The sequence below is a fragment of the Kitasatospora purpeofusca genome (assembly GCF_000718025.1).
Lineage (GTDB): Bacteria > Actinomycetota > Actinomycetes > Streptomycetales > Streptomycetaceae > Kitasatospora > Kitasatospora purpeofusca.
In genome coordinates this window covers 1-50,648 of record NZ_JODS01000049.1, presented here as the reverse complement: position 1 = coordinate 50,648, position 50,648 = coordinate 1, and the positions used below count along the sequence as shown (strand labels likewise).

Here is a 50,648-nt window from a genome sequence, read left to right as displayed (position 1 = left end):
CTCCGCCTCCCCTCCACCCTCGTCTTCGACTACCCCACCCTCACCACCCTCGCCCACCACCTCGACCAACACATCCAAGGCACCACCACCACCCACACCCCCACCACCCACACCCCCACCACCGACCACGACCCCATCGTCATCGTCGGCATGGCCTGCCGTTACCCCGGCGACATCACCTCCCCCCAGGGCCTCTGGCGGGCCGCCCTGGACGGCGCGGACGTCATCTCGGACTTCCCCACCGACCGCGGCTGGGACCTCGCCAACCTCTACGACCCCGACCCGGACGCCGTCGGCCGCACGTACACGCGCAAGGGCGGATTCCTCCAGGACGCCGCCGTGTTCGAGCCGGAGTTCTTCGGCATCAGCCCGCGCGAGGCCACCGCGATGGACCCGCAGCAGCGCCTGCTGCTGGAAACCTCCTGGGAAGCCCTGGAGCGCGCCGGCATCGACCCCGCCACCCTGCGCGGCAGCCGCACCGGTGTCTTCGCCGGCCTGATGGCGTGGCGTCCGGGCGGATCTCCTACCTGCTGGGCCTGGAGGGCCCGGCGATGACGGTGGACACCGCCTGCTCCTCCTCGCTCGTCGCCCTGCACCTGGCCGCCCAGGCGCTGCGCAACGGCGAATGCACGCTCGCCGTCGCGGGCGGCGTGACGGTGATGTCCACGCCCACCACCTTCGTGGAGTTCGCCCGCCAGCGCGCCATGTCCCCCGACGGCCGCTGCAAGGCCTTCTCCGACGACGCCGACGGCGCCGGCTGGTCCGAGGGCGTCGGCATGCTCGTCGTCGAACGCCTCTCCGACGCGCGACGCAACGGCCACCAGGTGCTGGCCGTCGTCCGGGGCTCCGCCGTCAACCAGGACGGCGGCAGCAACGGCCTCACCGCGCCCAACGGGCCCGCCCAGCAGCGGGTGATCCAGGACGCGCTGGCCAGTGCGCGGCTGACCGGCGCGGACGTGGACGTCGTGGAGGCGCACGGCACCGGTACCGCGCTCGGCGACCCGATCGAGGCGCAGGCCCTGCTGGCCACCTACGGCCAGGGCCGCGACGCCGAACACCCGCTCTGGCTCGGCTCGTTGAAGTCCAACCTCGGCCACACCCAGGCCGCCGCCGGCGTCGCGGGCATCATCAAGATGGTCCAGGCGATGCGCCACGGCGTGATGCCGCGCACCCTGCACGCCGACACCCCCTCCCACCACGTGGACTGGGAGTCCGGCGCCGTCAGCCTGCTCACCGAGCAGCGCGACTGGCCCGAACTCGACCGCCCGCGCCGCTCCGCCGTCTCCTCCTTCGGCATCAGCGGCACCAACGCCCACGTCATCCTGGAAGCCGCCCCCGAGGAGCCGGCGGGCACGCCGGCCCAGGAGGGGCCCGAGGCCGCCCCGGCGGTCGCCTGGGCACTGTCGGCGAAGTCCCCGGACGCGCTGCGCCGGCAGGCCGGCCGCCTGCTGGAGCGGCTCACCGACGGGACCGACGGCTCCGGCCCCGACCCGCGCGACGTCGCGCACACCCTGGCCGTGGGCCGGGCGGTGCTGGACCACCGCGCCGTGCTCCTGGGCACCGGGCGCGAGGAACTGACCGGCGCGCTGGCCGCCCTCGCCCGCGGCGAGGAGAGCCCCGCCGTCGTCTCCGGCCGCACGGGTGCCGCCGGCGCCGGCGGCCTGGCGATGGTGTTCTCCGGCCAGGGCTCGCAGCGGGCCGGGATGGGCCGGGAGCTGTACGAGCGGTACCCGGTGTTCGCCGAGGCGTTCGACGCCGTCTGCCGGGCGGTGGACGAGCAGCTCCACGGCTACGCCGAACACCCGCTGCGCGACGTGGTGTTCGCCGAGGCCGGCACCCCGGTGGCGGCGCTGCTGAACCAGAGCATGTACACCCAGACCGGCCTGTTCGCGCTGGAGGTGGCGCTGCTCGCGCTGCTGGAGGAGCGCGGGGTGACGCCCGACTACGTCATGGGCCACTCGCTGGGCGAGATCACCGCGGCGTACGCGGCGGGCGTGCTCACGCTGCCCGACGCCTGCGCCCTGGTGGCCGCCCGCGGCCGGCTGATGCAGGCCCTGCCGACGGGCGGGGCGATGGTCGCGATCGAGGCCTCGGAGCAGGAGGCCGAGGCGCACATCGCCGGGGCCGGTCTGGCCGACGCGGTCGGGATCGCCGCCGTCAACGGGCCGCTGGCCGTGGTGGTCTCGGGCGACGAGGAGGCGGCCGTCGCGGTCGCCGAGCACTTCCGGGCCGCCGGGCACCGGGTACGGCGGCTGTCGGTGTCGCACGCCTTCCACTCGCACCGGATGGACGCGATGCTCGACGGGTTCGCCGAGGTGCTGGCGGGCCTGACCTTCCGGGCGCCGCTGATCCCGGTGGTGTCGAACGTCACCGGCGGCCTGATCGACGCCGAGCGGTTCGGCACGCCGCAGTACTGGGTGGACCACGTCCGCGGGGCGGTGCGCTTCGCCGACGGGGTGCGCTGCCTGGCCGGACACGGCATCACCGCCTTCCTGGAGGTCGGGCCCGAGGCCGTGGTGACGCCGATGGTGCACGCCACCCTCGACGAGGAGCTCGGCCGGGACGGATTCGTCGCGGTGGCCGCGCTCACCGCCGGCCGGCCGGAGCCGCTCGCGCTCACCCAGGCGCTGGCCCGGCAGTTCGTGGCGGGCGTGCCGGTGCCGTGGGAGCGGACCGTGCCCGGCGGCCGTCTGGTCGAGCTGCCCGGACACGTCTTCGCGGGGCAGCGCTACTGGCAGGACGCGGTCGGCTCGACGGCCGGCCTCCAGGCCGCCGGCCTGCACGCCACCCGGCACCCGCTGCTCGGCGCCGCCGTCCACCTGCCGGACGGCCAGGCCGTGCTCACCGGCCGGGTGCTGCCCGGCTCGCACCCCTGGCTCGCCGACCACGCGGTCGACGGGACGGTGCTGCTGCCCGGCACGGCCTTCCTCGACCTCGCGCTGCACGCCGCCGACGCGGTGGGCTGCCGGCTGGTGGAGGAACTGACCCTGGAGGCGCCGCTGGTCCTGCCGACGGAGGCCGCCGTGTACCTCCAGGTCGCGGTCGGCGCCGCGGACGAGGCGGGCCGCCGGTCCGTCACCGTGCACTCCTCGGCCTCGCCGGCCTCGGCCACCGAGCCCTCGGTCCGGCACGCGACCGGTGTGCTGTCCTCCGCGCCCGCACAGCCCGCCGGGGCGTGGCCCTGGCCGCCGGCCGACGCCCGGCCGGTCCCGGTCGAGGGGCTGTACGAGGAGCTCGCGGGGCGCGGCTACGGCTACGGCCCGGTGTTCCAGGGCCTGCGGGCCGCCTGGACGACCTCCGACGCCCTCTACGCGGAGGTCGAACTCCCTTCCCGGCCGGACGGGTTCGGGATCCACCCGGCCCTGCTCGACGCGGCCCTGCACGCCGTGACGCTCGGCGTCCCGTCGCTCGGCGGGACGGAGAGCACCGCGGGCGCCGCCGGCGCCGGGCGGCCGCTGCTGCCGTTCTCCTGGGCCGGGGTCTCGCTGGAGGCCTCCGGGGCGACGGCGGTCCGGGTGCGGCTCGCCGCCGCCGGTGACGACACCGTCGCGCTCACCGCCGTCGACACCACCGGCCGGCCGGTGATCACCGTGGACGCCCTGACGCTGCGCCGGATGTCCGCGACCGCCCCGGACCGGGACGGCGGGCTGCACCTGCGCTGGCGGGCCGTCCCGGCCGGGCGGCCGGGCTCCGCGCCGGCCGACGTCACCGTCGCCATGGTCGCCCCCGGCGGCGACCTGCGGGCCAGGCTGACCGAGGTCCTGGTGCAGACGCAGAAGTTCCTGACCGTGTCCGGGTCGGTCGACGGCCGGCTCGCCGTGGTCACCCAGGGGACGATGGCGGAGCGGCCCGACCCGGTCACCGCCGCCGTCTGGGGCCTGCTGCGCTCGGCCCAGGCCGAGAACCCCGACCGGATCCTGCTGATCGACGTCGACACCTGGTCGGAGGAGGCGTTCGCGCTGGCCGTCGACTCGGGCGAGCCCCAGGTGGCCGTCCGCGGCCGGCAGGTACTGGTGCCCCGGCTGAGCCGTTCCGCCCCACCTGCTGCTGCTCAGCCGCAGCGGCACCGCCGCACCCCAGGACCTCCTGGACACCGGGGCGCACATCACCGTACGGGCCTGCGACGTCGCCGACCGGGAACAGCTGGCGGCGGTGCTGCGGGAGATCCCGGAGGAGTTCCCGCTGACCGCCGTCGTCCACACCGCCGCCTTCGTCCTCTTCTCCTCCGCCGCCGGCGTCCTCGGCTCCGCAGGACAGGCCAACTACGCCGCCGCCAACGCCTACCTCGACGCCCTGGCACAGCAGCGGCACGCCGCCGGACTCCCCGCCACCTCCCTCGCCTGGGGCCTCTGGGCGGAGGCGAGCGGGATGACGGAGGGCCTGGCGGCGACCGACCTGGGCCGGATCGCCCGGACGGGTCTGCGGCCGACCTCGACCGAGGAGGGGCTGGCGGCGTTCGACCGGGCCCTGCTCGGCACCCGGCCGGTGGTCGTCCCGGTCGCCGTCGACCCGGCGGCGCTGGACGCGGACAGCGCGCCACCGCTGCTGCGGGACCTGGTACCGGCGCCCCGTCGCCGGGCGGCCGCGGCGGGAGCCGCCGCCGTCGCCGAGGAGACCCTCGCGGACCGGCTGCGCGGGCTCTCGCCCGAGCAGCGGCACGAGCTGGTGCTCGGTCTGGTCCTGGCGGACGTGGCACATGTCCTCGGTTACGGGGACGCCCACGGTGTCTCCCCCGAGGGTGCCTTCCGCGATCTCGGCTTCGACTCGCTGACCGCCGTCGAACTGCGCAACCGGATCAACGACCGGACCGGCCTGAAGCTGGGCGTGACGGCGGTGTTCGACCACCCCAGCCCGCGCGAACTGGCGGACCATCTGCTCGACCGCCTCGCCCCGCCGCCCGCCGAAGCCGCGGACGCCGGGGAGCCGGACTACGAACGGGTGCTGGCCGACCTGGCCAGGATCCGCACGCACCTCGCCGCGCTGGACCTCACCGGCGCCCAGCGCACCACCCTGACCGAGACCCTGCGCGACCTGTCGGAGCCGTGGAGCGGCGGCCCGTCCGGGACCGCGGTCGAGGATCCGGCCGGCCTCGCCTCGGCCAGCGCCGCCGAAGTCCTCGACTTCGTGACCAACAGCCTCGGCATCTCCGTGTCCGGCGACGAAGCCCCCACCGACCTGATCTGAGAGTGAGCCCATGCCCACCGAAGAAGAACTGCTGAAGTACCTCAAGGCGGTCTCCGAGGAGCTGCACGCCACTCGGGGCCGGTTGCAGGCGGCCGAGAGCCGGCGGCACGAGCCGGTGGCGATCGTCGGCATGAGCTGCCGGCTGCCCGGCGGCGTGTCCTCCCCCGACCACCTCTGGGACATCGTGGTCAAGGGCGAGGACGTGATCGGCGAGTTCCCGGCCGACCGCGGCTGGGACGTCGACGCCCTGTACGACCCGGAGCCGGGGAAGAGCGGGCGGACCTACACCCGCTCCGGTGGATTCCTGCACGACGCCGCCGACTTCGACCCGGCGTTCTTCGGGATCACCCCGCGCGAGGCGCACGGCATCGATCCGCAGCAGCGGCTGATGCTGGAGGCGTCCTGGCAGGCGCTGGAGAGCGCCGGGATCAACCCGCAGACCCTGAAGGGCACCCGGACCGGTGTCTTCGCCGGGTCGTTCCACCACGACTACGACCCCGGCGGCGGCAGCGTCGGCAGCCTGGTGTCCGGGCGGGTCTCCTACCACCTGGGGCTCCAGGGTCCGGCCGTCACGGTGGACACGGCGTGCTCCTCCTCGCTGGTCGCCCTGCACCAGGCGGTGCAGTCGCTGCGCGAGGGCGAGTGCACGCTGGCGCTGGCGGGCGGGGTGACGGTGCTGTCGACCGCCGGCGTCTTCGTCGAGTTCTCCCGTCAGCGCGGGCTCGCCGCCGACGGCCGCTGCAAGTCCTACGCGACGGCCGCGGACGGCACCGGCTGGGGCGAGGGCGTCGGCGTGCTGGTGCTGGAGCGCCTCGCCGACGCCGAGCGGCTGGGGCACCGGGTGCTGGCGGTGGTGCGCGGTTCGGCGGTCAACCAGGACGGCGCGAGCAACGGCCAGACCGCGCCCAACGGCCCCGCCCAGCAGCGGGTGATCCAGGACGCGCTGGCCGGTGCTCGGCTGACGCCGGCCGAGGTGGACCTCGTCGAGGGCCACGGCACCGGCACCACGCTGGGCGACCCGATCGAGGCGCAGGCCCTGCTGGCCACCTACGGCCAGGGCCGCGACGCCGAACACCCGCTATGGCTCGGCTCGTTGAAGTCCAACCTGGGCCACACCCAGGCCGCCGCCGGCGTCGCGGGCGTCATCAAGATGGTCCAGGCGATGCGCCACGGCGTGATGCCCCGCACCCTGCACGTGGACGAGCCGACCCGGTTCGTCGACTGGACCGCCGGGGAGGTCAGGCTCCTGGAGGAGAACCGGCCGTGGCCCGAGCTGGACCGGCCGCGCCGCTCCGCCGTGTCCTCGTTCGGCTACAGCGGCACCAACGCGCACGTCATCCTGGAGGCCGCCCCCGAGCCGGCCGCCGCACCCGGCGGGACCGCGGCGGGTTCGGCGGACCCGGGCGGCGGTGCGCTGCCGTGGGTGCTGTCGGCCCGGAGCGAGGCCGCGCTGACCGAGCAGGCCGCGCATCTGCTGGAGCGGATCACCGACGGGACGGGACCCGACGCGCGCGACGTCGCGTTCACCCTGACCGCCGGCCGCGCCCTCTTCGACCACCGGGCCGTCGTGGTCGGCCGTACCGCCGCCGAACTCGCCGAGCGACTGCAGGAGTTCGTCTCCACCGGCGACTCCGGGGGTGTCGTCACCGGCCGGACCGCCCCGACCGGAACGGTGTTCGTGTTCCCGGGCCAGGGTTCGCAGTGGATCGGCATGGCACGTGAACTCCTGGAGTTCTCACCGGTGTTCGCCGAGAAGATGACCGAGTGCGCGTTCGCGCTGGAGCCGTTCACCGACAGCTGGTCGCTGCTCGACGTGGTCCGCGACGACAACAAGGACGCCCTCGACCGGGTCGACGTCGTCCAGCCCGTGCTGTTCGCCGTCATGGTCTCGCTGGCCGAACTCTGGCGCTCCCTGGGCGTCAAGCCCGCCGCCGTCGTCGGCCACTCCCAGGGCGAGATCGCCGCCGCCCACGTCGCCGGCGCCCTCACCCTGGACGACGCCGCACGGATCGTCGCCCTACGCAGCCGCGCCATCGTCCGCCTCTCCGGCCGCGGCGGCATGCTCTCCGTCCTCGCCCCCCAGGAACAGATCACCCCCTACCTCACCGCCGGTCTGCAGATCGCCGTCGTCAACGGCCCCGAACAGGTCGTCGTCTCCGGCACCCCCGAGGAACTCCACCGTCACCGGCGAAGCCATCGACACCGCCACCATGGACGCCGCCTACTGGTTCACCAACCTGCGCGAAACCGTCCGCTTCGACACCGCCCTCACCACTCTCCTCACCACCGGCCACCGCGTCTTCGTCGAGACCAGCCCCCACCCGGTGCTGCTCGGTGCGGTGGCCCAGAACGCCGGCCACCACCGGATCGCCGGAGTGACGGCCGTCGGCACGCTGCGCCGCCAGGAGCACGAGCCCGCGCAACTGCTACGGAGCGCGGCGGAGGTGTTCGCCGTCGGCGTGGACGTCGACTGGACGCCCTGGACCGGTGCGGGCCGACTGACCGACCTCCCCACCTACGCCTTCCAGCACCGGCGGTTCTGGCAGCCCGCCGCCGCCACGGCCACCGATGTCGGCACGGCCGGGCTGGGCCCCGTGCGGCACCCGCTGCTCGGCGCCGCGCTGCCGCTGGCCGGTGGCGACGACCTCGTCCTGACCGGGCGGATCTCCCGGACCGGCCACCCCTGGCTGGCGGACCACGGTGTCTTCGGGGCCGTCCTCCTGCCCGGCACCGCGTTCGTCGAACTCGTGCTCAGGGCGGGCGAGGAGATCGGCCTGCGGGCCGTGCGCGAGCTGACCCTGCACGCGCCGCTGCCGCTCCCCGAGCACGGCGAGGTGGACCTCCAGGTGCAGGTGGGCGCGGCGGACGGGCGCGGTGTGCGGCCGGTCGACGTCTACGCCCGGCCGCGCCGCTCCGACGGTGCGCCGGAGTGGACCCATTACGCGAGCGCCCTCCTGACCGGCGAGGAGGCCGACCAGGCCGCCGAGACCTCGGAGACCCCGAAGCCCGAGGCGGCGTGGCCGCCCGCCGGGGCCCAGCGGCTGGACGTGGACGCCCACCACGACGCGATGGCCGCCCTCGGACTGGAGTACGGCCCGGCCTTCCAGGGCCTGTCCGACGTCTGGCGGTCCGGGGACGCGATCCTCGCGCAGGTCACCCTGCCGGGCCGGCAGGCGGAGGAGGCCGCCGCGTTCGGCGTGCACCCCGCCCTGCTGGACGCGGCCCTTCAGGCGGCGGCGGTGGACACGGCGGACGGCCCGGCGCCGCTGCCGTTCTCCTTCGGGTCGGTCGCCCTGTACGGCCGGGGGGCGAGCGAGGCGCGGGTGCGGATCACGCCCGCCGGTCCGGACACCTTCACCGTGGAGCTGGCCGACCGCTCCGGGGCGCCGCTCGTGCGGATCGACTCGCTGCTGGTCCGTCGGGTGACGGCGGGTGAGCTCGCCACCGGGGAGGGCGGCAGCACGGCGCTGCTGTCCGTCGCCTGGTCCCCGCTGGACACCGCGCCCGACACCCACGGCACCGCCACCGCCACCGATGCCGATGCCGATGCCGGTGAGGAGCCGACGCTGCTGGTGGTCGGCGACGGCCCGGCGGAGGCGGACGGGCCCGCCCGGGCCCGGGCGGTGCTGGACCGGACCCTGGAGCAGCTGCGCGAGTGGCTGGCCCAGGACAGGCCGGCCGGGGCGCGCCTGGTCGTGGTGACCCGCCGCGCGGTGCCCACCGGCGCCGAACCGGACGACGCCGCCGTCCACCTGGACCACGCTCCGGTGTGGGGTCTGGCCCGGGCGGCCCGGGCGGAGAACCCGGGCCGGATCGTCCTGGTCGACGTCGACGCGGACGCCGCGGAACCGGTCGACGAGGCGGCGGTGCACGCGGCCGTGCGGTCGGGCCGCCCCGAACTCGCCCTGCGGGGCGGGCGGGTGTACGCGCCGGAGCTACGCCGCGGCAGGGCCGAGCCGGCCGGCGACCCGGCGGCGGCGCTGGGCACCGGCACCGTGCTGATCACCGGCGGGACGAGCGGTCTGGGCGCGCAGGTGGCCCGGCACGCCGCCGCGCTGGGCGCCCGCCACCTGCTGCTGCTCTCCCGGCGCGGCCCCGGCGCCGAGGGTGCCGAGGAGCTGCGGGCGGAACTCACGGCCGCCGGGGCGCGGGTCACCGTGCGGGCCTGCGACGTGGCCGACCGGGAGCAGCTGGCGGCGGCGCTGCGGGAGATCCCGGAGGAGTTCCCGCTGACCGCCGTCGTGCACTCCTCCGGTGTGCTGCGCGACGGGCTGCTCGGTTCGATCGGCGCGGACGACCTGGACGCGGTGCTGCGGCCGAAGGTCGACGCGGTCTGGCACCTGCACGAGCTGACCGCCGGGGCGCGGCTGTCCGCGTTCGTGGCCTTCTCCTCGGTCGCGGGTGTGCTGGGCGGCGCCGGGCAGGGCGGCTACGCGGCCGCGAACGCCTTCCTCGACGCCCTGATGCAGCAGCGCCGCCGCACCGGCCGGCCCGGTCTGTCGGTGGCCTGGGGCCTGTGGGCCGAGGCCACCGGGATGACCGGGCACCTCGACGAGGCGGACCTGGAGCGGATCAACCGCGGCGGGATCACCGCGCTCGGCACCGCGCAGGGTCTCGGTCTGCTGGACGCCGCGCTGACCGGCGACCCGGGCGACGGGCTGCTGCTCGCGGTGGCCCTGAACGAGCCGGTGCTGCGCGCGACCGGGCCGGACCTGCTGCCGCCGCTGCTGGCCGGGCTCTTCCCGCCGCGCCGGCGGGCCGGGGCGCGGCGGGCCGCCGGGTCGGCCGGATCCGCCGGGCGTCCGGCGCTCGACTCCCGGGAGGCGACGGTGGACCGGCTGCGCTACCGGTTCGCCCGCACCATGGGGTTCGACACGGCGGAGCTGGACGTCGCCGCGTCGCTGGTCGGCCAGGGCCTGGACTCGGTGATGGCCATGCAGATCCGCGGCCTCGTCGAGTCGGACTTCGGGCAGACGCTGCCGGTCGCCTCGATGTTCAACGGCGCCAGCGTGGAGAGCATCGCCGACCGGCTGATGGCCGGGGCCGGCGAGGCCGGGCCGGCCGGCGCCGAGGGGAGCGAGGCGGACCGGGAGGCGCCGGAGCTCGTCCGCCACCCGGCCACCCGGGACGTGGTCCGGCTGCTCCGCGCGGAGCAGCAGGGCACCCCGGGCGTCACCCACCACATCGGGCTGGCCGTGCAGTTGTCCGCCCCGACCACGCCGGAGCGGCTCGCCGCAGCGGTCGCCGCCCTGGCGGGACGGCACGCCGCGCTGCGGACGGCGATCGTGCCGGACGCCGAGCACGGGCAGCAGCTGGAGGTGCGGCGCGGCGTCCCCGACGGGCTGCTGCGCTGGTCGGCGGTGGCCGAGGACACCAGCGTCGACGACCGGCTGCGCGAGCTGATGGAGTCGCCGTTCGACCTCGCGACGGCCTCGCTGTGGCGGTTCGAACTGCTCGCCCGCCCCTCCGGGGAGCAGGTGCTGGTCTTCGGCGCGCACCACGCGGTCTCCGACCTGGCGTCGCTGATGGTGGTGGCGCACGAGCTGGACGCGGGCCTCGGCACGGACCGGGACACCGGCCCGGACACCGCGCCCGCCGTCGTCTCCAACCGGGACATCGACCTGCTGCTGCGCGCCCAGGCGGCGCGCCCGGACGGGGACCGCAACCCCTCGTCCGACTGGCGCGCCGACTTCACCGGCGCGCGGCGGCTGGACCTCGAACTGGCCCACCCCCGCCCGGCACAGCGGTCCTACCGGTCCGCCACCCACCTGGTGGAGCTGCCGGCCGAGCTCCAGGAGCGGGTGGCCGCCGCCGCGACGGGGCTGGGCATCACGCCCGCCGCGTTCTGGCTCGGCGCGCTGACCGTGCACCTCGCCCGGCTGCGGGAGCGCGACCGCTTCGTGCTGGCCGTGCCGGTGGACACCCGGCTGCACGTGGGCGCCCTCGACGCGGTCGGCTACTTCGGCCTGCCGATCCCGTACGCGGCCGAGGTCGGGGCCGGCGAGTCCGCCGCCGAGGTGCTGCGGCGCACCGACGGCCGGCTGACCCGGGTGCTGGAGCAGGGCGTCACCTTCTTCGACGTGATGTCCGCCCTGGTCGAGGAGGGGCTGTACCGCAAGGACGCGCCCCTGGTCGAGGTCTACTTCAACTACATGCCGCCCCAGGCCGGCGCGTCGGGGGGCCTGCGGATCCTGCCGGCCGGCACCGGCTGGTCCGACCTGGACCTGATGGTCACCGTGATGCCGGGGCTGGGCAAGGTCGGCCTGGAGTACAACGCCGACGTCCTCGACGACGCGAGCTGCGCCGAGCTCGGCCGGGGTCTGCTGGCCCTCGCCGCCGACATCACCGAGTCCCCCGACACCCTCGTCGCGATACCGGAGAGCACCGACGTGAGCACCGAACCCGTTCCGGCCGGACAGGTCGCCGTCGCCGCGACCTTCGCCCTCGGCAACCTCCCGGCGATGCTGGGGGTGGCGCTGGAGGACGGCGCCGCCGAGGGCGGCCCCCTCGCCGTCGCCGAGGCGCCCTACCACCAGGTGCTGGCGAGCCTGCACGACCCGGGCAGCGTGCTCGCCGAGCCGGCCACGGTGGCCGGGCTGGTGCTGCTGCGCCCGGGTGACCTGGTCCGCTTCGCCCCGGGCGACGAGCAGTTGCTCGACCAGCTGGCCGAGGAGTACCCGGCCGCGCTGGCCGCCCTCGCCGAGCGGACCCGCAAGCCGCTGGTGGTGGCCTTCCTCCCGGAGCGGTCGCCGGACGAGCGGCTGCGCGGGTGGGAGCGGCGGGTCGCGGAGCGGCTGGCCGACCGGCCGGGCGTCGCGGTGCTGGACTCGGACCTCTGGCTGGAGGACTTCCCGCCGGACGAGGTCTTCGACGACCACACCGACCAGCTCGCCCACCTGCCGTTCCAGGAGGAGTTCCAGGCCGTGGTGGCGCTCCAACTGGCCGACCTGGTCGGGACGGTGCGCCGCCGGGCGCCCAAGGTGATCGTGGTCGACGGCGACGAGACGCTGTGGAGCGGCATCGCCGGCGAGGCCGGGCCGGAGAACGTCGACCTGACCGGGGCCCGCGAGTTGCTGGCCCGGCGGCTGCTCCAGTGGCGGTCCGCCGGGGTGCTGCTCGCCCTGGTCTCCAACAACGACGAGGCGACGGTGCACGCCGTCCTCGACCGGCCGGACAGCCTGCTGCGCCGCGAGCACTTCGCCGCGATCTCGGCGGCCTGGGAGCCCAAGTGGACCCGGATCGCGCGGATCGCGGAGGAGCTGCGGCTGGGCCTGGACAGCTTCCTGTTCCTCGACGACAACCCGGTGGAGATCGCCGGGGTGCGCGCCCAGCTGCCCGAGGTGCTCTGCCTCACCTGCCCGCCGGCGGCCGAACTCGACGGGTTCGTGCACCGGTTGTGGCCGATGACGCCGATCGCGGCGACGGCCGAGGACGCCGCCCGGGCTGCGTTCTACCAGCAGGAGCAGGTGCGCGACGAGGCCCGCGCCCAGTTGGGCTTCGCCGAGTTCCTGGAGAACCTGAAGCTCGAACTCGACATCGTGCCGGTGTCCGCCGAGAGCGCCGAGCGGACCGTCCAGCTCAGCCGTCGCACCAACCAGTTCAACCTGCGGCCGCAGCCGCTGGACGCGGCCGGGCTGGACCGGCTGCGGCAGGACGGCGGCGAGGTCTGGACGGCGACCGCCCGCGACCGCTTCGGCGAGTACGGGCAGATCGGCGTCCTGGCGGTCCGGCCGGACGGGGACGCGCTCGAACTGGTGGCCTGGATGATGAGCTGCCGGGTGCTCGGCCGCGGGGTCGAGGACCGGCTGCTGCAGTGGCTCGCCGACCGGGCGGAGGCCCTCGGCCTGGACGCCGTGCGGCTCGTCGCCGACCACACGCCCCGCAACATCCCGGCCCGGCGCCTGGTCTCCCGCCTCGGTGGCGGCGAGGTCGAGGCACCGCGGCTGGAGACGGTCGTGGCGTTGAACCAACTCCGGGCGTTCCGCTCCTGGGACCTCGGAACCGATATCGCAGCGGAGGTCAGCAATGCCTGAGGCGGGAGGCGGCAGCAGCCGCAACCCCAGTGTCAACCGCCGTCCCGAGGAAGAGGTGATCGAGCGGCGACGGCCCGGCCGGGCCCAGGCGTCCGACCTGCTGGCCCGGCTCCGGAAGCCGGCCGTGCCCGCGACCGCCCCGGCGGCCCCGGCGGCGGCCCGAGCGGCGGGGGCACGCGGTGTCGACCAGGTCGCGGCGGACATCGCCGCGCAGGCCGCCCGCTTCCTGCCGGGCGCGTCCACCGGGGTGGAGACCGACCTGTTCGACGCCGGCCTCTCCTCGGTGGACGCGGTCGAGCTGGTCGCCCTGATGGCCCGTGAACTGGACGTCCGGGTCAGCCTGGACGACCTGTTCGCGGACGCCCGGCCGCGCCGGCTGGCGCAGCGCTGGGCCGCCGCGGCCGGTCTGCCGGTCACCGGGGCCGAGGCCGCCGCCCCGGCGGCGACCGGGACCGCCCTGGCGCTCCGGTCCGGCCTGCTGCCGGCCGACGACCACCGCGCGTCCGCCCCCCAGGCGCACGAGGACATCGCGACGATCCTCGCCGACCTGGCGCTGGCCGACCGGCTGCCGTTCAGCCGCCAGGCCGAGCCGGCCGAGCCGCGCCGCATCCTGCTCACCGGCGCCACCGGCTTCCTCGGCAGCCACCTGTTGCTGGACCTGCTGCGCGCGGGCGACGCCCACGTGGTCTGCCTGGTGCGCGCGGCCGACGACGCGGCCGCCGAGCAGCGCCTCGCCGAGGCCCTGGCCGGCTACGACCAGCCGTGGTCCTTCGAGGTGCGCCGCCGGGTGACCGTGCTCGCGGCCGACATCCGGCAGCCGCGGCTGGGCCTGTCCGAGGAGCGCTGGGAGGAGCTGGCCCGGGACGTCGACTCGATCGTCAACGTCGCGGCCGCCGTCGACTTCCTGCGCGGCTACCCCTCGCTGCGGCAGACCAACGTGCTCGGCCCGCTGCTGCTGGCGGAGCTGGCGATGACCGGACGGCCCAAGCCGCTGCACCACGTCTCCTCGGTCGCGGTGTTCAACGAGGTCGGCATCGAGAAGATGGGCGAGGACGACCCGGTCGCGCACATCGACCGGCTGTTCGCGGGCTACGACAAGTCGAAGTGGGCGGCCGAGGCCGTGCTGCGGCGGGCCCGGGAGCACGGCCTGACCGTGACCTTCCTGCGGCCGGGCGCGATCGGCGGCCACACCCGCACCGGCGTCTACAACCCGGCCGACCTCAGCACCGGACTGATCGGCGCGATCTCCCGGTTCCGGACGGTGCCGGCGTTCAAGTTCCTCAACCTGGCCCCGGTGGACTGGATCAGCCGGATCACGGCCGCGATCGTCTTCGACCCGAAGGCCTGGGGCCAGAACTACAACCTGACCGGCCGGGCGGAGACGCTGCCGGAGCTGGTCAAGGACATGAAGCTGGCCGGGATGAACGTCCGGATCGCCGGCTGGAAGGACTGGCGGGACGACCTGCTGCGCCGCCAGGAGACCGACCCCGTCCCCGAACTCGACTTCCTGGTCCGCATCCTGAGCAGCCCGACCGCCGTCAAGCTGTTCGAGGCGCTGATGTTCGGCCCGGAGGCCGGCTCCGAGCGCACCGAGGCGTTCGTCGCCCGGCACCGGCTGCCACCGGCCGAACGCTACGGATCCGAGGCCCAGTTGAAGGCCTTCGAGCGGATGGCGGAGAACGGCGTGGCCCGCCTCCCCAGCCGCGAGGACCCGCCCTACCTGTCCTTCCGCGAGCGGATGAAGGGCCAGGTCGGCCCGGTCGGCGAGGAGCGCGACAGCAGCTGCCGGCTGGCGTTCACGCTGTCCATCGCGAGCATGTACCAGGTGGTCCGGCACCGCCGGATCGACGTCCGCGGCCAGGTGGTGTGCGAGCGGATCCACCCCGAGCCGCTGACCGTGGTCGAGGGCGAGATCCAGGTCCGCCCCGACGAGGGCGTCCCGCGCCTGCACAGCAACGACCACCCGCTGCTGCGGTACCGGCTGGTCCTGGAGGACCGGGACGGCAACCGCTGGTGGCTGGAGGGCTTCAAGACGGCGCGCGCCCGGCGCGACCTCTGGAAGCAGACCCGCACCCTGGACATCGCGATCGGCCGCGAGGGCGAACCGGCCGTGCTGGCCGGTGTGGTGAAGGTGCCGGGCAGCAGCTTCCTCCCGGACCAGATCGACGGGATCCAGGTCGACCCGAGGCTGTCCTCGCAGGAGCAGCGGCTCGCCAAGCTGGCGTGGCTGTCGTGGTTCTTCCTGCAGATGGGCGCCGGCCTGGCCGAGCCGTCGCTGCGGGCCGCCGCCGAGCTGCTGGACCTGCGCCGGGACGCGATCGACCGGGACAAGGACAAGCTGGCACGCAAGATCAGGAAGCTGATGATCCAGAGGGAGCAGAACCGATGACCCTGAGGCCCCTTCACCACCGCCTCGGCGAGCGGGTCGAGGACATCCCCTTCACCGCGTCCGACGGCACCCGGCTCGGCCTGACCCGGGTCGTCCCCGACGGCGGCGCCGGCGAGCGTCCGGCCGTGCTCGTGCTGCACGGCCTCACCGCCTCGGCCGACATGTTCACCCTGCCGGAGACCCGCAACCTGGTCGACGTGCTGCTGGACGCCGGCTACGAGCCCTGGCTGCTGGACTGGCGCGGCAGCTGCCGCCTGCCGTACAACGAGGGCCGGGTCCGGTACAGCTTCGACGACGTGGCCCTGTACGACATCCCGGAGGCCGTGGCGCTGATCCGGGAGCGGATCGGCGGACGCCAACTGCTCTGCGTCGCCCACTGCATCGGCGCGCTCTGCCTGTCGATGAGCCTGGCGGCCGGCCTGGTCACCGGACTGGACGGGATCGTCGCGCAGGGCGTGTTCCTGACGCCCAAGCTGTCCTGGAAGACCCGGGCCCGGCTGCACTTCGGCGGCGAGCTGCTGCGCTCGCGCTTCGTCAACATCCCGACCGACTTCAAGAAGGTCGGGCTCTGGTCGAAGCACTCGCTGATCTTCGCGGAGGTCTCGATCGGCGCCGAGTGCAAGGACCCGACCTGCCAGATCCTGCACAACGACTCCTGGGGCGTGGGCGGTTCGCTGTTCGAGCACGACAACCTCGACACCCGGACCCACGACCGGCTCGCCGACCTGTACGGCACCGTGCCGATGTGGATCCTGCCGCACCTGCGCAGCGTCGAACTCGCCCACACCATGCTGCGGTTCAACGACAACGACGGCCGCTACGACGCGCTGCCGAAGAACGCGCTGGACAACGCGGGGAAGATCGAGGCGCCGCTGATGCTGCTGTCCGGCAGCGACAACCGCTTCTGGTTCGACTCCAACAAGATCTGCCACGAGATCCTGACCGCCCGGTACCCGCAGTTGGACGTCCGCTACGTCGAGGTGCCGGGCTACGGCCACCTGGACACGTTCATCGGCCGCAACGCCGCGCTGGACGTGTTCGGTCCGATCGTGGACTTCCTCGACGAGTGCCGGACCGTCAAGGCCGGCCGCTGACCACCGGGGCGGTGGCGTCCCGTCGCGGAGGCGCCACCGCCCCGGTCCCCCGAACCGCCGTTCCACGCCGGCCCCGATGCCTGCCGGCGTGGAACGGCCGTTTTCCGTTGCTGTTCCTTCGACTTCCGCGCGCGGAAGTCGGGTAGAGGAGAACGATGACCTCGATGACCTCCGACACAACGCGGCCGGCCCCGGCCACCGGGCCGCCCGGCCTGCGCCTGGTGATGCCCGTCGTCATGCTCGCCGTCTTCACCGTCCCGCTGTCCGTCTCCGGGACGGCGGTCGCGCTGGGCGACATCGCCGCGGACCTCGGGTCGTCGTCCACCGGCGAGCAGTGGGCCCTGAACGGCTACAACCTGACCTTCGCCTGCGCCACGCTCGTCTGGGGCTCGGTCGCGGACGTCATCGGACGGTGGCGGGCCCTGCTGATCGGCCTGCTGACCTTCGGCGCCGGCTCCGCGCTCAGCGTCCTGTCCTCCGGCTACTTGCTGCTGGACGCCTCCCGGCTGGTCGCGGGGGTCGGCGCGGGCGCCGTCTTCTCGGTCGGCTCGGCGATCATCTCCACCAGCTTCACCGGCGAACGCCGCACCCGGGCCTTCGCCCTGCTGGGCGCCGTCGCGGGCCTGTCGCTGGCCTTCGGCCCGTCGCTGTGCGGCCTGTTCACCCAGCTCGTCGGCTGGCGGCTGGTGTTCGGCTTCCAACTGGCCTGCCTGGTGGTCGCCTGCGCCGCCATGCCGCTGATCCGCCGGGCGACCGCCCACGGCACCCGGCGGACCGCCCGGATCGACGTGACCGGCGCGGTGCTGTTCTGCGCGGCGACCGGCCTGCTCCTCGGCGGCCTGGTGCTCGGCTCGCAGACCGGCTGGCTGTCCCCGCAGTTCCTGCTCTGCACGGCCGCCGGCCTGGCCGGCTACGGGCTGTTCGCCCGGCAGGAGGCCACCGCGCCGACCCCGCTGCTGAGCCTGCGCACCCTGCGCAACGCGCGGTTCTCCGGGATGACGCTGGTGATCGCGGTGGCGTCGTTCACCTTCACCAACGCGGTCGCCTACATCCCGGTGTTCTTCCAGGGCGCCTACGGCTCCTCGCCGGGCGAGAGCGGCGCCCTGCTGATGTTCATGACCATGCCGGTGCTGATCGCCCCGCTGCTCGCCGGCCGGCTGGTCGCGCGCGGCGCCGCCATGGACCGGATCCTCGCCTGGAGCATCGGCCTGCTGGTGGTGGGTCTGGTCCTGGCGGGCGCCGCCGCCCCGCAGGGGCTCGCCTGGATGGCCCTGCCGCTGGTCGTCGTCGGCGCCGGTTTCGGCCTCCAGGCCGGACTGGTCGACGGCGAGGCGCTGGCCCAGGTGCCCGAGCACGAGGCCGGCATGGGCGCGGGCTGGATCAACACCGTCCGCCTCGGCAGCGAGGCGATCGCGGTGTCGATGTTCGGCTCGCTCTTCGCGAGCTTCGTCGGCACCGCGACCCACGCCTCCGGGCGGGGCTTCGCGGCGATCACCATCGGCTCCACCCTGCTGGCGGCGGTGATCGGTGTGCTGGCCGTCCTGCTGCTCCGCCGCGGCGCGGCGACCGCCACCCCGAACCCTGCCCCGGCGGACACGTCGGCCCCCTGACCCGTCGGCGGGTCGGGGGGCCGGGGCGGGGCCGGGGCACCGGGGCACCCGGGGCGCCCGGGGCCGGACGCGTCAGCGGGTCAGGCTGGCGCGGTAGAGCGAGCGGACCAGCTCGGTGTCGACCTCGGGGTGCGGGTCGTTCTCCAGGTTGCCGCTGAGTCCGGCCACGAAGGTGTCGATGTCCCGCTCGGTGTAGCCCTGTTCGGCCAGCGACGTGGCCAGGCCGGTGCTCGCGAGCAGCGCGTCCACAGCGGTGGCGGCGTCCCGGTGGCCCAGGGTGTCCCCGATCGCGTCGAAGGCCTCGTCCGCGAAGGGGCGGGCGCTGCGCAGCCAGGCGGGGTAGAGCAGGGCCAGACCGCGGCCGTGCGAGAGCGGGTTGCCGGCGACGGCGCCCATGGCCTGCTGGAGGCGGTGCGGCAGGCAGGTGCTGACGGTGGTGACGTTCACCCCGCCCAGCAGGGCGGCCAGCGCCATCGCCTCGCGGGCCTCGGGCGTGGCCGCGCCGCGGGCCAGCCCGGGCAGATGGTCGCGGACCAGGGCGAGGGCCCGGTGGGAGTACGCCCGGCTCTGCGCGGTCGCGCGCCTGGCGACCGCGCCCTCGACCGCGTGGGCCAGGGCGTCGAAGCCGCTCTCCAGGGCGACGGCGACGGGCAGCCGGTCGGTGAGGTCCGGGTCGACGAGCGCGATCCTGGGGGCCACGTCCTCGCCGCGGATGCCGGACTTGAAGCCCCGCACCACGTCGGTGACGATGGCGCCCTGGGTGACCTCCGAGCCGCTGCCGGCGGTGGTCGGGACGGCGACGACCGGCAGCGCGGCGGCGGAGCCGGGCAGGGTGCGGCCGATCAGCTCGCGCACGGTGTCGGCGTCACCGGCGACCGCGACGGCCTTCGCCGCGTCGATGGCGCTGCCGCCGCCGAGGCCGACCACCAGGTCGCAGCCGCTCGCCCGGGCGAGCGCGAGCGCCTCGTCGATCTCGTCCGAGCGGGGGTTGGCGCTGATCCGGTCGAAGACCGTGACGGCGAGGCCGGCGGCGGTGAGCGAGCCGAGCGCCCGGTCCAGGATGCCGGTGCGGCGCATCGCGGTCCGGCCGCAGACCAGCAGGGCGTGGCCGCCCAGCGGGGCGGCGAGCGGGCCGAGCCGGTCGAGCACGCCCCGGCCGAGGACCACCCGGGTGGGGACGGGCAGGTCGTCCAGGTCGACGGTGCCGGGGTGCGGGTCGGTGGTCATCGTGGGCGGCTCCTCGCCGGGGCTGGTGCGGGGTCGGGTCGGTGCGGGGTCTGTGCGCGGTCCGTGCTCAGGGCCGGTGCTCGGGCCGGTGCTCAGGCCGGTGCTCAGGGCCGGTGCTCGGGGTCGGTGCGGGCGGCATTGGCGGCGAGTGCCTCGAACACCGCGCAGGTGCCCTCGACCAGGTACTGCAGGGCCGATCCCCCGCCGGTGGAGCGCGGCCCGTCCCAGGGCAGTTCGGCCACGGTGTCGCCGCCCAGCAGCAGCGTGCCGCCGGGGGCGTGCGCCCGGGCGGCGAGCACGGCCGCCGCCGCGTACCGGTTGCCCTCGGCGTGGCGGCCGGGGGTGCCGGCGACCAGGACCCGTCCGGCGCGGCGGAGCAGCTCGATCGCGCCCGGCTGGACCTCGAAGTCGACGATGGCGTGGTCGTCCGGCACGCCCCGGTCGAGCGGCAGGTGCCGGACGGTGCCGTCCGGGCCGGCCGCGACGACCACGCGCGGCAGGTGGATGCCCGCCCCGCCGGTGCGGGCCAGGACCTCGCGCGCCGCCCGGGCGCAGCCCTCGGGGTCGCTGCCCAGCTCGGAGCGGCCGATCCGGTGGCCGGTGACCGCGAGCAGGGTGTTGAGCACGACGCCGCCCGGGATCACCAGGTGGTGGGTGCGGGTGAGGCCGCGCAGGCCGATCAGCGTCTTCTCCGGTTTGACGCCGCCGAGCACCGCGACCGACGGGCCGTCGCCGGCGACGGCGCCGCCACCCGCGCTGTCACGGGCGCCGGCTGCCCAGGGGTCGAGGGCGCGGGCCTCCCCGACCAGGCCGGCCGCGGCCCAGCCGGGCAGATGGTCGAGCAGGCCGGTGTTGGAGGCGTGCCGCCGGTGCGCCTTGGAGAAGCCGCCGATCGCCACCCGGTCGCCCAGACCGGCCAGGGCGCGGGCGAGTTCGGGGTCACCGCGCTCCTCGCCCGGGTCGAGGCGGGTGTTGCCGAACAGCGCGATCTCCCCGGGGCCCAACTCCCGGGCCCAGGCCCGGGCGCGGGCCGTGCTGTTCTCCGGCAGGTAGCGCACCGGGCGGCCGAGCCGCCGGGAGAGGTAGTCGGCCAGGTAGTCCAGGTGGCGGGCGCTGCCGTCCTTGGCGCTGCCCTGGTGGCTGAGCAGGGCGGTCCGCGCGCCGGCGTCCGACAGCCGGGCGAGGTCGGCCAGTTCGACGTCGATCCGGCCGGTGTCGGCGAGCGCGGGACCGGCGTTGAACCCGGCCGAGTAGATCCAGCGCTCGCCGGGCGCCGGGGTGTGGTCGGCGAGCAGCCGCATCCCGGTCACAGGCCGTAGTGCCCGAGGCCGGCGCGCTCGTCCAGGCCGAACATCAGGTTCATGTTCTGGATCGCCGAACCGGCCGCCCCCTTGACCAGGTTGTCGGTCACCGCGACGACCTTGGCGAAGCCGCGCACCGGGTCGTAGTCCACCCCGATGTGGCAGAAGTTGGAGCCGGCCACCGAGGTGAGGCTCGGGTAGACGCCGTACTCCTTGGCGTTGAGCTTGCCCTGCTTGGCGAAGGTGTTGACGCGCACGAAGTGCTCGTCGGCGTAGTGCTCGCGGTAGAGGTCGAGCAGGGCGGCGCGGTCCAGGCCGGCCCGGGCCTCCGCGCGGACCGCGACGCTGGCCTGGATGTAGATGCCGCGGACGAAGTTGCCGTGGGCGGTGGTCATGTCGACGACGGGCTCGCGGCCGGCCAGCGGGGCGAGCTGGGTCTCCAGCTCGGGGGCGTGCCGGTGGCCCTCCAGGCTGTAGGGCAGCATCGAGGCGAAGGCCTCGGCGTGCATGATCTCGGTCTTCGGCTTGTTGCCCGCGCCGGAGGTGCCGTTGACGGCGGCGAGGTGGATCGCGGTGTCCAGGTCGGCGAGCCCGGAGCGCAGCAGCGGGGCGAGGCCGAGCACGGTGGTGATGGCGTAGCAGCCGGGGTTGGCCACCAGCCGGGCCGCGGCGACCCGGTCGCGGTACAGCTCGGTGACGCCGTAGACGGCCTCCGCCAGCAGCTGCGGGCTGGCGTGCTCCTCGCCGTAGACCTCGCGGTAGCGGTCGGCTTCGGCGAACCGGAAGTCGGCGCTGACGTCGACCACCTTGACGCCGCGCTCCAGGAAGTACGGCGCGGAGCGCATCGCCTCGCCCGAGGGGGTGCAGAAGAACACCACGTCGAGTTCGGCGGCCCGCTCGCGCAGCTGCTCGACGGTGGTGAAGGCGAGCCCGCTGCCGAGCAGGTTGGGGTGGACCCGTTCGAGGTCCTCGCCGCCGCGGGCGGTGGGCAGGATGGTGGCGACGCCGGGGTGGTTCAGCAGCAGGCGGCAGAGTTCGCCGCCCGCGTGCCCGGTGCCGCCGACGATGCCGATGGTGAGCGTCATGCGTGTCCTCACGGGGTGATGATGATCTTTCCGGTGGCCGGTTCGCCGGCCGCCATCAGTGCCAGTGCGGCGCCGGCGTCGGCGAGGCCGAAGCGGTGGGTGACCATGGGCCGCGGGTCGACGCTGCCCTCGGCGAGCCAGCCGATGACGGCGTGGAAGTCCTCGGCGGTGGACAGCGAGGAGCCGATCACCCGGACCTCCTTGCCGACCAGGGCGTTGACCGCGACGGCGGGCGGGCGGTCGAAGAAGCTGACCACGACCACGGTCCCGCCGGGCCGCACCGCCCGGACCGCCTCGTCCACCGCGCCCGGGTGGCCGGCGGCGACGAGCACCACGTCGGCCTCCGGTGCGGCCGGGCCCGGGGCGGCCTCGCCGGCCAGTACGTCGAGGTAGCCGTCGGCGCCGAGGGCCTCGGCGCGGCGGCCCTTGTCCGGGCCGAGGTCGGAGCAGACGACGGTGCCGAAGCCGAGCCGTTTGGCGGCGAGCAGGCAGCCGAGGCCGATGTTGCCCGCGCCGATGATCCGCACGGCCCGCCCGTCCGCCGGGCCGGCCAGGGCGACGGCGTGGTGGGCGATCGACAACGGCTCGACCAGCGCCCCGAGTTCCGGATCGGTGCCGGCGGGCAGGCGGTAGGTCATGGCGGGCCGCAGCGTCACGTACTGCGCGAAGGAGCCGTCCCAGCCGAGGTGGCACAGGTTGGCCTTGGCGGCGCACAGGTTGGTGCGCCCCCGGACGCACATCGGGCAGTCGCCGCAGTGCGCGTAGGCGGCGGCGCACACCAGCTCGCCCTCCGCGAACCCGCCGGCCGGGTTGACGACGGTGCCGCACAGTTCGTGGCCGAGCACGGTCGGCGCGGTCTTGTACGGATGGGCGCCGCGGTAGGTGGCCAGGTCGGAGCCGCAGATGCCGGTGGCGAGCACCCGGACCAGCAGCTCGCCGGGGGCGACCGGCGGCAGCGGGGTGCGCCGGTGCTCGATCCGGCCGTAGTCGGCCAGCACCGCACTGTCCATGATGTCCTGACTGGTCGTCAGCACTGGTTCGGCACCTCCTGGCCGGCCAGGGCGGCGACCACCGAGTCGACCAGGATGCGGCCGATCCGGACCTGCGAGTCCACCGACATAGCGCCGATGTGCGGGGTGATCACCACGTTGTCCAGCTCGTGGAGCCGGTTCGGACGGCCCTCCTCGGCCACCACGTCGAGCCCGGCACCGCCGATCCGGCCCTCGGCGAGCGCCTCGTACAGCGCGTCCTCGTCGACGACCAGGCCGCGGGAGACATTGACCAGCAAGGCGGTCGGCTTCATCGCGGCCAGCGCGGCGGCGTCGATCAGGTGGTGCGTCCGGTCGGTCAGCGGGACGGCCAGGCAGACCACGTCGGCGGCCGGCAGCAGCGTCTTCAGTGGCGCCAACTCGTAGTCGAGCCGCTCCAGTTCGTTTCGGCGGTCGTCGTCGGGACGGGCCACGTCGACCAGCACCCGCATGCCGAGGGCGCGGCCGAGCGCCGCGATCCGGGAGCCGATCCGGCCGTAGCCGACCAGACCCAGGGTCTTGCCGCCGAGTTCGACGCCGGAGAGCGCGGCCTTGTTCCAGATCCCGGAGCGCACCTGGCGGTCCGCGAGCGCCAGGTGGCGCCCGACCGTGAGCATCAGCCCGAGGGCCAGCTCGGCGACGGCCGGGGCGGAGACGGCGGGGATGTTGAAGACCGTCACGCCGGCCGCCCGGGCCGCCCCGACGTCGATGTTGTCGATCCCGGAACCCGCCCGGGCGATCACCTTGAGCCGGGCGGCCGCCGCGATGACGGGGGCGTCCAGTCGGACCCCGCTGCGCAGCACGATCACTTCCTGGTCGCGTACCAGCCCGAGCAGTTCGTCGACGGGCGGGCGCAGCGCCACGGTGACGTCGTAGCGTCGGCGCAGCTCGTCCAGCGCCCCCGGGTCGATCGGGTCGAGCACCAGGACGCGGGTGCGCGGCGCCTCTTCCCGCTGTGCCTCTTCCCGCTGCGCCCCGACCCGCTGCGCCCCGACCCGCAGCGCCCCGGCCCGCGGCGCCAGCTCGGCCAGCGCCTTCCGGTCGAGCTTTCCGGAGGAGGTGAGCGGCAGCTCCGCCACCGGGTGGAAGCGGTTGGGGACCAGCTGCGCGGGCATGGTGGCGCGGGCGAACCGCCGCAGGGCGGCGAGGTCCGGCTCACCCGGGCCGGACGGGACGACCAGCGCGGTCAGCAGTTCGTTGCCCGCGCCGTCCCGGACGACCAGCGCGGCCGCGTCGCGGACCTGCGGGGCGGCCCGCAGACCGGCCTCGACCTCGCCGAGCTCGACCCGGTGGCCGCGGAGCTTGACCTGCTGGTCGTTGCGGCCGAGGTAGGCGAGGGCTCCGTCGGGCAGCCGGCGGGCGAGGTCGCCGGTGCGGTACATCCGGCGGCCGTCGAGGGTGCGGAAGCGTTCGGCGGTGAGTTCGGGCCGGTTCAGGTAGCCGTCGGCGACCCCCGCCCCGGCCACCCACATCTCGCCGACCTCGCCGTCCGGGACCGACTGGAGGGCGTCGTCGCGCAGTTCGATCGCCAGATGGGGCAGCGGGCGGCCGATCGGCGAGGCGGCGCCGCCGGCCAGCTGCTCCGGGGTGAGCACCAGGTGGGTGGCGTGCACGGTGGTCTCGGTGATGCCGTACATGTTGACCATCACGGGCGCCGGGCCGGGTGCGGCGGCCGCGGCGGCGAGGAAGCCGCGCACCACGTCGAGGTCGACGCTCTCGCCGCCGAAGACCACGTACCGCAGCGCGGTCGCCGGGGCGCCCGAGTCGCCGTACTCCCGGGCCAGGTGGCGGAAGGCGGACGGGACCTGGTTGAGCACCGTGATCCGCTCGTCCGCCAGCAGCCGCAGGAAGTCCTCCGGGGCCTGCGCCGTGGCGGCGGGCACCGGGACGGCGGTCGCGCCGGTCGCCCAGGCGCCCCACAGCTCCCAGACCGAGAAGTCGAAGGAGGCGGAGTGGAAGAGGGTCCAGCGGTCGTCGGTGCCGAGCTCGAACAGCGGCAGGGTGGCCCGCAGCAGTTCCAGGACGTTGCCGTGGGTGACCACGCAGCCCTTGGGCACGCCGGTGGAGCCGGAGGTGTAGATCACGTAGGCCGGGTCGTCCGGGCCGGGTGCGGCCGCGACGGTCCCACCGGCCTCGGCGGGTCGGGCCGGCTCCGCCTCGACGGCCTCCGGGTCGATCACGGGCAGCGCGTCCAGCCCGCAGGCCGCGGCCCGGTCGGGGTCGCCGACCAGGGCCGCGAGGCCGGCGTCGGCGGCCATGAACCGGAGCCGCTCGGCCGGGTACGACGGGTCGAGCGGCACGTACGCCGCACCGGACTTCAGGATGCCGAGGATCCGGGCGGGCGCCCGGTGCGAGCGCTCCAGGAGCACGCCCACCAGGTCGCCGCGGCCCAGACCGGCGGCGGTCAGCCGGGCGGCGAGGGCCCCGGCCCGCCGGTCGAGCTCGGCGTAGCCGAGCCGCTCGCCGCCGCCGGCCACCGCCGCCGCGTCGCCGCGCACGGCGGCGACGCGGGCGAACAGCTCCGGCAGCGACCGGGCGCCGGCCACAAGGTCGGGCTGGTCAGACAGCTGCATGGTTGCCACCGACCGCCATCACGTCACCCTGGTCGACCGGCTTGTAGTAGTCGGTGGGGTGGACCTGATCGCCGAAGTCGCCGAACATCCGGCGCAGGCGCGGCGACATCCGGTCCAGCACCTCGGCGGGCTGCTGGAGGTAGTCGTGCGGACGGTGCCAGAGGTGCCCGTAGCGCAGGATGAAGGTCTTGCGCTCCTGGACCTTGTTGGGCGCCACCGCGTGCCACAGCGAGTACGGGAAGATCAGCACGTCGCCCGGCGCGGCCTTGACCTCCAGGGCGTCGTCGGGCAGCACCCCCTGGCGCAGCGGCTCGTCGAGCTCCTCGATGTAGCAGAGCGCCGTCCGGTCGGTCGGCACCTTGCGGTGGCTGCCGGGGACGAGCAGGAAGTTGCCGCTGTCGGACTTCGTGGTGTCGGTGAAGAACACCTGCGCCTTGATCTGCAGGCTCGGGCTGCCGTGGACGAGCCGCAGCTGCTGCAGGTACTCGCCGCCGTCGGTGTGCCAGTACTCCAGCGCCTCGTCCTGGAGCGAGCGGACGAAGATCTCGGTGCCGAGCAGCTGGACGCTGCCGGCGAGCAGCGACATCAGCGGGCCGACCAGCTTCGGGTGGTCGAGGAAGTAGTCCATGCCGGCGGTGCGGGCCACCGCGTCGCGCACCCGCACGGTGTGGGCGCGGTCGGTGAAGCTGGCGTGGTTCTCGATGGTCCGCGCGCCGTCGGCGACCACCTCGTCGATGACGGCGAGGCCGCGCTCCACCTCCTCGGGGCTGAACAGACCCTTGAGGTGGAGGTAGCCGTTCTGCTCGTAGCTCTCGAACTGCTCGTCGGTGAGCGGCGTCCAGTCGCGCTCGACGGCGGTCTCGACGGTCGACTCGCGAACGGTCGCGATGTGCATGCCGGTGTCCTGCATGGTGTTCTCCCTCGTCGACGGGTTGGTGGGCACGGGCGCGCCGGTCACGGGCGCAGCTCCTCGGCCCACCGGTGCAGCCGGGCCTCCACGGCGTCCCACAGGGCCAGGACGTCGGGGGCGGTGTACCAGTCGGTCTTGAACATGACGTTCACGGTGACGCCGTCCTCGTCCTCGTCCCAGAAGGTCGCGATCGCGGCGTCGTGCCAGCCGTTGGAGATCCGCAGCGGTGCGGTCCGCACGCCGGGGATCTCGATCTCGCCGACGCTGCGGCGCATGGCGAGCGGCCGGGCGTTGAAGGTGACGTACGGGACGGTGGCCTGCCGGCCGAGCGCCGGCGGGTCCATCAGGTCGATCAGGGCGGGCCACGGCAGGTCGCTGTCGTCGAGCGTGGTCAGGATCCGCTCGCGGAAGTGCCGCAGGTACCCCACCGGGTCGGGGTGCCGGCCGGGCTCGCTGGCCAGTACCGTCTTGCTGGCGAACCAGCCCACGGTGTGGGTGAGTCCGGGCAGTTCCCGGTTGGCGGTGGACAGCGTGGTGGCGACCACCGGGCGGCCCGAGCGCTCGTACAGCGCCCGGTGGAGCGCGGCGTGCATGAGGTTCAGGCCGGTCATCCGCAGCGGGCGGGCCGCCGCGGCGAGGTCGCGGCACAGCTCGCCCGGCAGTCGGCGGACGAAGTCCTCGTTCTCCTCGTACCGGATGCCGGTCGCGCCGCTGAACCCCTCGACAGGCATCGCCGGGATCGCGCCGACGCCGTCCAGCCGGGCGGCCAGCCGGGCGAGCGCGGCGCGCCCGGCCGGCGAGTCGACGGCGAGGTTCTGCCGGCGGACGAACTCCTGGAAGGGCAGCTCGACCGGCGGCAGCGGCGGCACCGCCGCGCCCACCTCCTGCCCGTAGAGCACGGCGAGGTCCCGGATCAGGGCGTTCAGCGACCAGCCGTCGCTCACCATGTGCTCGGTGACGAGCGCGAAGTACGTCTCCCGCGGCGAGCGCGGCAGCACCACCAGCCGGGCGACCGGCCCGTTCACCAGGTCGAAGGGCTCGATCACGGCGTCACGGACCGCGGCCCGGTCGGCCTCCTCGTCCGCCCCGGCGGGCAGCCGCCGGAGGTCCTGCGGCTCGGCGGCGCCGACGTGCCACAGCGCCCGGTCGGCGTCGAAGCCGCTGAGCAGGGCCGGGTGCCGGCGCTGCACGGCGTGCCAGGCGCGGTTCAGCGCGGCCGTGTCGAGGGTGCCGTGCAGGACCAGCGGCAGGGTGCTGTGGTGCGGGTTGAACACGCCCCGTTCGGCGTCCTCCCGGGTCTGGCCGAGCCGGTGCCGGTGGTTCCAGGAGGCCCGCAGGGTCTCACGCATGGTTCAGCTCCCGCTCCCGGACCAGGTCCGTGAGGGCCGGGAGCCCGTCCGGCGCGCCGGCCCGGACCATCGAGGCGCCGTCGTGGGCCCGGCGCCCGCCGTCGGCCCGCAGCGGGCGCAGCAGCAGCTGCGCCGGGTCGCAGATCACCTCGACCAGGGCCGGTCCGTCCTCGGCGAGCACGGTGGCGATGTCGGCGTCCAGGGTGCCGGTGTGCCGCAGCGTGCGGTACGGCAGCCGGAACGCGGTGGCGACGGCGGAGAAGTCGAGGGTCTCGGGCTCCTCCAGCTCCGGTCCCCCGACCAGCGCGGCCTGCGACTCGCGGATGGAGGCGTAGCCGCCGTTGTTCAGCACGAACACCTTGATGCCGAGCCCGTACTGGCTGATGGTGGCGAGTTCCTGGATGTTGAGCTCGATCGCGCCGTCGCCGACGATCACCAGCACCTGGGCGTCCGGCCGGGCGAAGGCCGCGCCGACCGCCATCGGCACGGCCGCGCCCATGTTGAGGAAGGCGGCCGAGGTGATCTCCCGCTGGGAGGCGGTGAACTCCAGGGTCTGGCCGGTGACGTAGTAGGCGCTGCCGGTGTCGACCACGAAGACGTGGCCGGGGCCGGTCTGCGCCTCCAGCCGGTCGACGAACCGGTAGGAGTTGATCGGTCCGTCCGGCCGCTGCTCGCCGACGGTCGGGTGGGCGGCCTTGAGCGCGGCGCACTCGGCGAGCCAGTCCTCGTGGGCGGGGGCGGCGGGTTCGGCCGCCTCCTCCTGGAGCGCCTCGACCAGCCGGCCGACGTCCATGCAGACCGGGAAGTCCACCCGGACGCCCTTCTTGGTCAGCTGCGAGGGGTCGATGTCGACCGCGACGACGGTGGCCTCCGGGTCGAAGGCGTCCGCGTCCTCGCCGACGAAGGCGGTGGAGAGGCTGGAGCCGAGCGAGATCACCAGGTCCGAGCGGCCCATGATCAGCCCCGGGTAGAGCCGGCCGCGGATGCCGCCCTGGCCGAAGCAGAACTCCGAGTCGTAGGGCAGCAGGTCGGTGCCCAGCCGGGAGGTGACCACCGGGATCCGCAGCTTCTCCACCACGGCCCGGAAGGCCGACACGGCGTCGGCCTGCCGGACGCCCTGGCCGGCGACGATCAGCGGGCGCTCGGCGGAGCGCAGCATGGTCATCAGCTGCCGGGCGGTCTGCCGGGCGCCGGAGCCGCGCGGTTCGGCGGCGGGCGGCTCGGCCCCCTCCAGGGCGTCCGGGTCGACCCGCGCGGCCTGGACGTCCAGCGGGATGTCCAGCCAGACCGGGCCCGGGCGGCCCTCCAGGGCGTGCCGGACGGCCTCGTCCAGGTGGCGGCGGATGTCGCCGGGGCGCTCCACCACCGCGGAGTACTTGGTCATGCTGCGGGCGCTGTGCACCACGCCGAAGCCCTGGACGCCGAAGGAGCGCACGCCCTCCTCCATGTGCCGGGTCTCGACCTGGCCGGAGACGACCAGGACGGGCACACCGTCGGCATAGGCGTCGACCAGTCCGGCCAGCGCGTTGACGGCGCCCGGGCCGCTGGTGACCAGTGCCACCCCGAGCTCGCCGGTCAGCTTGGCCGCGCCGGTGGCCATCAGCGCCGCCGCGGTCTCGTGCCGGGCGCAGATGGTCACCAGGCCGGACTGCTGGCTGAAGGCCTGGTCGAGGTGGATGGAGCCGGTGCCGGAGAGGCTGTAGCAGGTGCGCACGCCCAGCGCGTGCAGGTAGCGGGCCGTGTAGTCGGCCACGGTGACGGTCATGCCAGCCACTGCGCCACCCGCTTCGCCACGCCCTGCGCGGTCAGGCCGAAGTGCTCGTAGAGGAACTCGGCCGGGCCGATCGGCGCGTACTCGTTCGGTACGCCGAGCTGCAGCACGGGCACCGGGTGGGTGCGGACGACGGTCTCGGCGACCGCCCCGCCGAGGCCGCCGTTGAGCACGTGGTCCTCCGCGACGACCAGGCGTCCGCTGTGGCGCGCGGCCCGTCCGATCGCCTCCGCGTCGATCGGCTGGACCGAGCCCAGGTGCAGTACGCCGGCCCGGACGCCGTCGGCCGCGAGCAGTTCCGCGGCCTCCACCAGGCGGGTGGTGAGCAGGCCGGTGCCGACCAGGGTGACGTCCTCGCCCTCGCGCAGCTGCACCGAGCCGCCGTACGCGAAGGTGTGGTCGGCCGGGAACAGCTCGGGGGTGTCGAGCTTGCTGACGATCCGGATGTAGACCGGGCCGTCGTGGGTCATCGCCTCGCGCAGGGCGGCCACGGTGTCGTTCGGGGTGGCCGGCGCGAGCACGGTCATCCGCGGGATCGACCGCATCCAGGCGAGGTCCTCGACGGCGTGGTGGGTGCCGCCGAGCGCGCCGTAGGCGAGGCCGCTGACGAAGCCGCAGAACACCACGTTGGCATTGGTGTAGGCGGCGTTCTTGATCTGCTCCAGCGCCCGGGCGGTCAGGAAGCAGGAGGCCGAGTAGACGAACGGGCGCAGGCCGGCGTTGGCCAGGCCGATCGACACGCCGACGAGGTTCTGCTCGGCGATGCCGACGTCGACGAAGCGGTCGGGCAGCTCGGCCTGGAAGCCGAGCGCCGAGTGGGTCTCGGCCGAGTCGTTGTTGACGATGCAGATCCGCTCGTCGGTGCGCGCCAGTTCGAGCAGGGCCGCCGAGAAGGCGGCGGCGCAGTCAGTCGTCGGTGCCATGCTCAAGCTCCCGGAGTGCCTGGTCGAGAAGGTCGGGGGTCAGTCGGCGGCTGTGCCATTCGAGGTTGCGCTCCATGAAGGAGACGCCCTTGCCCTTGACCGTGGCGGCGATCAGGCAGGTCGGCCGGCCCGGCTCCAGCGGCGCGCCGCCGAGGACGGTCAGCAGTTCCTCGACGTCGTGGCCGTCGACGGTGCGCACGGCCCAGCCGAAGGAGCGCCACTTCTCGTCCAGCGGCTCCAGGGCGTTGATGTCCTCGGTGCTGGCGCCCTTCTGGGCGAGGTTGCGGTCGACGATGACGACCAGGTTCTCCAGCCCCCGCGAGGCCGCCAGCATCGCGGCCTCCCAGTTGCTGCCCTCCTGGAGCTCGCCGTCGCCGGTGAGCACGAAGGTGCGGCGGCCGGAGCCCTGGACCCGGGCGGCGAGCGCCGCGCCGACGCCGAGCGACAGGCCGTGGCCGAGCGAGCCGGTGTTGAACTCGATGCCGGGCACCCGGGTGGAGACCACCGTGCTGAGCCGCGAGTCAGCCGCTCCGTAGGTCGCGAGCTCCTCCTCGGGCAGGATGCCCCGGAGCGCGAGCACGCTGTACATGGCGGCCGAGGCGTGCGCCTTGCTGAGGATGAAGCGGTCGCGGTCCGGGTCGTCCGGGCCGCCGCGCAGCACGCCGAAGTGGAGCGCGCAGAGGATGTCCATGGCGGAGAGGTCCGCCCCGATGTGGCCGGTCCCGGCGGTGCTGACCGTGGTCAGCGCGAGTGCTCGGGCCCGTGCCGCCCGGCGGCGCACCAGCGCCACGTCTTGCGACGACAAGTCTTGATCCTTTCGGTGGGTCGGGGTCGTGGTCGAGGTCGTCCCGGCGGTCAGGCCGTGAACTCCTGCCACTGGTCCAGGCGCTGGAGCGCGAAGACGTCCTTGACCCCGGCGATGCTGTCCTCCAGGTGGGCCGAGTGCCCGGTCTCGTAGATCGAGCCGAGGGCGGACCGCAGGGAGGTGATGGTGGCGCGCAGGCCCTGGTTGGCGTAGATGACGGCGGAGACGCCGGCCGCGCGGGCCTCGTCGGCGTGCCAGTCGGGGTAGGTGGTGGGCACCACGACGACCGGCAGGCGGTCGTCCCACTGGTCGAGGAAGGAGAGCACCTCGTCCTTGGTGGCCTGCTTGGAGTGGACCAGCACGGCGTCGGCCCCGGCGTCGGCGTAGACCGCGCAGCGCTTGAGCGCCTCGTCGACGCCCAGCCCGCTGATCATCGCCTCGGTGCGGGCGATGACGAAGAAGTCCTCGCTGCGCTGGGACTTCTTGGCCGTCTCGATCTTGTGGGCGAAGGCGTTCACGTCGAGCAGGCTGTGGTCGGCCGCCGCGAAGCTGTTCATCTTCGGGAAGATCTTGTCCTCCATGCAGACGGCGGTGATGCCGGCCTGCTCGTACTCGGCCACCATGTACGCCACGTTCATGCTGTTGCCGAAGCCGGTGTCGCAGTCGGCGACCACCGGGACGGAGAGCGCCTTCTGGATGTGCGCGGCCGCGTCCAGGTACTCGCTCATGCTGAGCAGGCTGGCGTCGGGCAGGCAGCGGGCGGCGGAGATCTCGAAGCTGGAGGCCCAGACGGCCTGGAAGCCGACCTGCTCGGCGATGACGCCGCCGAGCGCCGAGTGCGCGCCGGCGATCCGGACCAGCGGGTGGTCCGCGAGGACGCTGCGGAAGGAGGGGTAGCTGTGGGGGGTGGGACTCACGTGGTGCTCCTACGTCATGGGTGATGGTTCATTCGACGGTTCGTCGGACACGCCGGCCGGCGGGGCGTCCCGGACGAAGGCCCGGAGGGCGATCAGGCCGCAGACCACGAACACCCCGGCCAGCAGCAGCCAGCCCGCGGCGCCCATGCCGAGCGGGAGCATGACCACCAGGGCGGGCCCGAAGAACTGCTGGAGGCCCCGGCCGAGCCCGAACACGCCCTGGTACTCGCCCATCCGGCCCTCGGGCGGCAGGGTGAAGGACAGCCCCCAGCCGCCGGCGGACTGGGCGAGTTCGCCCAGGGTCATCAGGACCGTGCCGGCGAACAGCAGGACGACGGCCAGCGAGGTGTCGGCGGCGCCGGACCCGGCGAACAGGCAGCAGGCCAGCGCCATCAGCAGACCCGCCCGCAGCAGCAGCCGGCCGGAGCCGGACACGGTGTCCGAGCCCCTGCCCGCGGCGACCTGGAGCAGCACCACCAGAACGGTGTTGACCACCGTCAGGGCCGCCACCAGGGCGCCCGGGGCGCTGGTGCGGTTGACGATCCACAGCGGCACGCCCACCGCGAGCACCGGCTGGAACAGCTCCAGGATCCCGGAGAGCGCGGTGGCCAGCAGGAACCGGCGGTCCCGGAAGGCCTCCCAGGAGCGTCCCGCGGTGGCCGGGACCACCTCGGGTCCGTCCGGCCGCAGGCCCAACGCCATGATGGCACACAGCAGTTGGAGCGCCACATTGACCGCGATCACGATCAGGAAGGCGATCCGGGAGTCCGTCGCCAGGGCGGCCCCGGCCAGACCGGCGCCGGCCGTGAAGCCGAGATTGAACAGGCTGCGCATCCTCGCCCGGACCCCCGCGGAGCGGGCGGAGCCGAACAGGGCGTGCGTCAGGGCCGCGCGCAGCGGGCTGCCGACAGTCTCGCAGACCGCGATCGCGCAGGCCACGGCCGTGAACGCGGCCACACCCTCGACGAAGGCGTAGCCGACGAACAGCACCGCGAGCAGACCGTAACTGGCCGCCAGCGGCCGCCGCGCACCGAACCGGTCGGCGACCCGCCCGCCCGGGACGGTGGCCAGGAACCCGCACAGTCCGGCCGCCGACATGGCCACCGAGACACTCTCGGCGGACAGGCCCACGGTCCTGGTGAAGAAGATGGCACTGGAGGTCAGGAAGAGGCCGGTACCGAGCGACTGGGTGAGCGTGAGCACACCCATGCGGCGCTCGGCCCCGGGCGCCGGGACGAGTTCCTTCAGGAACCCGGCGGCGGCCGAGCCGATGGTAGGCATGAGTCATCCAGGGGGTGGTTCGCGGAGGTGAGCACGTCGAGGCCGTGGCCTTCGGATCCCGGCGGTCCGGGGCGGCACCGACGGCCCACCGGGGCGCCCGCGGACGGGACGCCTCAGAGGTGGTCGAGCAGGTCCCGGGCGGTGCGCGTCACGGGCCGGCCGTCGACGACGAACTCGTAGGCCAGCAGGGCGACCGCCCGCTCCACCAGCGCGGTCATGCCCCGGTGGTCGGCGGCCGAGCCGCACAGCATGTCGAGCAGGGTGGTAGCCGTCCCGGCGGCCAGCTCGGTGCCGGGCCGTACCGAGAGCCGGTACGAGTCGACCCCGGGCAGCGCCCGGACGGCGGCCTGGCCGTCGACCCGGGTCAGCCGGCCGCCCCCGGTGGGACCGGGGGTGTAGTACTGGAAGTGCACCCGCTCCGGGCGGGCCGGATTCGGCCCGACCTCGCGGCCGAGCGCCAACTCGCCTGCCAGCGCGACGAGATCGAGCCCGAGGGAGCGTGCGGCCAGATCGGTCTGGTCGCCGCCGAGGCGGCCGTTGACCTCGATCAGCCGGGGCCCGGCGGCCGTCAGCTTGATCTCGGTGTGCACCAGACCGTGGGTGACCCCGAGCGCCCGGAGCGCCCGGTCGGCCAGCTCGACCACCTGGGCCTCCGGCCCGGGGGCCAGCTGCGAGGGCCAGAACTGCCCCGACTCCCGGAACGGCGGTGCCAGCGGCAGCTTGCCGGTGACGGCGAAGTGGCGGATCCCGCCGGGGGTGACGGCGCTCTCCACCGACACGTAGTCCCCGAACGGCGCGCAGTCCGCCCCCTGCAGGAACTCCTCGACCACCAGGGCCGGTTCGGCGCGCAGGAACTCCTCGACCACGGCGGCGCCGTGCTCCGGATCCGTCACCAGGACGGTGTTCCGGCTGCCCTCCCCGCGGACCGGCTTGACCACGGCGGGCAGGCCCACCTCGGTCAGCGCGGCGTGCCAGCCGTGGGCGTCGGTGAGCAGCGCGCTGCGCACGCCGTCCACCCCGGCCTCCCGGAGCCGCCGGCGCTGCGCCGCCTTGTCGGTCAACACCCTTACGGTTTCCGGGGTGTTGAACGGCAGGCCGAGCAGTCCGGCGAGCCGGGCGGTGTCGGCGAGCATCCGTTCGCTGAACGTCAGGATGCCTGCGGCCCCGTACTCGCGCAGCCGGGCGACGACCGCCCCGTCCCCCTCGGCCAGTGTGACGACGCCCGCGCAGTTCTCCTCGAACAGCGGGGCGACCTGCCGGGCGTGCTCGGAGTCGGCCAGCGCGACCAGCACCGGAGCCGTGCGCCCCAGGGCGATCACCTCGCGCGGCGAGGCCGAGCCCTGGTCGTAGACGACGACGATGGCCATCGCTCAGGCGCGATCGAAGAGTCGTGGGTCCTCGACGGCCTCGGCCAGCTGCCGGAGGGTGCTGCGGCGCAGCACCGCCGACCGGGGCATGTCCAGACCGGATTCAATGGCCCGGGTGGAAATCGCGAGGGCCAGCAGGGAATCCCCGCCGAGATCGAAGAAATCGGCGTCCAGGTCGTCGACCGGCGTACCGAGGACTTCTTCCCAAATACTTCTGAGTTTTTCTGTGGTGCTGGTGTCGGACATACCAGGCCTCTCCCCGTCGGCGTGCATCCGTGAATCGATTATTGGAGCAGGATTGCGGAACTGTCAATTCCGGGAGAACAGCGGGTTAACCGGAGTCGGTGCCGGAATTCCTGCGGGCAGGGCGAATCACGGCACCGCCCCGGAAATGGAATTCCCGGCGGAACCGCCCCCCTGCGGCCGGTCTCCCGGCAGGATCAGCCGGCGACCGCCACGACGGCCGTCCGCGCCGCGCCGACCTCGACCGCACCACCGGCGGTGCGCAGGTGCTCGATCAGGTCGGCGATGGAGATCAGCGCCAGGCCGTGCCGGCGGGCGAACTCCCGCAGCTCCGGCAGCCGGGCCATCGCGCCGTCCGCCATCGCGATCTCGCAGATGGCCGCCGCCGGACGCAGACCGGCCAGCCGGCACAGGTCCACCCCGGCCTCGGTGTGTCCGGCACGCGCCGGCACACCGCCGTCGACGGCCCGCAGCGGGAAGACGTGGCCCGGGCGCACCAGCTCGGCCGGGCGGGTGCCCGGCTCGGCCAGCAGGCGCAGGGTCAGGGCCCGGTCGGCCGCCGAGATGCCGGTGCTGATGCCGGCCGCGGCGTCGACCGAGACGGTGAAGGCGGTGCGGTGGTGCTCGGTGTTGTCGCGGACCATCTGGTCCAGCTCCAACCGGTCGAGGTCCGCGCCGGTCATCGGGGCGCAGAGCAGTCCGCGGCATTCGGTCATGGCGAAGGCGACCAGTTCGGTGGTGGCGCGCTCGGCGGCGAAGACGAGGTCGCCCTCGTTCTCGCGACTCTCGTCGTCGACGACGACGACCGCCCGGCCGGCCGCGATCTGCGCGACCGCGTACTCGACGGAGTCGAACGGCTGCCCGGTGTCGCCGACCGCGTACGAGGTCGCGTCGGCGGTGGTCGTGCCCGTGGTGGTGGTGCCCGTGGTGCGGCCCATCGGAACTCTCCTCGCGCTCGGGGCGCGGACTTCCGGGGCTGATGGAGATGGGCGTGCAGGGGCGGTCGTCGACCGCATTCCGGCGGAAAGCGGCCCGCGACCGACCGGCCGACGGGAATCCCCCCGGCCATCGGTAAAACCTGCCCGCCGCGCACTGCCTCCCTTCCGGACTTTAACCGTCGGTCCAGGAATTTCACCTGGTCAACCGGCCGCTGGCGGCGGACGGGTCGCGGACTGTGACCGCCGGTTCGGAATTTCACCGACCCCGGAGTGCGCAAACGTCTTGAACAACGCTCGTCAACCTCGCACACTTGCCGCGATCTTGACAAGGCGTCGGTGAACCGGCGGCGCCGTGGGCTGCATCACACCGCCGATCGGGGGTTCCCGACCCCGCCGTTCGGCGGGCATTGCCAATGCGCCGGGGGCGTGCCTAAGATCCGGACCGCCGATGCCTACCCACGAGTAGCGACCCCCGTTCGACCTGCGTCGAACCACTGGGGAAGGGGTCCGAGGGGCAGGCGCACGGCACTCCGGCGGGGGCCGGAGTCTCGCCGCCCGCGTTCCGGGGGCGGCACTGCGAAACGGGGGCAAGACGTTCATGCACGATCCTTCGAGCGGTCCGAGGCGCTTTGCCGTGCCCGCCGCGCCCACCGCGTCAGCCACGTCAGCCGCGTCCACCGCGTCCACCGCGTCCGTCGGTGACGCGTCCGGCCGGGGCGCGGCCGGGCCGGCGACCGGCCTCGGAACAGCCCTGCCCGCAGCCGGGGACAAGCTGCTGACACCGGGTCAGATCGTGCTGCGCCGGGAGATCCTGGACGGGCGGGTCTGGCTGAGCTACCCCGTCCGGGTCGTCGCCCACGAACCCGACCTGCTCGCCGTGTACCTGGCCCACGACACCCGACTCTCCTTCGGCGAGGGCGACTTCAGCTGGGGCCCGCACGGCTGGAGCACCGTCGCCGACCGCTGGCGCAGCCCCGGCGTCCTGCAGCTGCAGCGCCCCGGCGAGGCCCACGCCGTCTGGGCCATCCGCGACCCGGAGACCGACGAACTCTCCGGCTGGTACGTCAACTTCCAGGACCCGTACCGGATCACCGCCGAGGGCGTCGACACCCTCGACCACGAACTCGACCTCTGGATCCCGGCCGACGGCGGCCCGTACCGCTGGAAGGACGTCGAGGCCTTCGAGGAGCGCGCCCGCACCGGCGGCTTCACCCCCGCACAGGCCGCCGCCGTCCGCGCCGAGGCCGCCGGGCTCGCCGCCCGGATCGACCGCGGCGACACCTGGTGGACCGAGCGGTGGACGCACTGGCGACCCGCCGCCCGGTGGACCGCTCCCCCTCCCTCGGCCTGAGCCGACCCCCGCCGTCCGACGGTCCACCCGACCGCCCGGGCCCGTCGGGGCACCACCCGTGCCCCGGCAGCGCGACAGCGCGGCGCCACCGCACCGCGGCACCCCGATGCCGCGCCGGCGCGCACGCGGCAGTCCGCACCGCAGCAGCCCACACCGCTGCATCAGCACCACAGCACCGCAGCACCACAGCACCGCGAAAGGAACGACCGATGCGCATAGCCCTGGTGACCTCCCCCGGCTCCGTCGAGATCCGCGAGACCCCGCGCCCCGAGATCGGCGAGGACGACGTACTCGTCCGGATCGCCGCCTGCGGGCTGTGCACCATGGAGGCCAAGCTCTACACCGGCGCCATGCCCGTCTACCCCGTGGCCGCCGGACACGAGGTCTCCGGCCGCGTCGAGCAGGTCGGCGCGCGCGCCGCCGCACTGGAGGACGCCCCCGCCGTCGGCGACCTGGTCACCGTGGACCTGCTCACCCGCTGCGGCACCTGCCGCCACTGCCGCTCCGGCAACAGCGCCATCTGCGCGGCGCCGCAGGGCAGTCTGCTGCCGGACGGCAGCATCAGCATGGGCGCCGGACTCGCCGAGTACGTCCGGGTGCTGGCCGCCCACGCCTGGCCGGTCGGCGACGCCGACCCGCTGCACGCCGCCATGGGCGAGCCGCTGGCCTGCGTGGTGCACTCGTTCCGGCGCGGCTCCTTCCAGCCCGGCGACCGGGTCGCGGTGATCGGCGGCGGCTTCATGGGCCGGCTGCACCTGCTGCTCGCCCAGCACCACCAGGCCCGCTCGGTCACCGTGATCGAGACCGACGAGGCCCGCCGCGGCGCGGCCCTGCTGGCCGGCGCCGACCACGCCGTGACGCCCGAGGAACTCGCCGAACTCCCCAAGGCCGACGTGGTGTTCGTCACCATCGCCTCCCGCGAGGCGATCGCCGCCGGCTTCCGCGCCGCGGCCGACGGCGCCCGGCTGGTCCTCTTCGGCGGCTCCCACGACACCCCCGACGCCGTCCTGCCCGGCTACGAGGTGCACCGCCGCCAGCTCACCGTGACCGGCTCCTACAGCCAGGAGCCCGCCGACTGGCGTGCCGCCGCCGCCCTGCTGCGCAGCGGAGCGCTCGCCGAAGGACTGGCCCCGCTGGTCACCTCCCGCCACGAACTGGCGGACACGGACAAGGCCCTGACCGAGAGCTCCGGTTCGCCGGTCTTCCGGGTCTTCGTCGAACCGCGCTGACTCTCCTGCCCGCACACCCTCCTGACACACCGTCGGGCGCCCTCCAGGCGTCGGACACCCACCCGCACCCGCACCACCCAGGAGACCCCCCATGAGCACCACCCCCGCCGCCACCCGCCCCACCCTGCGGATCGGCGCCCAGCTCCACCCCCAGCACTGCGACCTGGCCGACCTGCGGGCCGCCTGGCGCGCCGCCGACGAACTCGGCGTCGACTCGCTGTGGACCTGGGACCACTTCATGCCGCAGACCGGCGACCTCAACGGCCGTCACTACGAGTGCTGGTCGCTGCTGGCCGCGATGGCCGTCGAGACCAGCCGCGCCACCATCGGCTCCCTGGTGACCTGCACCGCCTACCGCAACCCCCACCTGCTCGCCGACCAGGCCCGCACCGTCGACCTGCTCAGCGGCGGCCGCCTGGTGCTCGGCGTCGGCGCCGGCTGGTTCGAGCAGGAGCACCGCGAGTACGGCTACCCCTTCCCCGGCCCCGGCGGCCGGATCGACGCCTTCGAGGAAGCCGTCACCGCGATCCGCGACCGGCTGACCCGGCTCAACCCCGCGCCCGTCGGCCCGCTGCCGATCCTCATCGGCGGCGGCGGCGAGAAGCGCACCCTCCAGGCCGTCGCCCGCTACGCCGACCTGTGGAACTGGTACGGCTGGGACTCCACCGACCCGGTCGCCGAGTTCGCCCGCCGCAGCGGCCTGCTCGACGACTGGTGCGAGAAGCTCGGCCGCGACCCGCGCGAGATCGGCCGCACCGTGATGATCGACGCCCCGCAGACCGGCCTGGCCGAGGCGTTCGCGGCGGCCGGCGCCACCGAGATCATCGTCTCCGTCCCCGGCCCGTTCGACCTCGCCCCGGTCCGCGAACTGCTCGCCCTGCGCGACGGCCTGGCCGGCCGATGAGCGGAACCGGGCAGCCGGACGGCCGTCCCGGCGCCGGGTTCCACGGCCTGATGGCCGCCCTGCTGGCGTCCAGCGCCGGCATCGGCCTGGTCTTCCCGCTGACCAGCATCTACATCAGCGACCAGTTGGGGCTGGGCGGGACCGGCGCCGGCACCTACTTCGTGGCGATGGCGGCCGCCGGGTGCGCCGCCGCGGTCCTCGGCGGCCCCCGGGCCGACCGGGGCAGCGCGGCGGCGGTCGGCGCGGTCGGCACCAGCTCGCTGGTCCTCTCCTACGCGCTGCTCGGCGCCGCGGGCGGCAGCCTACCCGTGACGGCCGCCGGCCTGCTCGCGGGCGTCGGCTACGGCCTGCAGTACGCGGCCATCACCGGAGTGGTCACCGCCCTGGTGCCGGCCGCGGGGCAGCGCCGCGCCTTCGTGCTGCGCCATGTGATGACCAACGCGGGCATGGGCCTGGGTGCCACCGGCGGCGGGCTGCTGCTCGCCGCCGGCCGCCCGGCGGGCACGCTGCCCTGGCTGTACGAGGCGGCGGCCGCCGCCTCGGTGCCGCTCGCCGTGCTCTTCCTGCTGGTCCACCGGCGCCGGCCGGCCGTGTCCGAGGTGCCTCCCGCGCCCGACAGCGGTGCGGCGGACCGGGAACCCGACCCGCCGGGCTACCGGGCACTGCTGCGCAGCCGTCCGATCGCCCTGCTGATGCTCGCCCAGGCGCTCTTCGCGACCGCCGGCTTCACCCAGATCGAGGCGACCGTCCCGCTGCTGCTGCACCACGGCATGGGCATCGGCCTGGCCGGCGTCAGCGCGGTCACCGCCGGCAACGCCCTCGTCCTGCTGCTGCTCCAGCACCCCGTCGCCCGGCGCCTCGAAGCGCTGGCCGAGGAGGCCGCCCTGATCGCGGCGCCACTGCTGTGGTGCGCCGCGTTCGGCGCGGGCGCCCTCGCGACGGCCACCGACGGCACCGCCAGGACCGCTCTGCTGGCCGCCTTCGCCGCGCTCTTCGCGATCGGCGAGATCGCCTACTCCTCGGCGTTCTTTCCGCTGCTGGTACGGTTCTCGGGCCCCGCCTCGCTCGGCCGGGGCAGTGCACTGTCCTCGCTGGCCTGGAGCACGGGGACGGCCGTCGGGCCACCGCTGGGCATCGCGGTCGTGACGGCCACCGGCACCGGCACCGGCTGGCTCGCTCTCGCCGCGGGCGCCGCGGCGGTCCTGGCCGTCACCCTCCTGCTGCGCCGCGCGGCCCGATGAGGAGCGCACCGAGCCGGCCGCAGCCCGGCGCCAGAACCACCCACCCTGCGTACGGGGAGACGAACGGAGCTTCCGTGTCAGAGCTGAAGACCGCCCACCGGACACCGGCGGAACCGGCCGCCGCACCGGCGCCCCGGGCCACCGGCCCCGGCCGGTCCGCAAGGGCCACCGGCCGCCTGGCGACGGTACTGCCGCCGCTGGTGTTCGGCCTGGTCCTGGTGGGCACCTGGGACATCGTCACCCGGACCAAGGCCGTCTCCGCGTTCTTCCTGCCCTCCCCCGGCACCGTCGGCCAGGCCTTCGTCGACGCGATCACCGACGGCGGACTGCTCGGCTACGCCTGGCAGACCGTCGTGGAGAGCGCCGCCGGCAGCGGCCTGGGCATCGCGGCGGCCCTGCCGCTCGGCTACCTGATGGCCCGCAGCACCGTCGCCGCCCGCGCCCTGCAGCCCTACCTCGCCGCCTCCCAGGCCGTGCCGGCGGTGGCGCTCGCGCCGCTGCTCGCCCTGTGGATCGGCTACGGGCTGCTGCCGATCGCCATCCTCTGCGCGCTGCTGGTCTTCTTCCCGATGCTGGTCAACACCATGCTCGGCCTGCGCGAACTCGACCGCGACGTGCTCAACGCCGCCCGGGTCGACGGGGTGGGCCGGTGGGGCATGCTGCGCCACATCGAGTTCCCGCTGGCACTGCCGAGCATCCTCGCCGGGGTGCGCACCGGGTGCACGCTCTCCATCACCGGCGCGGTGGTCGGCGAGTTCGTGATGGGCGGCGAGGGCCTCGGCCAACTGCTCGCCGTCCAGCGCGGCCAGGCCGACTCCACCGGCCTGTTCGTCTCGCTGCTCACCCTCACCCTGCTGGCCGCCGCCACCTACGGCAGCGTCCGGCTGGTCGAGCTGACCGTGGACCGCTGAGCGCCGGCTCCCCGTAGGGCCCGCTCCTCCGCTCCTCCGGTACCGCCTCCCGCTCCTGTTCCCGTGTCTGTTCCCGCTCCTGTTCCCGTCGGAATCCCTATGAACAAGGACTGTCGCATGCCCAAGACCACCGCCCGCACCGCCGGGGCGCTCGCCCTCCTCCTCGCGGGCAGCGCCACGCTCTCGGCCTGCGCCTCCGACCCGACCGCCGCCAAGTCCTCGGACGGCAAGTCCGGCGGCGCCGTCACCGTCGGCCTCACCTACATCCCGAACATCCAGTTCGCCCCCTTCTACGTGGCGGAGAGCAAGGGCTTCTACAAGGAGGCCGGACTCAAGGTGACGCTTCGTCACCACAGCTTCACCGACGACCTGTTCGGCGCCATGACCGCCGGCCAGGAGGACGTGGTGTACGCCGGTGGCGACGAGATGCTCCAGGCCCGGGCCAAGGACGTGCCGGTCGTGGACATCGCCACCCTCTACCACACCTACCCGGTGGCCATGCTGGTGCCGCAGGACTCCCCGATCCACACGATCGCGGACCTGCGCGGCCACAGCGTCGGCACCCCCGGCCCGTACGGCGAGACCTACTTCGGCCTGCTGGCCCAGCTGAAGGCCGGCGGACTGACCACCAAGGACGTCGACGTCCAGCACATCGGCTTCACCCAGCAGGCCGCCCTGGTCGGCAAGAAGGTCGACGCCGTGATGGGCTACCTCAACAACGACGCCGTCCAGTTCCAGCAGGCCGGCCTGGCCGTCCGCCCGGTCGAGGGCACCGGCGGCGCCTCGGCCCTGCCCCTGGTCGCGGCCGGCCTCGGCGCCACCAGGGCCACCCTGGACAAGCGCGGCGACGACGTGCGCAAGTTCGTGGCGGCCACGCTGCGCGGTGTGCAGTACACCGTCGACCACCCGGACGAGGCGGTGACGATCAGCAAGAGCTACATCCCGGGCATGAACGACCAGAAGCAGCAGGACTCCGCCCTCGCCGTCCTGCGCGCCACCGCCCCGCTGATGCAGCCGCCCGCCACCGGGAAGCCGGGTCTCAACGACCCGGCCACCTGGGACCGGATGGCCGCCTTCATGCAGGAGCAGGGCCTGATCGAGAAGCCCGCCACCCCCGCCGAGGCCTTCAGCAACGAGTACCTCCCGTAGGTCGCGGGCGGTTCGGGCGCAGTGGGGGCCGACCGGGTCCGACCGGGTTCGGCCCCCACTCCGGTCAGCGGCGGCCGAGGGAGCGGTACGTCCAGCCGGCCGCGCGCCACGCCTCCGGGTCCAGCACGTTGCGGCCGTCGACGACGGCCCGGACCGCGACCTCCTCGCCCAGGGCCGCCGGGTCGAGTTCCACGAACTCGCGCCACTCGGTCAGCAGCAGCACCACCTCGGCCCCGCGCGCGGCCGCCGCGGCGGAGGCGGCGTAGGCCAGGTCGGGGAAGGCCTTGCGGGCGTTGTCCAGGGCCGCCGGGTCGTACACCGAGACCTGCCCGCCCTCGCGCGCGATCGCCGCCGCGACGGCGAGCGCGGGCGAGTCGCGGATGTCGTCCGACTCGGGCTTGAAGGCGGCGCCGAGCACAGCGACCTTCCGGCCGGCGAAGGAGCCGGCCACCAGCTCCCGGGCGTGGTCGACGGCCCGGCTGCGGCGGCGCAGGTTGATCGCGTCCACCTGCCGCAGGAACTCCAGCGACTCGCCGGTGCCCAACTCCTCGGCGCGGGCGACGAAGGCCCGGATGTCCTTGGGCAGGCAGCCGCCGCCGAAGCCGAGACCGGCGGCGAGGAAGCGCCGGCCGATCCGCTCGTCGTGTCCCAGCGCCTCGGCCAGCCGCACCACATCGGCCCCGGCCGCCTCGCACACCTCGGCGATCGCGTTGATGTACGAGATCTTGGTGGCCAGGAAGGCGTTCGCGGCGGTCTTGACCAACTCGGCGGTGGCGTAGTCGGTGACCACGGTCGGGATGTCGCCCAGCGGCCCGTACAGGTCGCGCAGCAGACCCTCGGCCCGGCCGGGGCGCACCCCGAGCACGATCCGGTCGGGCGCCAGGGTGTCCTCCACCGCGTGGCCCTCCCGCAGGAACTCCGGGTTCCAGGCGAGTTCGACGGCCTCCCCGGCGGGCGCCAGCGCGGTGAGCCGCTCGGCCAGCCGCGCAGCCGTGCCGACCGGGACGGTGGACTTGCCGACGACCAGGCAGGGCCGGTCCAGGTGCGGGGCCAGGGCGGTTACGGCGGCGTCGAGTTGGGAGAGGTCGGCGGCTCCGGAGTCCTTGCGCTGGGGCGTGCCGAGGCAGAGGAAGTGCAGGTCGCCGAAGGCGGCGGCCTCCTTCGGGTCGGTGCCGAAGCGCAGCCGGCCGGCGGCCAGGTTGCGGCGCAGCAGTTCTCCCAATCCCTTCTCGTGGATGGGCAGTTCACCCTGGTTGAGGGAGTGGACCCGGTCCTCGTCGATGTCCAGTCCGAGGACCTCGTGGCCGAGTTCGGCCATGCAGGCGGCGTGGGTGATGCCGAGGTAGCCGCTGCCGATCACCGTCAGGCGGTGTCGCACGGTCGGTCTCCTGTCGTTGGTGGGGTGCGTGGCATTGCCGGACGGGGCAGGGAGGCCGGCCGACGGAGGGGGGCGGCGGACGGGGCCGGCCGACCGGGGGGGCTGTGGCCCGGGTCAACCGACGGCCCGGGTCAGCCGACGGCCCGGGTCAGCCGACGGCCCGGGTCAACCGGCGGACGGGCCGGACGGCGAGCAGCGCGAGGGCGCAGCCCAGGCCGACCAGCGCGCCGAGGAACAGCAGCCGGTGCACGCCGACCAGTCCGCTGACCGGACCGGCGACGGCCTGGCCGAGCGGGACGGCCAGGATGGAGCCGGCGATCTCGTAGGCCGCGACCCGGTTGAGCTTGTCCTCCGGTATCCGGGTCTGGACCGAGGTCGCCCACTGGACGCCCCAGAACGCCCACCCGATGCCGCTGACCAGGTAGCCCGCCATCAGCAGGGGCACCGGCGGCACCAGCGCGGCGGACAGCGGCATCAGCGGGAAGAGCAGCATCGCCACCGCCCCGCCGAACAGCGGGCGGGAGGGGCGCAGCCGGATCGCGACCAGGCCGCCGAGCACGCAGCCGACGCCGAAGGCGCTCTCCGCCCAGCCGAAGGCCGCCTTGCCGTGGGCGTCGATGATGGAGACCGCGCCGACCGGGGTGATCGGGCCCCAGACCGCGACGCCGAGGACCCACCAGATCAGGATCACCGACCACAGCCAGGAGCGGGAGCGGAACTCCGTCCAGCCCTCGCGGAGGTTCTGCAGGGTGGAGGCGCTGCGGTCGGGTTCGACGTGGGGCAGCCGCAGGGCCGTCAGGCAGAGCCCGCTGACCACGAAGGTGACCGCCGTCGCGGCGAAGACCGACGCCGGGGAGACCACGGCGACCAGGGTGCCGGCGAGGGCCGGGCCTGCCATGGTGGCGACGCCCTGGCTGACCCGCAGCACGCCGTTGGCCTGCTGCGGGTCGGTGGCGACCTGGGGGACCAGGCTGGTCAGCCCGGGCTGGAACATCGCGGTGGCGAGCCCGCCGAGCACCGAGGCGAGGACCAGCAGCCACAGCGCCGGGTGGCCGAGCCAGAGGCAGAGCGCCAGGCCGGCCTGGATCGCGCAGCGCGCCCCGTCGGCGGCGATCATCTGCGGCCGGGGGTGGAAGCGGTCGGCGAACACCCCGCCGAACACCACGAACAGGGCGAACGCTCCCATCCAGGCGCCCAGCGCGACACCGACGGCGCCCACCCCGAAGCCGAGCGAGAGCATCGCCACGGCCGTCGCGACGGGAATCATGGTGTCGCCCAGCACCGCCATGGTGCGGGCGGTGAAGTAGAACCCGAAGTTGCGGGTCCACAGGCGGGCCGGCGGGGCGGTCGGCGCGGCCAGGGTCGCGGCCATGGGGCTCCTTCGGGACGTCCGCCGGGGCGGGCGGGTGCTCGGGGTCGGGCGGGTACCCGGGGTCGGGCGGGGGCGCTGTTCCGGGGGCTGCGGGCGCCGGGAGGCGGCGGGGGGGCGGGGGGCGTCGGCGCCGGTTCAGAGCGCGAGCTCGACCCGGTACGCGCGCAGCCAGGCGTCAGTCTGCAGGGCGGTCTCCAGCGCGGCGCGACCGACCCCCGCGACCAGGGCGTCCGCGCCGTCGCGGGCCACCGCGGCCCGGATCCCGGGCGAGAGCAGCGGGGCGACCGGGCTGTCCGGGTCCAGGGCGACCCCGGCCAGCCGCTCCCGCAGCACCCGGTCGTAGCCGGCGTCCCGCAGGTTGGGGTACGGCGTCTTGATCCGCATCGCCACCGGTTCGGGCAGCAGGTCCTTCATCGCCGCCCGCAGCAGGCTCTTCTCCCGGCCGTCGAACGCCTTCATCTCCCAGGGGATGTTGAAGGTGTACTCGACCAGCCGGGGGTCGGCGAACGGCACCCGGATGTCGAGCCCGGCGGCGCTGCCGAGGCGGTCCAGCCGGTCGAAGAGCACCCGGGTGTGGCGGGTGTGCGCGAGGTAGGTGACCTCGCGGTAGCGGGCCTCGACCGGGTCGGCGACCACCTCGGCGGCGGCGATCTCGGCGACGGCGTCCCGGTGGCAGTCCCGCTCGTAGCCGGCCAGGTCGAGCTTGCCGAGCAGTCCGGCGTCGAAGAGCACGTCGGTGCCGAGGAAGCGCGGCCGGTTCTCCGCCACCCACGGGAAGGTCGGGCAGGCGATCCACTCCGGCAGCCGGTTCCAGTTGTAGCCGCCGAAGACGTCGTCGCCGCACTCGCCGGACAGCGCGACGGCGGCGTGCCCGCGCGCCTCGCCGAACAGCAGCCGCAGCGAGGCGTACTGGTCGCCCTTGTTGATCGGGATGTCGTAGGCGGCGAGCACCGAGGCGCGCAGCGCGGGGTCGAGCAGGTCCAGGCCGGCCAGGGAGATCTCGCCGTGCTCGGTGCCGGCGTGCTCGGCCATCAGCCGGGCGTAGCGGTGGTCCTCGTTGCCCTGCGCGGCGGCGCCGTCCGCGCCCGGCTCCTGGTCGTTGACGGCGAGCGAGCGGATCGGGCCGCTGCCCCGGCGGCGGGCGAGGGCGGCGGCCAGCGCGGTGAGCGAGCTGGAGTCGAGGCCGCCGGAGAGCAGCGAGCAGGGCGGTTCCCCGCCGTCCAGGTGCGGGGCGACCGCGTCCTCCAGCAGCGCGCGCACGGTGTCCACGGTGGTGCCCAGGTCGTCGGGGTGGCCGGCCACCCGCAGCTGCCAGTAGCGCCGCTCGGTCGCGCCCGAGCGGCCGACCCGCAGCAGCGCGCCGGGCAGGACCTCGCGCAGACCGCGGAAGACCGCGTGGCCGGGCACCCGGGCGACGGAGAGGATGTCCCGCAGGCCGTCGGCGTCGAGGACGCGCCGGAAGCCGGGGTGGGCGAGCACGGCCTTGGGCTCGGAGCCGAAGAGCACGCCGTCCGGGGTGGCCGCCCAGAAGAGCGGCTTGACGCCCATCCGGTCGCGGACCAGCAGCAGTTCCTCCCGGCGCGGGTCCCAGAGGGCGAGCGCGTAGGTGCCCTCGATCCGGGTGACGAAGTCCTCGCCCCAGGCCAGGTACGCCTGGAGCACGGCCTCGGCCTCACCGCCGGTGACGGCGCGGTGCCCGGCGGCGGTGAGGCGGTCGCGCAGCGCGCGGGCGTTGGTGAGGTGGCCGGCGAAGGAGAGCACGGCGAGCGGGCCGGTGTCGCCGGGGGCGGTGAGCGGCTGCGGGTGCGGGTCGCGGGCGGTGCGGCGGTGGCCGAGGGCGGCGTGCGCGGAGCTCCACAGCCCCTCGCCGTCGGGGCCGCGCCCGGCCAGTGCCGTGGTCACTGCGGGGGCGGGCTGCGGGGGCGGGCTGCGGGGGCGGCGGGGTGGCCGGCGGCGCCGGACGGGGCGCCGCCGGCCGGTACGGTCACGCCCGCGCGTCGGACCCGCTCGGGGCGGCGGGGGCGGTCCGGTCGGCGGAGGCGGTCCGGTCGGCGGGCACGGTGTAGTCGCCGTGGATGTCGCAGGCCCACCACTGGGCGAGGGCGCGCATGCTCTCGCGGAGCTCCGCCGAGGGCTGCCAGTGGAGTTCGGCCCCGATCAGCCCGGTCGCCATGGTCCAGCGGTCGACCGTCGGGTCCTGGATCCACTCCCAGGGCGTGCGGCGCGACACATCGGCCAGGAACCCGGCGAGCTCCTGCTCGTCGAAGGCCGCCGAGGCGACGTTGAGCACCGGCTGCGCGGGCGGGGCCGCGAGGACGGCGCGCAGCGCGTCGGCCAGGTCGCGGTGGTCCAGCACCTGGTGGCGGCCCAGCGGGTTCAGGGCGAGCGGGCGCCGGGTCCAGGCCAGGTTCACCCACCGCACCAGCGGACTGTCCTCCGGCGCGTACCGGCCGACCGGGTCGGCGAGGCGCAGGACCTGCACGGCGACGCCGTGCTCCGCGCCCCAGGCCAGGACGGCCCGCTCCTCGCGCCACCAGCCCAAAGCCACCGGGTCCGCCGGGGCGGCGGCCGGGAGCTCCTCGGTGACGGTCCGTTCGCGGCTGCCCCGGTAGACGGCCGAGGAACCGGCGTAGACCACCCGCTCCACCCCGGCCTTGGCGGCGGCGGCGAGCACCTCGGCCAGCAGTTCCTCGTCCTCGGGGCGGCCCAGGTGCACCACGTACCGGACGCCGTCGAGGTCCCCGGCGGACGGCCGCCCGGCCGGGTGCACCGCGTCGTGGCCCCCGTCGGCGAGCAACCGGGCCAACTGCCGGGCGAAGTCGGCGTCGCCGCCGGTGACGGCCACCCGGGCGAGCGGAACCGGACGGGGCGTGCGGACGGCCGGGTCGGCCCCGGCGCGGCGGCCGGCGGCGAGGGCGGTCAGCGCGAAGTCGCGCACCGCCGGGACCACCGCCAGCAGTTCGGCGACGGTGTACTCCTGGCACAGCCCGCCCGTCCCGAGGCTCTCCAGGACGGCGGCGGCGATCCGCGGGTCCGGCTCCGGCCGGTCGGCGGTGACGACGCCGAGCGCGAACGCGGTCAGCCACACGGGCCGACCGGAACCCTCCAGGAGCCCGGCCGCGGCGTCCGGCCCGGCGGCGTCCAGCGCCGCCAGGCAGGCGTCCAGCAGCCCGGTGCGGGCGAGCTGCCGCTCGGTCTCCAGGTACTCCCACTCGGTGCCCCGGAGGACGGCGCAGCGGGCCTCGCCGTACTGGTAGAAGGGCACCACCGGGAACCGCGGGCACGGCTCCTCGGCGTCCACCGGTCCGGCCTCGCCGGTGAACAGGGTCGCCTGGCGGAAGCCGTGGTAGGTGTTGCCGGCGAGGCTGGGCAGGTCGTCGTGCTGCACGGTGCTGGGGGTGCAGAAGCGCACCGGCATGCCGATCGCGTTCAAGTAGCGCTGCACCACCACGTCGTAGGGCCAGCCGCCGCCGTGCTCCTTCTGGAAGGCCTCGTAGCCGCGGGCGGCCTCGGCGGGCAGGATCAGCGCCTGGCAGGGCACATGCTCCTGGAGGGTGTACGCCCAGGGCGCACCGACCAGCGCGGCCAGCCGGGCGACGGCGCCGTTGCGCGAGTCCCAGCCCGCGTAGAGGGAGATCGCCTCACCGGGCGCCGCCGCGGCGGCGCGCTCGGCGTGCTCGAAGAACCCCTCGGCGAACACCACGTCGTCCTGCAGCACCAGGTGGTGGGTGGCGTCGGGCGCCACGCAGGACCACGAGAGCGGCGCCACCCGGAGGGCGGTCGGACGGCCGTCCGGCTCGGGGTCCGTGATCACCAGGACGCGGCCCAGCGGGTCGGCCTCGGCGATCCGCCGGGCCTCCTCCGCGCGCCGGGGGTGGCTCATCACCGCGCCGCTCAGCCGCACCTGGGCCGGGGCGTTACTGGCATCATCCATCGAAGTACCTCGCTGTGGGGGGTTGGGGTTTCGGTGGGTCCGGTGGGTCCGGAATACCGACCGGATCGGGGTCCGCGCCGACTTTCACGACCGGATCCCTGGGGCCACGGGAATTCACCACGCCCGTACGGCGCGGACACGGCGGATCACGGCGGACCAAGGCGGATCCATTCCGCCGCTCCACCGCGCGTCCCGCCGTCACGATTCCTTGCGGCTGGTTTTTTGTTCCTGATCCCTTGCGCCTGATCCCTGAATCCGGATCCCGTATTGCTGATTCCTGATTCACGGGCCCGAGGACGACCGGGCGTTCGCCGTTCCGCCGCCCTCCGACCCGATTCGTCGAATGGCCGGGAAATTCGCCGCGTCAACATCCGTCGAGGTGGCGGGCGGAGTCAGCCCGCCTCGGCGATCCGCATCCGGTCGCGCTCCGCGCGCTCCTCCGTACCCCGCCGGGCGGCCGCGTCCAGGACTTCCAGCACCCAGGCGGACAGATCGCGGTTGGCGGCGTCGGCGGCGTCCTCCCAGAGTCCGCGCCGGGCCTGTGTCACGGCGAGCCTGAGTTCGACGGCGATGGATCGCGCGCCCGTGCCCGGATTGGCCGCGGTGCGGATCCGGCGCCGGAGTTCGTTGCGGGACCAGCCGCCCTGCTGGGCCCGGTCGAGCCAGTTGTCCTGCACTTCGGGATCGAGCGAGGCGACCTCGGCGTGGTGCTGCATACTCAGGGCCGGCCGACGGCGGACCGCCGGAAACTTCCGGGCGACCCAGGCGTAGTTCCGCAGCGTCTGGTAATCCAGCGCGGTTTCGTCGATGGCCCTCCGGTAGCGTTCCGGATAACGGTCCTGGCCGTAGACCAGCCAGTCGCCGAGCCACCAGGTGGCGGAATCCGCCGCGGCCCCGAGAGCCTGCCCGATGCGCATCCACGCGTCGATCGGGAGCCGTGCCGGGAGAGCGAGTGAGGTTTGGTCCCGGGAGAGTTCCGGACTCCTCCCGGTACGTCTTCCCAGAATCCCCACGTCGTCCGACCGATCCGCCCTTCGCATGCTGTCCTCCCCGTTGTTCAGCAACAGTCGATCATTTTGAGGAACGAACGGCACCGCTTCAAGGTCTAGACCAACCTGGAGATCCCCCCCCCCTCTCCTCCCCCCCCCCCC

30 protein-coding genes, 4 pseudogenes and 1 riboswitch are annotated in these 50,648 nt (G+C 74.6%); of the genes and pseudogenes, 14 read left to right on the top strand and 20 right to left on the bottom strand.

Translation table 11 applies throughout. From position 1 onward, the window contains the following. The 8 genes and pseudogenes from IF01_RS43100 to IF01_RS0138955 form a co-directional block, all read left to right on the top strand. A pseudogene (locus IF01_RS43100) lies at positions 1-3,611 on the top strand (type I polyketide synthase); the annotation flags it as partial. Positions 3,612-3,614: 3 nt separating this feature from the next. Continuing rightward, a pseudogene (locus tag IF01_RS51675) lies at positions 3,615-4,013 on the top strand (SpnB-like Rossmann fold domain-containing protein); the annotation flags it as partial. A gap of 28 nt (positions 4,014-4,041) precedes the next feature. Next, entirely contained in the window at positions 4,042-5,184 is a 1,143-nt protein-coding gene (locus IF01_RS50655; protein ID WP_341845527.1) for a KR domain-containing protein, read from the top strand. A 28-nt stretch (positions 5,185-5,212) separates the two neighbouring features. Next, positions 5,213-8,087, top strand: a pseudogene (locus IF01_RS46445) (type I polyketide synthase); the annotation flags it as partial. Further along, on the top strand, positions 8,061-13,217 hold the full coding sequence (locus IF01_RS44735) for an HAD-IIIC family phosphatase (protein ID WP_445972090.1): 5,157 nt from the start codon (positions 8,061-8,063) through the stop codon (positions 13,215-13,217). The pseudogene IF01_RS46445 and the gene IF01_RS44735, both read left to right, overlap by 27 nt. Continuing rightward, positions 13,210-15,606, top strand: coding sequence for a thioester reductase domain-containing protein (locus tag IF01_RS0138965; RefSeq protein WP_030398387.1), 2,397 nt, complete (start codon positions 13,210-13,212; stop codon positions 15,604-15,606). Before IF01_RS44735 ends, IF01_RS0138965 begins: the two co-directional genes overlap by 8 nt. Beyond that, the gene (locus tag IF01_RS0138960) at positions 15,603-16,700 is read left to right on the top strand and encodes an alpha/beta hydrolase (protein WP_030398386.1); all 1,098 of its coding nucleotides are present in this window, start codon (positions 15,603-15,605) and stop codon (positions 16,698-16,700) included. The genes IF01_RS0138965 and IF01_RS0138960 overlap by 4 nt, the downstream gene beginning before the upstream one ends. A 164-nt stretch (positions 16,701-16,864) precedes the next feature. Next, a complete protein-coding gene (locus IF01_RS0138955) occupies positions 16,865-18,310 on the top strand; it encodes an MFS transporter (RefSeq protein WP_157855474.1) in 1,446 nt (481 codons plus the stop codon). Between the two features lie 72 nt (positions 18,311-18,382). Here the strand turns inward: IF01_RS0138955 and IF01_RS0138950 are convergent, their stop codons facing one another. From IF01_RS0138950 to ribB, 15 genes and pseudogenes are all read right to left on the bottom strand, one after another. Further along, complete coding sequence (locus tag IF01_RS0138950; protein WP_030398384.1) at positions 18,383-19,537, bottom strand: iron-containing alcohol dehydrogenase; 1,155 nt, start codon at positions 19,535-19,537, stop codon at positions 18,383-18,385. Between the two features lie 104 nt (positions 19,538-19,641). Continuing rightward, positions 19,642-20,838 carry a phosphoglycerate kinase gene (gene pgk, locus IF01_RS0138945; protein WP_244215775.1) on the bottom strand — a complete coding sequence of 399 codons (1,197 nt, stop codon included), beginning with the start codon at positions 20,836-20,838 and terminating at the stop codon, positions 19,642-19,644. 5 nt (positions 20,839-20,843) lie between these two features. Beyond that, complete coding sequence (gene argC / locus IF01_RS0138940) at positions 20,844-21,935, bottom strand: N-acetyl-gamma-glutamyl-phosphate reductase (RefSeq protein WP_233290332.1); 1,092 nt, start codon at positions 21,933-21,935, stop codon at positions 20,844-20,846. After that, positions 21,932-22,957, bottom strand: coding sequence for a zinc-dependent alcohol dehydrogenase (locus IF01_RS0138935; RefSeq protein WP_094745750.1), 1,026 nt, complete (start codon positions 22,955-22,957; stop codon positions 21,932-21,934). Before IF01_RS0138935 ends, argC begins: the two co-directional genes overlap by 4 nt. Further along, positions 22,951-25,524: an amino acid adenylation domain-containing protein gene (locus tag IF01_RS49455; RefSeq protein ID WP_078880715.1), complete on the bottom strand. Its 2,574-nt coding sequence runs from the start codon at positions 25,522-25,524 to the stop codon at positions 22,951-22,953. The genes IF01_RS0138935 and IF01_RS49455 overlap by 7 nt, the downstream gene beginning before the upstream one ends. Then, on the bottom strand, positions 25,511-26,482 hold the full coding sequence (locus IF01_RS0138925; protein ID WP_030398379.1) for a phytanoyl-CoA dioxygenase family protein: 972 nt from the start codon (positions 26,480-26,482) through the stop codon (positions 25,511-25,513). Before IF01_RS0138925 ends, IF01_RS49455 begins: the two co-directional genes overlap by 14 nt. Then, positions 26,479-27,783, bottom strand: coding sequence for a condensation domain-containing protein (locus IF01_RS0138920; protein ID WP_030398378.1), 1,305 nt, complete (start codon positions 27,781-27,783; stop codon positions 26,479-26,481). The genes IF01_RS0138925 and IF01_RS0138920 overlap by 4 nt, the downstream gene beginning before the upstream one ends. Continuing rightward, positions 27,776-29,548, bottom strand: a complete 1,773-nt coding sequence (locus IF01_RS51285) for a thiamine pyrophosphate-binding protein (protein ID WP_030398377.1) — start codon at positions 29,546-29,548, stop codon at positions 27,776-27,778. Before IF01_RS51285 ends, IF01_RS0138920 begins: the two co-directional genes overlap by 8 nt. After that, positions 29,545-30,477 carry a transketolase family protein gene (locus IF01_RS0138910; protein ID WP_030398376.1) on the bottom strand — a complete coding sequence of 311 codons (933 nt, stop codon included), beginning with the start codon at positions 30,475-30,477 and terminating at the stop codon, positions 29,545-29,547. The genes IF01_RS51285 and IF01_RS0138910 overlap by 4 nt, the downstream gene beginning before the upstream one ends. Continuing rightward, positions 30,461-31,282: a transketolase gene (locus IF01_RS0138905; protein ID WP_037782877.1), complete on the bottom strand. Its 822-nt coding sequence runs from the start codon at positions 31,280-31,282 to the stop codon at positions 30,461-30,463. The genes IF01_RS0138910 and IF01_RS0138905 overlap by 17 nt, the downstream gene beginning before the upstream one ends. A 50-nt stretch (positions 31,283-31,332) precedes the next feature. Continuing rightward, positions 31,333-32,199 (bottom strand): isocitrate lyase/phosphoenolpyruvate mutase family protein, encoded by an 867-nt coding sequence (locus IF01_RS0138900; protein WP_030398374.1) that lies wholly within the window; start codon positions 32,197-32,199, stop codon positions 31,333-31,335. 9 nt (positions 32,200-32,208) lie between these two features. Beyond that, positions 32,209-33,480 (bottom strand): MFS transporter, encoded by a 1,272-nt coding sequence (locus IF01_RS0138895; protein WP_051757096.1) that lies wholly within the window; start codon positions 33,478-33,480, stop codon positions 32,209-32,211. A 113-nt stretch (positions 33,481-33,593) separates the two neighbouring features. Further along, entirely contained in the window at positions 33,594-34,847 is a 1,254-nt protein-coding gene (locus IF01_RS0138890; RefSeq protein ID WP_094745749.1) for an ATP-grasp domain-containing protein, read from the bottom strand. Between the two features lie 3 nt (positions 34,848-34,850). Continuing rightward, positions 34,851-35,093, bottom strand: a complete 243-nt coding sequence (locus IF01_RS0138885; RefSeq protein WP_030398371.1) for a phosphopantetheine-binding protein — start codon at positions 35,091-35,093, stop codon at positions 34,851-34,853. A gap of 239 nt (positions 35,094-35,332) precedes the next feature. After that, positions 35,333-36,028 (bottom strand): annotated as a pseudogene (gene ribB / locus IF01_RS0138880) (3,4-dihydroxy-2-butanone-4-phosphate synthase); the annotation flags it as partial. Between the two features lie 147 nt (positions 36,029-36,175). Further along, positions 36,176-36,306, bottom strand: a riboswitch (FMN riboswitch). A 356-nt stretch (positions 36,307-36,662) separates the two neighbouring features. Here ribB and IF01_RS0138875 point away from each other — a divergent pair. From IF01_RS0138875 to IF01_RS0138845, 6 genes are all read left to right on the top strand, one after another. Next, positions 36,663-37,379, top strand: a complete 717-nt coding sequence (locus IF01_RS0138875; protein ID WP_244215773.1) for a ribonuclease FAU-1 family protein — start codon at positions 36,663-36,665, stop codon at positions 37,377-37,379. Positions 37,380-37,588: 209 nt separating this feature from the next. After that, positions 37,589-38,608 carry a zinc-dependent alcohol dehydrogenase gene (locus IF01_RS0138865; protein ID WP_030398368.1) on the top strand — a complete coding sequence of 340 codons (1,020 nt, stop codon included), beginning with the start codon at positions 37,589-37,591 and terminating at the stop codon, positions 38,606-38,608. Positions 38,609-38,699: 91 nt separating this feature from the next. Next, entirely contained in the window at positions 38,700-39,512 is an 813-nt protein-coding gene (locus IF01_RS0138860; RefSeq protein WP_030398367.1) for an LLM class F420-dependent oxidoreductase, read from the top strand. Continuing rightward, positions 39,509-40,753, top strand: a complete 1,245-nt coding sequence (locus IF01_RS0138855) for an MFS transporter (protein WP_051757094.1) — start codon at positions 39,509-39,511, stop codon at positions 40,751-40,753. Before IF01_RS0138860 ends, IF01_RS0138855 begins: the two co-directional genes overlap by 4 nt. Positions 40,754-41,079: 326 nt before the next feature. Then, entirely contained in the window at positions 41,080-41,664 is a 585-nt protein-coding gene (locus IF01_RS50640) for an ABC transporter permease (RefSeq protein WP_244215774.1), read from the top strand. A 117-nt stretch (positions 41,665-41,781) separates the two neighbouring features. After that, entirely contained in the window at positions 41,782-42,813 is a 1,032-nt protein-coding gene (locus IF01_RS0138845; RefSeq protein WP_030398364.1) for an ABC transporter substrate-binding protein, read from the top strand. A gap of 64 nt (positions 42,814-42,877) precedes the next feature. Here the strand turns inward: IF01_RS0138845 and IF01_RS0138840 are convergent, their stop codons facing one another. The 5 genes from IF01_RS0138840 to IF01_RS43085 all read right to left on the bottom strand — a co-directional run bounded on the left by IF01_RS0138840 (position 42,878) and on the right by IF01_RS43085 (position 50,537). After that, complete coding sequence (locus IF01_RS0138840; protein WP_030398363.1) at positions 42,878-44,191, bottom strand: UDP-glucose dehydrogenase family protein; 1,314 nt, start codon at positions 44,189-44,191, stop codon at positions 42,878-42,880. Between the two features lie 148 nt (positions 44,192-44,339). Continuing rightward, on the bottom strand, positions 44,340-45,563 hold the full coding sequence (locus IF01_RS0138835; protein ID WP_030398362.1) for an MFS transporter: 1,224 nt from the start codon (positions 45,561-45,563) through the stop codon (positions 44,340-44,342). A 135-nt stretch (positions 45,564-45,698) separates the two neighbouring features. Further along, on the bottom strand, positions 45,699-47,465 hold the full coding sequence (gene asnB, locus IF01_RS0138830; RefSeq protein WP_037782873.1) for an asparagine synthase (glutamine-hydrolyzing): 1,767 nt from the start codon (positions 47,463-47,465) through the stop codon (positions 45,699-45,701). An 82-nt stretch (positions 47,466-47,547) separates the two neighbouring features. Continuing rightward, positions 47,548-49,497, bottom strand: coding sequence for an NAD-dependent epimerase/dehydratase family protein (locus tag IF01_RS43090; RefSeq protein ID WP_244215772.1), 1,950 nt, complete (start codon positions 49,495-49,497; stop codon positions 47,548-47,550). A 392-nt stretch (positions 49,498-49,889) separates the two neighbouring features. Beyond that, positions 49,890-50,537, bottom strand: a complete 648-nt coding sequence (locus IF01_RS43085; RefSeq protein ID WP_167349802.1) for an LmbU family transcriptional regulator — start codon at positions 50,535-50,537, stop codon at positions 49,890-49,892. Positions 50,538-50,648 lie beyond the last annotated feature (111 nt).

What these genes read in the sequence shown, in the direction of transcription:
- IF01_RS0138920 (WP_030398378.1), bottom strand. Translation starts at nt 27,783, where the DNA reads ATGCGTGAGACCCTGCGGGCCTCCTGGAACCACCGGCACCGGCTCGGC.
- IF01_RS0138965 (WP_030398387.1), top strand. Translation starts at nt 13,210, where the DNA reads ATGCCTGAGGCGGGAGGCGGCAGCAGCCGCAACCCCAGTGTCAACCGC.
- IF01_RS0138835 (WP_030398362.1), bottom strand. Translation starts at nt 45,563, where the DNA reads ATGGCCGCGACCCTGGCCGCGCCGACCGCCCCGCCGGCCCGCCTGTGG.
- IF01_RS0138860 (WP_030398367.1), top strand. Translation starts at nt 38,700, where the DNA reads ATGAGCACCACCCCCGCCGCCACCCGCCCCACCCTGCGGATCGGCGCC.
- IF01_RS0138890 (WP_094745749.1), bottom strand. Translation starts at nt 34,847, where the DNA reads ATGGCCATCGTCGTCGTCTACGACCAGGGCTCGGCCTCGCCGCGCGAG.
- IF01_RS0138955 (WP_157855474.1), top strand. Translation starts at nt 16,865, where the DNA reads ATGACCTCCGACACAACGCGGCCGGCCCCGGCCACCGGGCCGCCCGGC.
- IF01_RS0138855 (WP_051757094.1), top strand. Translation starts at nt 39,509, where the DNA reads ATGAGCGGAACCGGGCAGCCGGACGGCCGTCCCGGCGCCGGGTTCCAC.
- IF01_RS43085 (WP_167349802.1), bottom strand. Translation starts at nt 50,537, where the DNA reads ATGCGAAGGGCGGATCGGTCGGACGACGTGGGGATTCTGGGAAGACGT.
- IF01_RS49455 (WP_078880715.1), bottom strand. Translation starts at nt 25,524, where the DNA reads ATGCAGCTGTCTGACCAGCCCGACCTTGTGGCCGGCGCCCGGTCGCTG.
- IF01_RS0138845 (WP_030398364.1), top strand. Translation starts at nt 41,782, where the DNA reads ATGCCCAAGACCACCGCCCGCACCGCCGGGGCGCTCGCCCTCCTCCTC.
- IF01_RS51285 (WP_030398377.1), bottom strand. Translation starts at nt 29,548, where the DNA reads ATGACCGTCACCGTGGCCGACTACACGGCCCGCTACCTGCACGCGCTG.
- IF01_RS43090 (WP_244215772.1), bottom strand. Translation starts at nt 49,497, where the DNA reads ATGGATGATGCCAGTAACGCCCCGGCCCAGGTGCGGCTGAGCGGCGCG.
- pgk (WP_244215775.1), bottom strand. Translation starts at nt 20,838, where the DNA reads ATGCGGCTGCTCGCCGACCACACCCCGGCGCCCGGCGAGCGCTGGATC.
- IF01_RS0138885 (WP_030398371.1), bottom strand. Translation starts at nt 35,093, where the DNA reads ATGTCCGACACCAGCACCACAGAAAAACTCAGAAGTATTTGGGAAGAA.
- IF01_RS0138895 (WP_051757096.1), bottom strand. Translation starts at nt 33,480, where the DNA reads ATGCCTACCATCGGCTCGGCCGCCGCCGGGTTCCTGAAGGAACTCGTC.
- IF01_RS0138865 (WP_030398368.1), top strand. Translation starts at nt 37,589, where the DNA reads ATGCGCATAGCCCTGGTGACCTCCCCCGGCTCCGTCGAGATCCGCGAG.
- IF01_RS0138950 (WP_030398384.1), bottom strand. Translation starts at nt 19,537, where the DNA reads ATGACCACCGACCCGCACCCCGGCACCGTCGACCTGGACGACCTGCCC.
- IF01_RS0138910 (WP_030398376.1), bottom strand. Translation starts at nt 30,477, where the DNA reads ATGGCACCGACGACTGACTGCGCCGCCGCCTTCTCGGCGGCCCTGCTC.
- IF01_RS0138960 (WP_030398386.1), top strand. Translation starts at nt 15,603, where the DNA reads ATGACCCTGAGGCCCCTTCACCACCGCCTCGGCGAGCGGGTCGAGGAC.